The sequence below is a fragment of the Devosia sp. A449 genome, assembly GCF_054489375.1.
In genome coordinates, this window is the sequence record NZ_JBTMWU010000004.1 from 282190 (window position 1) to 339860 (window position 57671).

At 64.3% G+C, this 57671-nt stretch carries 47 protein-coding genes and 2 pseudogenes (2 of these 49 only partly in view); 36 read left to right on the forward strand and 13 right to left on the reverse strand.

Annotated elements, in window-relative coordinates; all coding sequences use genetic code 11:
- Window positions 1–415: the 3' portion of a hypothetical protein gene (locus ACX3OW_RS13830; protein ID WP_459096372.1), read on the forward strand. Its footprint begins 401 nt before the window's first position; only the last 415 of its 816 coding nucleotides appear in the window; its start codon lies off the left edge, out of view; it ends in the stop codon at window positions 413–415.
- A gap of 16 nt (window positions 416–431) precedes the next feature.
- The gene (locus tag ACX3OW_RS13835) at window positions 432–1076 is read left to right on the forward strand and encodes a CatB-related O-acetyltransferase (RefSeq protein WP_459096373.1); all 645 of its coding nucleotides are present in this window, start codon (window positions 432–434) and stop codon (window positions 1074–1076) included.
- 1 nt (window position 1077) lies between these two features.
- Here the strand turns inward: ACX3OW_RS13835 and ACX3OW_RS13840 are convergent, their stop codons facing one another.
- The 3 genes from ACX3OW_RS13840 to ACX3OW_RS13850 form a co-directional block, all read right to left on the reverse strand.
- Window positions 1078–1623, reverse strand: a complete 546-nt coding sequence (locus ACX3OW_RS13840) for a DUF1254 domain-containing protein (RefSeq protein WP_459096374.1) — start codon at window positions 1621–1623, stop codon at window positions 1078–1080.
- Window positions 1620–2192, reverse strand: coding sequence for a DUF1214 domain-containing protein (locus ACX3OW_RS13845; RefSeq protein WP_459096375.1), 573 nt, complete (start codon window positions 2190–2192; stop codon window positions 1620–1622). The genes ACX3OW_RS13840 and ACX3OW_RS13845 overlap by 4 nt, the downstream gene beginning before the upstream one ends.
- An 89-nt stretch (window positions 2193–2281) precedes the next feature.
- Window positions 2282–4438, reverse strand: a complete 2157-nt coding sequence (locus ACX3OW_RS13850; RefSeq protein WP_459096376.1) for a transglycosylase domain-containing protein — start codon at window positions 4436–4438, stop codon at window positions 2282–2284.
- Between the two features lie 133 nt (window positions 4439–4571).
- Here ACX3OW_RS13850 and ACX3OW_RS13855 point away from each other — a divergent pair, with 133 nt between their 5' ends.
- Entirely contained in the window at window positions 4572–5027 is a 456-nt protein-coding gene (locus tag ACX3OW_RS13855; RefSeq protein ID WP_459096377.1) for a YcgN family cysteine cluster protein, read from the forward strand.
- Here the strand turns inward: ACX3OW_RS13855 and ACX3OW_RS13860 are convergent.
- Together ACX3OW_RS13860 and ACX3OW_RS13865 are read right to left on the reverse strand one after the other, a co-directional pair.
- A complete protein-coding gene (locus ACX3OW_RS13860) occupies window positions 5024–5608 on the reverse strand; it encodes a mobile mystery protein B (protein ID WP_459096378.1) in 585 nt (194 codons plus the stop codon). The two genes, ACX3OW_RS13855 and ACX3OW_RS13860, sit on opposite strands and share 4 nt — an antisense overlap.
- On the reverse strand, window positions 5605–6066 hold the full coding sequence (locus tag ACX3OW_RS13865) for a mobile mystery protein A (protein ID WP_459096379.1): 462 nt from the start codon (window positions 6064–6066) through the stop codon (window positions 5605–5607). The genes ACX3OW_RS13860 and ACX3OW_RS13865 overlap by 4 nt, the downstream gene beginning before the upstream one ends.
- A gap of 240 nt (window positions 6067–6306) precedes the next feature.
- Between ACX3OW_RS13865 and ACX3OW_RS13870 the strand changes: the two genes are divergently transcribed.
- The 13 genes and pseudogenes from ACX3OW_RS13870 (at window position 6307) to ACX3OW_RS13930 (ending at window position 18667) form a co-directional block, all read left to right on the forward strand.
- Window positions 6307–6957: a diguanylate cyclase domain-containing protein gene (locus ACX3OW_RS13870; RefSeq protein WP_459096380.1), complete on the forward strand. Its 651-nt coding sequence runs from the start codon at window positions 6307–6309 to the stop codon at window positions 6955–6957.
- Window positions 6958–7260: 303 nt separating this feature from the next.
- Window positions 7261–8517 (forward strand): Hsp70 family protein, encoded by a 1257-nt coding sequence (locus ACX3OW_RS13875; protein WP_459096381.1) that lies wholly within the window; start codon window positions 7261–7263, stop codon window positions 8515–8517.
- Between the two features lie 325 nt (window positions 8518–8842).
- The gene (locus tag ACX3OW_RS13880; protein WP_459096382.1) at window positions 8843–9265 is read left to right on the forward strand and encodes a hypothetical protein; all 423 of its coding nucleotides are present in this window, start codon (window positions 8843–8845) and stop codon (window positions 9263–9265) included.
- Window positions 9266–9311: 46 nt separating this feature from the next.
- Window positions 9312–9665 (forward strand): annotated as a pseudogene (locus ACX3OW_RS13885) (terminase large subunit domain-containing protein); the annotation flags it as partial.
- 78 nt (window positions 9666–9743) lie between these two features.
- A pseudogene (locus tag ACX3OW_RS13890) lies at window positions 9744–13156 on the forward strand (baseplate multidomain protein megatron); the annotation flags it as partial.
- Window positions 13149–13913 carry a glycoside hydrolase family 108 protein gene (locus ACX3OW_RS13895; protein ID WP_459096383.1) on the forward strand — a complete coding sequence of 255 codons (765 nt, stop codon included), beginning with the start codon at window positions 13149–13151 and terminating at the stop codon, window positions 13911–13913. The pseudogene ACX3OW_RS13890 and the gene ACX3OW_RS13895, both read left to right, overlap by 8 nt.
- A 66-nt stretch (window positions 13914–13979) precedes the next feature.
- Window positions 13980–14222, forward strand: a complete 243-nt coding sequence (locus ACX3OW_RS13900; RefSeq protein ID WP_459096384.1) for a DUF1902 domain-containing protein — start codon at window positions 13980–13982, stop codon at window positions 14220–14222.
- Between the two features lie 2 nt (window positions 14223–14224).
- Window positions 14225–14419, forward strand: coding sequence for a type II toxin-antitoxin system HicA family toxin (locus ACX3OW_RS13905; protein WP_459096385.1), 195 nt, complete (start codon window positions 14225–14227; stop codon window positions 14417–14419).
- 52 nt (window positions 14420–14471) lie between these two features.
- Window positions 14472–14765, forward strand: a complete 294-nt coding sequence (locus ACX3OW_RS13910; RefSeq protein ID WP_459096386.1) for a PepSY domain-containing protein — start codon at window positions 14472–14474, stop codon at window positions 14763–14765.
- A gap of 25 nt (window positions 14766–14790) precedes the next feature.
- A complete protein-coding gene (locus tag ACX3OW_RS13915; RefSeq protein ID WP_459096387.1) occupies window positions 14791–15450 on the forward strand; it encodes a response regulator transcription factor in 660 nt (219 codons plus the stop codon).
- A 14-nt stretch (window positions 15451–15464) separates the two neighbouring features.
- Window positions 15465–16841 (forward strand): ATP-binding protein, encoded by a 1377-nt coding sequence (locus tag ACX3OW_RS13920; protein WP_459096388.1) that lies wholly within the window; start codon window positions 15465–15467, stop codon window positions 16839–16841.
- On the forward strand, window positions 16831–17373 hold the full coding sequence (locus ACX3OW_RS13925; protein ID WP_459096389.1) for a hypothetical protein: 543 nt from the start codon (window positions 16831–16833) through the stop codon (window positions 17371–17373). Before ACX3OW_RS13920 ends, ACX3OW_RS13925 begins: the two co-directional genes overlap by 11 nt.
- A 64-nt stretch (window positions 17374–17437) precedes the next feature.
- Complete coding sequence (locus ACX3OW_RS13930; RefSeq protein WP_459096390.1) at window positions 17438–18667, forward strand: hypothetical protein; 1230 nt, start codon at window positions 17438–17440, stop codon at window positions 18665–18667.
- A gap of 15 nt (window positions 18668–18682) precedes the next feature.
- Here the strand turns inward: ACX3OW_RS13930 and ACX3OW_RS13935 are convergent, their stop codons facing one another.
- Together ACX3OW_RS13935 and ACX3OW_RS13940 are read right to left on the reverse strand one after the other, a co-directional pair.
- Complete coding sequence (locus tag ACX3OW_RS13935) at window positions 18683–20674, reverse strand: FAD-dependent oxidoreductase (RefSeq protein ID WP_459096391.1); 1992 nt, start codon at window positions 20672–20674, stop codon at window positions 18683–18685.
- Window positions 20671–21738, reverse strand: coding sequence for a hypothetical protein (locus ACX3OW_RS13940; protein ID WP_459096392.1), 1068 nt, complete (start codon window positions 21736–21738; stop codon window positions 20671–20673). The genes ACX3OW_RS13935 and ACX3OW_RS13940 overlap by 4 nt, the downstream gene beginning before the upstream one ends.
- 123 nt (window positions 21739–21861) lie before the next feature.
- Between ACX3OW_RS13940 and ccmI the strand changes: the two genes are divergently transcribed.
- The 8 genes from ccmI to ACX3OW_RS13980 all read left to right on the forward strand — a co-directional run bounded on the left by ccmI (window position 21862) and on the right by ACX3OW_RS13980 (window position 32741).
- Entirely contained in the window at window positions 21862–22947 is a 1086-nt protein-coding gene (gene ccmI / locus ACX3OW_RS13945; RefSeq protein WP_459096393.1) for a c-type cytochrome biogenesis protein CcmI, read from the forward strand.
- Entirely contained in the window at window positions 22944–23417 is a 474-nt protein-coding gene (ccmE, locus tag ACX3OW_RS13950) for a cytochrome c maturation protein CcmE (protein ID WP_459096394.1), read from the forward strand. The genes ccmI and ccmE overlap by 4 nt, the downstream gene beginning before the upstream one ends.
- The gene (locus ACX3OW_RS13955) at window positions 23414–25387 is read left to right on the forward strand and encodes a heme lyase CcmF/NrfE family subunit (RefSeq protein ID WP_459096395.1); all 1974 of its coding nucleotides are present in this window, start codon (window positions 23414–23416) and stop codon (window positions 25385–25387) included. The genes ccmE and ACX3OW_RS13955 overlap by 4 nt, the downstream gene beginning before the upstream one ends.
- Window positions 25384–25824 carry a cytochrome c-type biogenesis protein gene (locus ACX3OW_RS13960; RefSeq protein ID WP_459096396.1) on the forward strand — a complete coding sequence of 147 codons (441 nt, stop codon included), beginning with the start codon at window positions 25384–25386 and terminating at the stop codon, window positions 25822–25824. Before ACX3OW_RS13955 ends, ACX3OW_RS13960 begins: the two co-directional genes overlap by 4 nt.
- A 141-nt stretch (window positions 25825–25965) precedes the next feature.
- A complete protein-coding gene (locus ACX3OW_RS13965) occupies window positions 25966–27516 on the forward strand; it encodes a Do family serine endopeptidase (RefSeq protein WP_459096397.1) in 1551 nt (516 codons plus the stop codon).
- 54 nt (window positions 27517–27570) lie between these two features.
- Window positions 27571–28242 (forward strand): winged helix-turn-helix domain-containing protein, encoded by a 672-nt coding sequence (locus tag ACX3OW_RS13970; RefSeq protein ID WP_459096398.1) that lies wholly within the window; start codon window positions 27571–27573, stop codon window positions 28240–28242.
- A gap of 3 nt (window positions 28243–28245) precedes the next feature.
- Complete coding sequence (locus tag ACX3OW_RS13975; protein ID WP_459096399.1) at window positions 28246–29661, forward strand: sensor histidine kinase; 1416 nt, start codon at window positions 28246–28248, stop codon at window positions 29659–29661.
- 203 nt (window positions 29662–29864) lie between these two features.
- Window positions 29865–32741 (forward strand): bifunctional [glutamine synthetase] adenylyltransferase/[glutamine synthetase]-adenylyl-L-tyrosine phosphorylase, encoded by a 2877-nt coding sequence (locus ACX3OW_RS13980; RefSeq protein WP_459096400.1) that lies wholly within the window; start codon window positions 29865–29867, stop codon window positions 32739–32741.
- Here the strand turns inward: ACX3OW_RS13980 and ACX3OW_RS13985 are convergent.
- The 3 genes from ACX3OW_RS13985 to pepN all read right to left on the reverse strand — a co-directional run bounded on the left by ACX3OW_RS13985 (window position 32738) and on the right by pepN (window position 37423).
- On the reverse strand, window positions 32738–32908 hold the full coding sequence (locus ACX3OW_RS13985; protein ID WP_459096401.1) for a hypothetical protein: 171 nt from the start codon (window positions 32906–32908) through the stop codon (window positions 32738–32740). The two genes, ACX3OW_RS13980 and ACX3OW_RS13985, sit on opposite strands and share 4 nt — an antisense overlap.
- A gap of 2 nt (window positions 32909–32910) precedes the next feature.
- Window positions 32911–34527 (reverse strand): sensor histidine kinase, encoded by a 1617-nt coding sequence (locus ACX3OW_RS13990; protein ID WP_459096402.1) that lies wholly within the window; start codon window positions 34525–34527, stop codon window positions 32911–32913.
- A gap of 256 nt (window positions 34528–34783) precedes the next feature.
- Complete coding sequence (gene pepN, locus ACX3OW_RS13995) at window positions 34784–37423, reverse strand: aminopeptidase N (protein ID WP_459096403.1); 2640 nt, start codon at window positions 37421–37423, stop codon at window positions 34784–34786.
- Between the two features lie 297 nt (window positions 37424–37720).
- Here pepN and ACX3OW_RS14000 point away from each other — a divergent pair, with 297 nt between their 5' ends.
- The gene (locus tag ACX3OW_RS14000; RefSeq protein ID WP_459096404.1) at window positions 37721–39571 is read left to right on the forward strand and encodes an ABC transporter ATP-binding protein; all 1851 of its coding nucleotides are present in this window, start codon (window positions 37721–37723) and stop codon (window positions 39569–39571) included.
- 312 nt (window positions 39572–39883) lie between these two features.
- Window positions 39884–41740 carry an ABC transporter ATP-binding protein gene (locus ACX3OW_RS14005; protein WP_459096405.1) on the forward strand — a complete coding sequence of 619 codons (1857 nt, stop codon included), beginning with the start codon at window positions 39884–39886 and terminating at the stop codon, window positions 41738–41740.
- Between the two features lie 37 nt (window positions 41741–41777).
- On the opposite strand, the gene ACX3OW_RS14010 is transcribed toward ACX3OW_RS14005, so the two are convergent.
- A complete protein-coding gene (locus ACX3OW_RS14010) occupies window positions 41778–43757 on the reverse strand; it encodes a putative bifunctional diguanylate cyclase/phosphodiesterase (RefSeq protein WP_459096406.1) in 1980 nt (659 codons plus the stop codon).
- 255 nt (window positions 43758–44012) lie between these two features.
- Here ACX3OW_RS14010 and ACX3OW_RS14015 point away from each other — a divergent pair, with 255 nt between their 5' ends.
- From ACX3OW_RS14015 to ACX3OW_RS14025, 3 genes are all read left to right on the forward strand, one after another.
- Window positions 44013–46532 (forward strand): beta-mannosidase, encoded by a 2520-nt coding sequence (locus ACX3OW_RS14015; RefSeq protein ID WP_459096407.1) that lies wholly within the window; start codon window positions 44013–44015, stop codon window positions 46530–46532.
- A 332-nt stretch (window positions 46533–46864) separates the two neighbouring features.
- Window positions 46865–47779, forward strand: coding sequence for a DMT family transporter (locus ACX3OW_RS14020; RefSeq protein ID WP_459096408.1), 915 nt, complete (start codon window positions 46865–46867; stop codon window positions 47777–47779).
- Window positions 47779–48699: a DMT family transporter gene (locus ACX3OW_RS14025; RefSeq protein WP_459096409.1), complete on the forward strand. Its 921-nt coding sequence runs from the start codon at window positions 47779–47781 to the stop codon at window positions 48697–48699. Before ACX3OW_RS14020 ends, ACX3OW_RS14025 begins: the two co-directional genes overlap by 1 nt.
- Here the strand turns inward: ACX3OW_RS14025 and ACX3OW_RS14030 are convergent.
- On the reverse strand, window positions 48696–50054 hold the full coding sequence (locus ACX3OW_RS14030) for an FGGY-family carbohydrate kinase (RefSeq protein ID WP_459096410.1): 1359 nt from the start codon (window positions 50052–50054) through the stop codon (window positions 48696–48698). The two genes, ACX3OW_RS14025 and ACX3OW_RS14030, sit on opposite strands and share 4 nt — an antisense overlap.
- 74 nt (window positions 50055–50128) lie before the next feature.
- Complete coding sequence (locus ACX3OW_RS14035; RefSeq protein WP_459096411.1) at window positions 50129–50578, reverse strand: universal stress protein; 450 nt, start codon at window positions 50576–50578, stop codon at window positions 50129–50131.
- Window positions 50579–50845: 267 nt separating this feature from the next.
- Here ACX3OW_RS14035 and ACX3OW_RS14040 point away from each other — a divergent pair, with 267 nt between their 5' ends.
- The 7 genes from ACX3OW_RS14040 to ACX3OW_RS14070 form a co-directional block, all read left to right on the forward strand.
- Complete coding sequence (locus tag ACX3OW_RS14040) at window positions 50846–52381, forward strand: ABC transporter substrate-binding protein (RefSeq protein ID WP_459096412.1); 1536 nt, start codon at window positions 50846–50848, stop codon at window positions 52379–52381.
- A gap of 175 nt (window positions 52382–52556) precedes the next feature.
- Window positions 52557–53498, forward strand: coding sequence for an ABC transporter permease (locus tag ACX3OW_RS14045; protein ID WP_459096413.1), 942 nt, complete (start codon window positions 52557–52559; stop codon window positions 53496–53498).
- Window positions 53498–54361, forward strand: coding sequence for an ABC transporter permease (locus ACX3OW_RS14050; protein WP_459096414.1), 864 nt, complete (start codon window positions 53498–53500; stop codon window positions 54359–54361). Before ACX3OW_RS14045 ends, ACX3OW_RS14050 begins: the two co-directional genes overlap by 1 nt.
- Window positions 54361–55572, forward strand: a complete 1212-nt coding sequence (locus ACX3OW_RS14055; protein WP_459096415.1) for an amidohydrolase/deacetylase family metallohydrolase — start codon at window positions 54361–54363, stop codon at window positions 55570–55572. The genes ACX3OW_RS14050 and ACX3OW_RS14055 overlap by 1 nt, the downstream gene beginning before the upstream one ends.
- A gap of 8 nt (window positions 55573–55580) precedes the next feature.
- A complete protein-coding gene (locus ACX3OW_RS14060; RefSeq protein ID WP_459096427.1) occupies window positions 55581–56588 on the forward strand; it encodes an ABC transporter ATP-binding protein in 1008 nt (335 codons plus the stop codon).
- The gene (locus tag ACX3OW_RS14065; protein ID WP_459096416.1) at window positions 56585–57556 is read left to right on the forward strand and encodes an ABC transporter ATP-binding protein; all 972 of its coding nucleotides are present in this window, start codon (window positions 56585–56587) and stop codon (window positions 57554–57556) included. Before ACX3OW_RS14060 ends, ACX3OW_RS14065 begins: the two co-directional genes overlap by 4 nt.
- A 16-nt stretch (window positions 57557–57572) precedes the next feature.
- A protein-coding gene (locus ACX3OW_RS14070; protein WP_459096417.1) for a RidA family protein crosses the window boundary here: on the forward strand, window positions 57573–57671 show its start. It continues 393 nt past the right edge of the window; 99 of the gene's 492 nt are visible here — the first part of the coding sequence; the start codon lies at window positions 57573–57575; its stop codon lies beyond the right edge, outside the window.

The window sequence follows — 57671 nt, forward strand, 5'->3', positions numbered from 1 at the left end:
CAGCGCCGATATCGAGACACTGCCGACCACTTTTGCCGCTATCTGCGCCGTGGTCGAGATCGACCGGCAGCGCGCCATTGCCTATGACGGGTTGCGCAATGGTCTGCCGCCGACCACCGGTGACAATCTTGCCGCACGAAAATATGAGAATGATGCCTTCATCGCCTGGTTTGTGCGCGCTCTGAATTATCGCTATCAAAGCTATGACTACGCGCTCGACAGCCTGCTGGTCGAAACCCCGCATGAGCAATCGCTGGCGGTGGATGATGCGCTGCGGCGGCTATCGGGCTTTGTCAGCCGCGCCAATAGCCGGGATTTCTGCGCCAATGCTGGCGCCAACCGACCCGGCACTGGTCTGGTTATCCCATCGCGCTTTCAAAAAATCGGCGACACGGAAATCGTGCTGCCCAAATAATGGACTTGGCTACGACGTGAATACGCCCATCAAACATTGGTCGATTGTTGAATATCTGCATGAGACCGTGCGCAATCCCAACATTCATATACGCGGCCAGAACAGCTATTACAGCAATGCCTGGACCGGCTCGTTCGAAGACAGCGTGGTGCGCTATCACTATGGCGACGCCTTCAGCCTTGGCCGCTGGGAGCCGCGCTGGGAGATCGACCAGCTGCATATCGGCGACTATGTCTGCATCGGTGCCGAAGCGGTGATCCTGATGGGGGGCAACCATACCCATCGCATGGACTGGTTCAGCCTCTATCCTTTCGCTGAAACCATCGTCGAATCCTATGTTGGCAAGGGTGATACGGTGATTGGTGACGGCGCCTGGATCGGCATGCGCGCCATGATCATGCCCGGCGTCAACATCGGCGAGGGCGCCGTGATCGCCTCGGGCGCCATCGTCACCAAGGATGTCGCGCCCTATATGATCGTCGCCGGGAACCCCGCCGTGCCGCTGCGCCAGCGCTTCGCCGCCGCCAGTGTCGAGACGCTGCTGGGGCTGGGCATCTACCGATGGGAACGCGCCAAGTTCGAAGCGCTGCGGCCCTTGCTGAGCGCAGATGATCTGGATGCGCTGGTGGCCGCCGCAGCCGCCTACGACGCGGGCCTCTGACTTAGCCCCGCGTACCGCAAGTCACTTTTGCCAATTCCTGCTCGAAACGCTGGCGCATCGCCTGGTGCGGCGGGGCGAGCCGAACCAGGATCAGCAGCTTGTTGCTGGCGGCCTCAACCACCAGCAGGCCCTCGGCAATGTCGAGTTCCTGCTGGGCCAGCAGGCGGGTCTGGGCGGCGTTGAAAATGCCCAGTTCCAGCGTCTGGCCGATGCCGTCGCGATTGGTGGTCGAATAGGTGACGATGCCGGACTGGTTGAACAGCGCCACCGACCAGAAAGCGTCCGGTAGCACACCGCTGACATAGGCCGGGCCATTGGCGAGATCGACACGGCACAGGCCATAGACCAGCGCCGGATCGAGCCCGAGCGGATTGGGGTCGCCGGCCGCAACCGGCGGCAGGATAACCACGCGGTTATCGGCCTCGATCTCCGCCACACGGGTCCATACCGATTGCTCGGCCAGAGCGGGCAGCGTGAGGATGACGACGATGTGGATAATTCCACCCAGCACCACGCCACCCAGCAGCCACATCAACAAGCGGATCATTCGCAATCCCCCCGGATGATCACGGGCATCGAAGCATCGCTGGAAAAGCCGGAGAAGGCGGCGGTGTCGTAGAGGGTCAGCACCAGCTTGAACGGGCCGTCGCCGGTCAGCTCCAGCCAGTTCTGCGGCTGCAGGCGGGTGCCGAGATTGATAAGGATGGAACCATCATTGGCCCGGGCGATGCTGCTGCTGCGGATGGCGGGGGCGGCATCGGGCGCGGCGATATTGACGCCCGCCTCATCCAGCGCCACCAGCGTCCAGAAATTGGCGAGCGGCGTCTTGCCATCGACGCGATAGCTGCAGTCGCGCGTCAGTGGCTGGCCGCTGCTATCGCTGCTGGCGGTAAATTGCAGGCCCTCGGCCTGGCCAAGTTCGAGCGCCGCAGTACGAGCCAAATGGCCGCGCGTATAGGGATTGGGCGCGGCGGCGCCGACATCGGGCCAGGCAGCCCACGGCCCGACCTGCGCCACGCCGAACAGCCGGCCATCGGTGAGCGCATAGTAGCTGAGGCCGAACCCGACGCTCAGCGCCACGGCGATCATCAGCAGCAGATGGAATACGAAGCGCACGGTTCAGCGGCTCGGAGATGCAATAGTCGGCATGGGCGAAACCTGCGCGCAAAGTGGCTGCCCCGCTTGTAGCAAGGGGGGGAGATCGGTCATAGCCCCTGCGTCGGCGCGGGAATGCTCGCCTGAGCGGTGGGCGGGGTGGTGGCGGTGCGTAGCGTTGCGGCCAGGCGGTTGGCGAGGTCGACGAGTTTGCGGGCGGCGCCTTGGGTCAGGCTGGGGGGGCGCTGGACCAGGTCTTCTTCGAGGGCTGGATCGGTGTCGGCAACCACCACCGGTGTGATGGCGAAATCGACGCCGAACACCGGCTTGATGTCGATATTGGTGTGGGCATAGGCCATGAATTTCTGGAAGGCGATGGCCGGCAGGGTGCCGCCGGTGAGGTTGTTGGTGGCGTGGTAATCGTCATTGCCGAACCAGACGGCGGCGACGTAATTGCCGGTAAAGCCGCAGAACCAGGCGTCGCGATAGGATGATGTGGTGCCCGATTTGCCAAGCACGGGCACGCCGGGCACATCGCCGCGCCGGCCGGTGCCGCCGGTGACCACGCCGCGCAGCATGGAGTTCATGTTGGCGACGGTGGTTTCGCTCAACACCCGTTCGCGCGGCGCATCGGGATCGGCTTCATAGACCAGCTCGCCGCCCAGCGTGGTCATGCGGGTAATGCCGAAGGCCGGGGTTTTGTAGCCGTGATTGGCCAGCACGGCATAGGACGAGGTCATGTCCAGCACCGACACCGAGGCGACGCCCAGAGCCAGCGAGCGGGTGACCGGATAGTCGGCCTGCAGGCCCATGCGGTGGCTGAGCGCGGCGATGGGCTCGCGGCCGGTCTTGATCGACAGGGTTACCGGCACAGTATTGAGCGACTGGGCGAAGGCACTGGCCAGGGTCACGGTGCCCTTGTAGTTGCGGCCATAATTCTGCGGGCACCAGTCGCCGATGCAGACCGGGCGGTCGGTGATCATGTCAGTCGGGGTAAGGCCGAGCTGTTCGAAGGCTTCGGAGTAAACGAAAATCTTGTAGGCCGAGCCGGGCTGGCGGGTGGAGACGATGGCGCGGTTGAACTGGCTCTTGCCGTAATCGGTGCCGCCGACCATGGCACGGATGGCGCCGACCGTGTCGGTGACCACCATGGCGGCCTGGCTGACGTCATATTGTTCGCCCTGTTCCAGCACGGTTGAGACCACTGCCTCTTCGGCATATTTTTGCAGCGTGGTGTCGATGGTGGTGCGGACGACGAAATTGTTCGACGCGTGATTGTGGCTTTCGATCAGGCGCTTGGACTGTTCGAAGGCCCAATCGAGAAAGTAGTTCGGCGAATTGGCATCGGCGGCGCGGCTGACCGGGGTCGCCGGATGGCGGCGGGCGGCGGTGACCTGACCTTCGGTGAGGAAACCGGCCGCGACCATGTTGGACAGCACCAGATTGGCGCGGCCGCGCGCGGCGGCGAGGTCAACATGCGGTGCGTAGCGGGTCGGAGCCTTGAACAGGCCGGACAGCATGGCGGCTTCGGCCAGGTTGATGTCCTGCACCTTTTTGTCGAAATAATAGTCCGAGGCGGCGACGACGCCGAAATTGCCGCCGCCCATATAGGCGCGGTCAAAATACAGCTTGAGGATGTCATCCTTGGTGTAGTGCCACTCCAGCCAGACCGCGAGAAACGCTTCGATGATCTTGCGTTCCAGCGTTCTTTCCGAGGAGAGGAACAGGTTCTTGGCCAGCTGCTGGGTGATTGAGGAGCCGCCCTGGGTGGAATTGTCGCCAGCGGCATTGCTCATCAGCGCGCGCAGGGTGCCGACCACGTCAATGCCGAAATGGTCATAAAAACGCCGGTCTTCGGTGGCCAGGGTAGCCTTGATCAGATAGTCGGGCATGTCGGCCAGCGCCACGGTATCGTCGGAGCGAATGCCGCGCCGGCCGATCTCGGTGCCGAAGCGATCAAGGAAGACGACTGAATAATCTTCTGCCTTGTTGAACTCGCCCGAAGCGGTGGCGTCAAAGGCCGGCAGGGCCAGCGCCGTCATCAGCACGCAGCCGATGGCCAAGAATGAGAAGCCGTCGCTAACCAGTTCCACGAACAGGCGTTTAATGCCGGCAACGTGAAAGATCGACATGAAGTCCTGAAAGCGGGTATAGCCTCGACCGAGCGCCTGCCAGAATTCGTAGAGCGAAGAATCAAGCCAAGCGTCGGCCGCCAGCATGCTGGAGGATTTCTTGCGCTTTTCTTTGGTATAGAACGGATCCTGCACCAGTCGTCCTCAGCTCACCTTGGCGGACTGTTGTCCGCCGCCAGCGATCAACGCAACAGCATCGCTGGAATATGATTGCTCCTGGATGCCGGCAAGGGCATTCCGGCAACAGACTTACCAGCAGCGAGTTAAGATGGCCTTTTGGGACGAAAAAACCCTCGAAGAAATGACCACCGCGGAGTGGGAATCCCTTTGCGACGGTTGCGGCCGTTGCTGCCTGATCAAACTCGAGGATGAAGACACCGGAATTCTGATCACCTCGGACGTGCGTTGCCAGTTGCTCGACGGCGATACCTGCGGTTGCACCGACTATCCCAACCGCCAGGCCAAGGTGCCCGACTGCATCAAGCTGACGCCGCAGAATGTGCGCGAAATCCCCTGGATCCCCACCACCTGCGCCTATCGCCGCATCGCCGAGGGCAAGGGCCTGGCCTGGTGGCACCCGCTGGTGTCGGGCGATCCGCAAACCGTGATCGATGTCGGCGTCTCGGCCCGGGGCCGGACCTTTGCCGAACAGGACGTGGCGCCCGGCGAATGGGAGAACCACGCGGTCGACTGGCCCGAATGGGAACCGCCCGAGAAGCTCTAGGAGCGAACGAAGGCCAGTAGCGGCGCGAAATCGTGCTGGTCGGCGGCGCGCAAGGCAGCCAGATAGGCCTGCCGGGTAGCGCTGGGCAGGTCGATGCTGTGGCGACCCCAGGTGAAAGCCTCGACGCCGAGCTGGCGGCAGAGCAAATCCGCCGCCAGGCGCGTGTGCCGGCCATTGCCGTTGGTGAATGGATGGATCGACACCAGGCCATGGTGGAAGCGGGTCGCCAGCTCATCGGGGCCATAGGTGTTGTGGGCGAGCCAATAATCCATATCGTCCAGAAACTGCCGCAGCCGGACTGGGATGTCGTGGGCCAGGGCGCCAATATTGGTTTCGACACGCCGCCATTTTCCGGCCCAGGACCAGACCTCGCCGAACATGCGCTGATGCAGGCGGGCGAGGTAGGGTTCGCTGGTCAAGGCCATACGGCTGCGCAGCGCCCAGGCGCGCCCGGCCAGGATATTGGCTTGCTCGGCCGCGTTAAGGTCTTGCCGGGTGATGATCCAGCTCTGGCGCAGTCCCTTTTGATCCTCGGGGGCGAGGGGTGTCGATCCTTCGGGGCCGGCAAAAATGTCGGTCACGGCTGTCGCCAAAGATCGCGTTCGGAGATGTGGTCCTCGATATAGTCGTCGACCTGCTGCCGGAGCGGGGCGGCGACCTGCTGATCTTCCAGCGCCATGCTGTGCGACACGCCGGTTATGGCGGCGGCGGCCAAGCTCTCGGCGCGCCGCTGCACCATGGCCTCCAAGGAAGTGTTGGGGACCAGCGCATAGACCAGGGTGCAATCCATGGCCTGGCCGACGCGCCGAAGCGTCGCCAGGGTAATGGTGCCGGCAGCCTCGCTTTTCTCCATGTCATCAAGCGACTGCGAGCGTACGCCGAGTCGGTCGCCGAGCTGGGCAGATGACAGACCCAGCGCGTCTCTGAGGGCGCGTATCCAGCCCTTGGGCGGGGGCTGATACTGAGTGGCGGGCTGCAATGCCGCCAGTTTCTGGTCCAGACTGAGGCGGGCTCGGTGAAGCCTGCGGTTCCAAGCCATTTCTGCTCCTTGCCAGGCTATGACCTGGTTTTTATGCGTTACTTGCCAGGTTATAACCTGTCATTTAATCTATCGTTACCAGGTTATGGCCTGGTTTTATAGCTTGAACATCAGGCCATGGCCTCGTTCAGGAGCTTCGCATTGGGTCTTGTTTGGGATGCCGCAGCTCTAGGTCTTTACACGGCATTAACCATGTTGTGGCCAGATCGGGCGGTGCGTGAGCCCAGGATAGGCGGCAACATGACCGATATCGCGACTGCCAAAGACTCAAGTGAACATTTCTGGGCCCGCGTGCGCGTGGCGCTGGGGGCGATGCGTCCTGTGCGACAGGAGCGAGTGCCGGCTTATGGGCAGGCGGCAATTGCCCGCTCCATCGGCATGAAGCCCCGGCTGGGTGCGCGGATCGACGAGGAACTGGCGCTGGGCTGGCGGTTGGCGGCGGGTCGCAATGTCTCGATGAGCCTGCTGGTGATCGAGGTCGATCGCTTCGCCGATTATTTTACCGCCTATGGCCGCGCCGTGACCGATGATTGCCTGCTCTCGGTGCTGGGGGCGATCAAGGCGACGCTGCCGCGCGAGACCGACACCTGTTTGCGGATGGGGCGGAGCAGCTTTGTCATCGTGCTGCCGGACCTGCCGGTGCTGATGGCGCGGGCTACCGCCGCCAAGATCGCCGATGCAGTGAAGGCACTGTCGCTGGCGCATAAGGAAAGTCATGCCGGTATCGTCACCATCAGCCAGGGGCTGGCGGTGATCAATCCAGAGGGTCATTACGACCGCAAGTTTTTCGAAGCCGCCGCCGAAGCGCTGAAAAAGGCGCAGCGCAAGGGCATGAGCCGGATCGAAGGCGTCGATTTGCGCCCGACGCAGAAGCGGCGCAAGGCGGCTTAGGCACCCACCCCTTCCTTCTCCCCTTGTGGGAGAAGGTGCCCCGAAGGGGCGGATGAGGGGGCGTTTCCACAAGCATCTATGCATGGGCGGGCGCAGGACCCCTCACCCTGGATTTCTGCTGAACGCAGAAATCCTGTCCCTCTCCCACAAGGGGCGAGGGGAGGGCCGGTGGGTGGGGCGAGGTCTGAACACAGACGGCCGGGGCGGCGGAGGCCGCCGCCTGTTGCCAGTCTTCCCCTGACCCACTAAGACAGCCGTCCTTTGCGCGCCGTTGGGCGCGGTCCCCATTATGGATGGCATGCCATGACCCTTGTTTGCGGCCTCGACTTTGGCACGTCCAATTCCACCTTTGCCCGGCTCGATGACGCCGGCGTGCCGCAATTGCTGGCGCTGGAGGATGGCCGGCAGACGCTGCCCAGCGTGATCTTTTTCGGCTTTGAGGATGACACCGTCCATTTCGGCCGGCAGGCGGTGGCGGAATATGTCAGCGGCGCCGATGGGCGGCTGATGCGCTCGCTCAAAAGCGTGCTGGGCACGGCGCTGATCGGGGACACCACGCGGGTCAAGGCGCGCAGCTATGGCTTTGTCGAGATTTTGGGCATGTTCATCGCCGAGATGAAGCGCCGGGCCGAGACCGAATTGGGCGGCGTGGTGGATAGCGTGGTCTGCGGCCGGCCGGTGCATTTTGTCGATGATGATACGGTAGCGGACCGGGCCGCGCAGGATCAGCTGGAAGGCGCGGTGCGGGCGCAGGGGTTTCGCCACATCGATTTTCAGTTCGAGCCGATTGCCGCCGCGCTGGACTATGAGCGGCAGGTGACGAGCGAGAGGCTGGCGCTGATTGTCGATCTGGGTGGTGGTACGTCGGATTTTTCGGTGGTGCGGGTGTCGCCGGAGCGGGCCCGTGCGGCGGAGCGCGGCGGCGATATTCTGGCGACGGCGGGTGTGCATGTCGGCGGGACGGACTTTGACCGGCTGCTGTCGATGGCCAAGGTGATGCCGGAGCTGGGGCTGGGCACGCGCACGCTGGACGGCAAGCGGCATCTGCCGGTGGCGCCGTATTATGATTTGTCGACCTGGCACCGGATCAACCGGCTCTATACGGCGCAGACCCTGCGCGATTTGCGCGGCACCAAGCGCGAGGCGCAGGCGCCGGGGCGGGTGGAGCTGATGATGGAGCTGATCGAGGATCGACTGGGGCATCGGCTGGTCGGCGCGGTGGAAGCGGCCAAGATTGCGCTGTCGGATGCGGATGCGACGGAATTTGTGTTTCCGGTGCGGGACCGGCGGATCGAGACGGCAATGAGCATCGCGGATTTGACCGAGGCGCTGCGGCTGGCGGTGGGGCGGATCGAGGCGACGATTGGGGAAGCGCTGACGCGGGCAGGGGTGACGGCGGGGGATATCGACAGTTTGATTTTGACGGGGGGCTCGACGCAGGTGCCGGCGATTGCCGGGCGGTTGCGGGCGCTGTTTCCAGAGGCGGAGCTGGTGCGGACCGATGTGCTGGGGAGCGTGGGGCTCGGGCTGGCGTTGGATGCGAAGCGGAAGTTTGGGTGAGGGAAAATCTCGCCCCAAACACGGTGTCACCCCGGCGAAAGCCGGGGCCCATCCTGAGATCGCGCGGGTGACTCCATCTCAAGATGGGTCCCGGCTCAAGGCCGGGATGACATCGGGGGTGTGGCGGCGTTGGGGACGATTGCGGGATCATCCCTTCCAAGCCCGAGGGTGACGGGCGGTGGTGGGGTGACGATCTATGGTCGTCCACCAAAAAACTTATCCATCTTATCCCCGCGTCACGGTGATGGGGTATAGTTCAGGCATGGTCGGGAAATTGGGTCAGGTGGTGGCAAGCCACCGACCCACAGACGAGCCGGGGCCTTTCATGACAGCGTTAAAATCTGCCGACACCCGCGACTGGGTGGAGATTCGGCGTGCCTATGAGCAGAGTATTGAAACGCTGGTGCAGATCTGCCTGCGCTTCGGCATCACCAAGGGCGCGCTGGAATATCGCTGCCGCAAGGAGCGTTGGATTTCGCGGCAGGCGAGCCTGGCCAAGCGGAAGGATTCGACGATGGCGCGGCTGTTCGCCGTGCTGGAAAAGCAGGTGACCAAGCTGGGCAATGCCAGCGGCGACACATTGGGCGACAAGGAGGCACAGCAATTGACGGAACTGATCAAGAATTTCGACAAGATGGCCAGCATGGCCGGCAATGAGGTGAAGGCAGAAATGGTGCCGCAGAAGCGCGACATGCGCGATCTGCGCGACAAGCTGGCCAAGCGCATTGATCAATATAAGCGCCGCTGACGGGAAGACCCAGGTCGAGGCCCTGTCCGAGGCAGCAGTGGTGGACATGTTCTACGACTGGAACCGCTGGGCCTATGAGCAGCAGAAAGAGCCCGAGGGCGACTGGACGACCTGGCTGTTTCTCGGTGGGCGGGGCTGCGGCAAGACCCGCACCGGCGCCGAATGGGTGCGCGGGCTGGCAGCGCAGAAGATTTCGCCCATCGCGCTGGTGGGCGAAACCATGAGTGAAGCGCTCGCCATCATGGTGCGGGGCGAGAGCGGGATTTTTGCCGTCTGCGACGTGGATGAGCGGCCTTTGTTGAAGGGCCAGCAGTTGATCTGGCCCAATGGGGTGGAGGCGACTTTGATGTCGGCCTCCGATCCGGATCGGTTTCGCGGGCCGCAATTTGCCGCCGCCTGGTGTGACGAGCTGGAGCTATTGGCGGGCGACAATGCCGGGGCCAAGGGGATGGGCCAGCAACAGGAGGATGTGGTCGGCGCCAGCTTTGCCGTGGCATTTTGCGAGGGCGAAGTGCGGCGGCTGGGGCGGATCTGGGCCGACGGGCAGTTGCTCGATACCGAGGGACTGACGCTGCGGTTTTATCGCGGCACGGAGGACCAGTTGCCCGATGGGCTGATCGAGGCGACGCAGGGCGAAGCGCCGGCCTATCGCGGGCTGTGTTATTTGGTGGTCGAGCAATTGCCCCTCAACCGGTTTGGTAACCGGATACCGCAGCTATCGGTGGAATTGTGCCGGGTGGTGGGGGAGCTCGAGCCCAATATTCGGGCGGTGACGGTGATCCCGGGGGCGACTGAATTTGGCTATGACCCCAGTCCGCGCGTGCGGCTGGTGGGGCCGGGGCAGACCGTGGGTAAAAATACCCATGTGTCGGCGAGTGTGAGCGACTGGACTGCGTCGATCGATGAGCTGGTGGCGCTGTGCCCGAACCTTGAACATGTGGCGCTGGTGGTGGCCTGGTTCGGTGATGATCTGCGCTGCGGGCACTGCGCCATCGGGCCGCGTGTCGAGGCGGCGGAGCGCGATGTGCTGGGCGCGCCGTGGAGCGTGATGGGGCTGGGGCGCGGAAATGTGCCGGTGGTGTCGCAGCATGGCGGCGGGGCGGCTTATGGCGGCACGCCATCGGACGCGTCAGTGCTGGCGGCGATTGCCGATCTCAAGTCGCGCGGGCTCAAGGTGACGCTCTACCCGCTGGTGATGATGGATGTACCGGGCGGCAATGGACTGCCGGACCCGTATGGCGGGGCCGAGCAGGCGGCTTATCCCTGGCGTGGGCGCATCACCTGTCATCCGGCGCCGGGGCGGGCGGGATCGCCGGATCAAACGGCGGCAGCAGCGGCGCAGGTGGCGGGTTTGTGCCGGGCTATCGGCAGATGGTGCTGCATTATGCCGAGGTGGCCAAGGCGAGTGGGGTCGATACGCTGATCATCGGCTCGGAAATGGTCGGGCTGACGAATGTGCGCGGGGCGGGCAACAGCTTTCCGTTCGTGACGGCGCTGGTGGGGCTGGCGGGCGAGGTGCGGGCCATTGTCGGGGCGGGCATGGTGCTGACCTATGCCGCCGATTGGAGCGAATATTCGGGCTATCAGCCGGGCGGTGGGGAGAAGTTTTTCCATCTCGATCCGCTCTGGGCCTCGCCGCATATCGATGCGGTGGGGATCGACAATTACATGCCGCTGGCCGATTGGCGCGATGGGCAGGGCCATGCGGATGCCGGGCTGTCGGCGAGCGGCTACGACCTTGATTATCTGGCCGGCAATGTGGCGGGCGGCGAAGGGTTTGACTGGTATTATGCCAGCGATGCCGACCGGCAGGCACAGGCGCGCAGCCCGATCAGCGACGGCGCTTATGGCGAGCCGTGGGTGTGGCGCTACAAGGATATTCGCAGCTGGTGGAGCCGGGCGCATCACAACCGGCCCGGTGGGGTGCGGCAGGCGAGCCCGACGGCGTGGGTGCCGGGCAGCAAGCCGGTCATCTTCACCGAACTCGGCTGCGGGGCCGTCGATAAGGGGGCCAACCAGCCCAATATTTTTGGCGACCCCAAAAGCGCCGAAGGTGGGCGTCCGTATTTTTCGAGCGGCACGCCTGACCCGCTGATCCAGCGGCAGGTGTTGCGGGCGCATCAGGCGTGGTGGCGCGATCCCCAGAACAATCCGCCGGGCATGGTGGATGTGAGCCGCATCTATCACTGGACCTGGGACGCGCGGCCCTATCCGGCATTTCCGGCGCTCACGGCAGTGTGGGCCGATGGGCCGAACCATCGCAATGGGCACTGGCTGACCGGGCGGTTGGGCGGGCTGGCGAGTGACGAATTGGCGGTGGCGATTGCGACCGATCATGGCGTGGCGCTGAGCGCCGAGCCGGCGGCGCCTTTCGCCAGCGGATTGGTCCTGGGCAGTGCGACGACGGCGCGGGAGGCGCTGGAACCGCTGCTGGGGGCAACGGGGCTGAGCCTGCGCAATCGGGTGGCTGGGCTGCATCTGGGTATGGCGCGGCGCGGTACGGCGGTGACGCTGGCGGCGGATGGGCTGGCGGCGGGGGAGGCGGCGACGCTGACACGGCGGCGGGTCGATCCGGCGGAGGCGCCGGGACGGCTGGCGCTGAGCTATCTCGACCGTGAGCGGGACTATCTGACCGGCACGGTGACGGCGCTGAGCCATGCGGATGGCCCGTTGGTGGGCGAGAGCACGGCGCTGACGCTGGACGGCTCGGGCGCGCGGCTGGCGGCCGAACGGCTGCTCGATGGGCGGAATGCAAGGCGCGAAACGCTGGATTTCAGCCTGCCACCGGCGGCGTTGGAGCTGGAGCCGGGCGATCTGGTGGAGATCGAGGGTCAGGCGGAGGGGCCGTTCGAAATTGCCGAAATTCGTGACGGGCTGGCGCGGCGGGTGACGGCGCGCAGCCTGCCGGCGGGCCATGCGGTGGCGACCGGGATTGATCGGCCGCTGGCAGCGGGTGGCGGGCCGATGGTGCGGTCGCTGCCGGTGGTGACGCTGGCGCATCTGCCGCCACTACCGGGCGATTTTGCCCGGTCGCGGCTGGTGGTGGGCACTTATGCGCAGCCCTGGCCGGGCAGCGTGCAACTGGTCGATGACGTGACTGGCGCGACACTGGCGGAGCTGGGGCGGCGGGCTGTGCTTGGCAGCGTGGTGAGTGCGCTGCGGCCGGGTCCGGCTGCGGTATGGGACGTGGGCGACGGGTTTGAGGTGAGCCTGGTGGCGGGCCATCTGGCTTCGGCGGAAAAGTTGGCGGTGCTGGCGGGCAGCAATCGGCTGGCGGTGGAAACTGACGCGGGCGACTGGGAGGTTTTGGGCTTTGCCGAGGCCGAACTGGTGGCGGCGGGGCGCTATCGGCTGCGGCAGTTACTGCGCGGGCTGGAGGGGACCGGACCGGCCATCGGCATGGTATCGCCGGGGCGGCGGGTGATGCTGCTGGATGCGCGGACGCTGGCCTTGCCGGTGGAGCCGGGCTGGCTGGGCGAGGCGCGCGGCTTTCGCGTCTATGCCGGTGGAGCGGATATTGAGGGTGTGGCGCTTTCGCTGGTAACCGGCGTGGCGCCGGCTTTGCCACTGTCGCCGGTGCATCTGCGGGCGCGGCGGAATGGGGGTAGCGATATTGCCCTCGACTGGGTGCGGCGCAGTCTGGGCGATGGCGACGGCTGGGGCGTGGCGGAAAGCCCGATGGAGCCGGTACCCGAGCGCTGTCAAATGGTGATTTTTGACGGGGCGACGGCGCTGCGGACGCTCGACGTGACGGCGCCGACGGCCGTGTACACCGCTGCCGATCAGGTGACGGATTTCGGCGTGACGCCGGCGGCGTTCGCCTTCACGGTGAGCCAGCTCAGCCCGGTGCTGGGCGCTGGTCATGTCGCAAGGGGAGAGTTTCATGGCTAGAATCCGGTTCGATATTTGCCTCGACGAGGTGCTGCGGCACGAGGGCGGCTATGCCGACCATCCTGCCGACCCCGGTGGGGCAACCAATCTGGGCATCACCCACAAGACGCTGGCGCGCTGGCGCCAGGTGTCGCCGTGGTGGGAGCTGCCCAAAAGCGCGGTGAAGGATTTGCAGCGCCCTGAAGCGGCGCGGATTTATCGCGCCAGTTACTGGGATCGTTGCCGGGCCGACCAACTGCCGCCGGGGCTTGATCTGGCGCTGTTCGATTTCGCCGTCAATTCCGGGCCGGATCGGGCCATCCGTATGCTGCAAACTGAGCTGGGTGTGGTCGCCGATGGTCAGATCGGGCCGCTGACGCTGGCGGCGGTTGGGGCCTATGGCAGGCGCAAGGGGGTCGGTGTGCTGATCGGCGCGCTGTGCGACCGGCGGCTCGGTTTTCTCAATCGGCTGACGAGTTTCGCCGTGTTCGGCAAGGGCTGGACCGCGCGCGTCGCGTCGGTTCGCCGGACCGCGATGGGCATGGCTGGTACGGCAAACCCGGCCGTCAAACCTCTCAACTGGAGTGACATCATGGACTTTCTCAACGGCTACAAGACCTACATCGTCGCCGCATTCATGCTGCTGGCCGGGTTGGCGCAGATGGTGGGCATCGACCTGCCGGCGCTCGACGGCGCCTCGGCCGGGCATCTGATCATGGAAGCGCTGGCGGTACTGTTCCTGCGCAAGGGATTGAAGGGCGATATCGGGCGGGCGTGAGGACCCGCCTTGCATCACAGCTCCGCGTACCCGATATTGCGGGTACGCCATTTTAAAGGGGCTGAAGTGAAGCACGCGTCGATTGTTGTTCGAGCTCAATGGGACAGCGAGGCTCTGGTGTGGGTCGCGTCCAGCACGGATATCGACGGTCTCAGCGTTGAGGCCGACACGATTGAAGCACTTAACGTCAAGGTCCTTGCCGCGATCACTGATCTGATCGAACTCAACGGCATCGACTCCGAGCTGGCCGAAATCCCGGTGCATCTGCTGGCTGAGCAGTTTTCGCGCCTGCCCAACCCTTCCTACTAGCCGTGGCGGGCTTTCTGCGTGAGTTGAAAGCCCTGCTCATCGCCGCCGGATGTTATTTTGTCAGGCAGGGGCGCGGTGATCATGAGATCTGGTATAGCCCGGTGACGAAACGATACTTCACCATCGACTCCGGCACCAAGTCGCGGCATACGGCGAACGAAACGCTGAAGCAGGCCGGGCTTCCGAAGGGTTTTTGACCGCTTTGCCTCATTCATGTCCCATTCAGCAACGTCGCTCTAGGTTGCTCTCATGAAAACCTTGATCATGAAATCCCTTGCCCCGATCGCCGTGGCGCTGGCCTTGGGGCTGGCCGCGACGGGATCGGCCTATGCGCAGGCCTGCCTCGACAAGCGCGAGATTCAGGATGCGGTGTCCTCTGGTCAGATCATGTCGCTCGATGCGGTGCTGGCCTCGGCCGGCGTCGATGGCAATGCCGACATCCTCTCGGTTCAGGTATGTGACGAAGGCGGCAGGCTCGTCTATGTTATTGGCGTACTGAGCCCCGATGGGGACGCACAGAACCTGGTTCTGAGCGCGCAGTAACCGACAGCGCAGCCAAGGGGCCAGCATGCGTATTCTCGTGGTCGAAGACGACACCAATCTCAATCGACAGCTCAAGGACGCGCTGACGGATGCCGGCTATGCGGTCGACGTGGCGTTCGATGGCGAGGAAGGCCACTTTCTCGGCGATACCGAACCCTATGACGCCATAGTGCTCGATATCGGCTTGCCGCAAATGGACGGGCTGTCGGTGCTCGAAGAGTGGCGGCGCGCCGGCAAGACCACGCCGGTGCTGCTGCTGACGGCGCGCGACCGCTGGAGCGACAAGGTGCAGGGCATCGACGCCGGCGCCGACGATTATGTCGCCAAGCCCTTCCACATGGAAGAAGTGCTGGCTCGTATCCGCGCTCTGGTACGGCGCGCGGCGGGGCTGGCCTCCAATGAAATTGTTGCCGGGGCGGTGCGGCTTGATGCGCGCTCGGGCAAGGTGACGGTCGATGGCCAGTCGGTGAAACTGACCAGCCACGAACTGCGCCTGCTGAGCTATCTGATGCATCACAAGGGCAAAGTGATTTCGCGCACGGAACTGACCGAGCATCTCTACGATCAGGATTTCGACCGCGACAGCAACACCATCGAGGTGTTTGTCGGCCGCCTGCGTAAGAAGCTGCCGGACGACTGTATCCAGACCGTACGCGGGCTGGGCTATCAGATCGCGGAAGATTAGGGCGGTCGCAGCGAGTGCGTAAGGGCTCCATCGCCGCGTCGCTGTTCTGGCTTTCCGCCGGCTGGCTGGTGCTGGCGCTGGTGGCGACCGGCTTTCTGCTGACCGATCTCTATTCGCGGGCGCTCGACAACTCGCTGGCGCAGACGCTGGATTTCCATGTCGAAAGCCTCGCCGGCGCCTTGCTGGAAACAGGCGATCCGCTGAGCGACGAGATCGTGCTGAGCGATCCGCGCTTCGACCGTCCGCGCTCGGGCTGGTATTGGGCGATCCGCGATGCCGATGGCACGCTGTATAATCTGTCAACCTCGGTGGTCGGCATCGATCTGCCGCCATTGACCAGTGCCGGCGATGGCCGGGGCCGCCGCACCGGCATCATGGACGACGCTTTCGGCACCAGGCTCCGCGTCGTGGAGCGGGCGGTGACGCTGGCACCGACCACCTACCAGATCGTGGTTTCCGGCAATCTCAGCGAAATTCTGGAGCAGGTCGGTGAGTTTCGCGGCCAGGCCTTCGTCGTGCTGGGCGCGGTGGGGGTGATGCTGGCCATCATGAGCGGCATTGTCGCCCGTTTCGCCATGCGGCCCATCGCCCGCTTGAGTGCCGCCATCGAGAGCGTGCGCGAAGGCGAAAGCGTCGCTTTGACCGGCACCTATCCCCGCGAAATTGCTCCACTGGCCGAAGAGGTCAACGAATTGCTGCGCTCCAATGCGCAGATCATCGAGCGGGCGCGCAATCAGGTCGGCAATCTGGCGCATGGGCTCAAGACGCCCATAGCCGTGCTGCGCAATGAGGCCGCGAGCAAAAAGGGCGCGCTGGCCGGCGTGGTGCTGTCCGAGAGCGAGAAGATGAGCACCATGGTGTCCACCTATCTCGAGCGGGCGCGGCTGGCGGCCCGTACCTCGGTGGTGGGCAAAAAATCCGACGCGAGCCTGATCCTGCAGCGGCTGACGCGGGTGATGGGCAAGATCCATCCCGAGGTCAATGTCGCCTTCCAGCAGCCCGATGTCGCTTTGCCCTGGTTCCGCGGCGATGAGGCGGATCTGGAGGAAATGGCGGGCAATCTGCTCGATAATGCCTGCAAATGGTCCGGCGGGCAGGTGGAGGTGCGATTGTCCAGCGAGCGGGGCGAGATCGGCACCATGCTGTTGATCCGCATCGACGATAACGGGCCGGGGCTGACCGACGAAGACGCCGACAAAGTGTTGCGCCGCGGTGTCAGGCTGGACGAGAAAACGCCCGGCACCGGCTTGGGGCTCGATATCGTCAAGGAACTGGTAGATGTGTATGGCGGCAGCCTGGCCTTGAAGCGTTCAGCGCTGGGCGGGCTATCGGCGGAATTGCGCCTGCCCACGGCGCGGCTCGGCAACTTGGCGCGGCCCAATGCAACCTGACGCACTTTCGCCGCATTACGACAACATGAGCTTTTCAACGACCACGAGATTGCACAATATGAACCGTATCGCCCTTCTTGCTACGCCGCTGCTTGCCCTGACCCTGGCTGCTTGTTCCAGCACTGGTCCGACCCAGGTGGCGCAGGCGCCCGTGGTGGCGACTCCGGTGATCACCCAGCCGCTGGTGGCGACGCCGGCGCAGACCACGCAGCAGGCCCTGCTGACCACCAGCGTGGCCAATGGCTTTGTCGATGCGGCCGCCTTGCGGGTGATGACGCCCAAGGATTCGGCGGAAGCCAATAGCGCGCAGTTCTATGCGCTGCAGTTCGGCCGCCCCGGCGCGCCGCGCCAGTGGGCCGGCGACAAGGGCACCACAGGCACTGTCGCGGTCGGCCCCTATGTCCGCGTCAACAATCTCGATTGCCGGGACTTTACCCACACGGTCAAGGCCGGTGGCCAGGACTATGTGAAAAAGGGCACCGCCTGCCGCGAGCAGAACGGCAATTGGGCAGTGGTGCAGGGCGCCGCCTGACCGCAATAGCCGTTGCTGCAGATAAGGATTGTTTACCAACGCAGGTTAGGTTTGGACAGAAGACTTGTCCAAACCCACTGCGTTAATGTCCCAAGCTGCCAATCAGAGTGAACCGACGGCCTCCGCCGCAACCCGCCGCGGCGTCCGTGCGGCGGCACGGCCGTTTGCCGGCATCATCGATCCGGTGCTGGTCGAGGAGCCCGTGCCGTTTTCTTTTGCCGGCTCGGTCGCCCGTTCCCATGCTGATGCGGGCTGGACCTGGGTCACCCGCGACCTCTGCCCCGATCTGATCCCTGAAGCGGCTGTGGCCGCGGGTAGTTTCTCGGCAGCGGACCTCGAGGCTGTCATGCCCGAGGTACTGACGCGGATGCGCAACGGGCTGGCTATTGCTACCGCCGATCCGGAAAAAGATCGTCGCCTGCGCGCCACTTTGGGCAGCAGCGAAGCCCGCGATGCCCTGCCGGTCATGATCCTGGCGCTGCGTAGCCGCGCTCTGCTGATCAAGGCGCGCGCCTTTGGCAAGGCCGTCAACACTATCGCCGAGGACGGCGCGCTGGGCACCGCCTTGCAATCCATGCCGTTGCAGGACCCGCCGCTGGCGGCTCTGCTGTTCCACGCAGCGGTCGGCCAGATCGCCAATCCCACCCGGCTCATCACCACCATCATCAAGCTGGCGGGCAACGCCACCGAAGCGGCCGTGATCCGGCTGGGTTTCAGCCCGGTGGTCGACGCCATTCTGGCGCAGGCGCAGAACCAGTTGCATGTGCTCCAGCCGATGGGGCCATTTGCCGATATTGATCTGGTATGCCGCAGCCTCGACCGCTTTCACCGGCTGGTGCGCTCGCTGACCGGCTATATCGAAGTCGCCCGCGGCAGCCGCTGGGCGACGGTGCTGTCGGCGGTGACCAAGCAGGTTTCCGACCGGATCGAGCCGCGTTTGCGCGATGTCGTCGCCGATCTCAATCAGGCCATGCGCCGGGGCCGCGAAGGCAGCGACCGGCTCGATGATGACCGGATTTTGGCGGCCATTAATGGCGTCTATCTGCTGGCAACGGTGCGCGAATGCCGGGATTCGCTGGCGCTGAATGCCGTGTTTGAACAGGCCTGGAGCCAGGTCGGGCAGGCGCTGGAAGTCCACCTCCAGCGCAATCTCGACCTGATACGGCAGCATCCGAATGATCCGGTGATCGGCGCACGGCTCGATGCCGGCATCAAGATGGCCGAAATACGGTTCAATCCCGAATATGCCGACACGCTGCGCCGGGCCCGGGTGGCCGCTGAGCGGCGGAGTTAACGCTCCCCCAACATCTTACCCACGAAAATTCTCAATCAACTTTATAGCGATGGCGCGGCCGGGTTCACGTAGGCTGGCGTGTTGTCCGGCCGATCCCCGCACTAGAGCGATGGTTTTGTCACCGATGATGCGGACCACGACGCCGATGGCGCTGAGTGGGTCGGTCTCGTCAGCATTGGCGTAGATCAGTGCGCCCACTTCGAGCAGCCGCGCCTCATCGGGAGCGATGACAAACAGCTGGGCCTCGGCGTGGCGGCCGGTGAGGAAGCTGGGCGGCAGGGGCAGGGGGATGGCCGGGCCGCATCGGGGCTCGGCGTCGTCGCCGGTGATCACCACCATGGCGACGCGCTCCTGCGCTACGATGCCAGCGCTGGCCGCAGGAATGGCGCCGAGCTGCACGCCAGCGGCGATATCGGCGATATCGAGCGGCTGCGGCGTGTCGGCCAGTGACCAGCCGGCGGGTTTGGGCGCAAAGGGCAGCCAAGCGGGCCGCCGCGAGACGATGCTGCGGGGGCGCTCGATATAGCGCCGGCCGGCATCGAGGAAAACCGGCTGTTCCGTCTCGTCGGGCACCGCGCCAATGGCGGCGGGCGCATCGGGTGTTTCATAAATTGGATCGATCAGCACATCCTCAACCGGGAGGCGGTCGCGCTCGAGCAGGGCATCGACCGCATCGCCGCCGCTGGCCAGGCAGGCGCGGCGGCTGAGCCAACCGGCGGCACTGCCGGCGAGCGCGATGCCCGCTGGACCCTGGCGCGGTTGCAGGCTGGCGTGACCAGCATCCCAGGCGCTTTCGCCGCCCGCCATGTGCCACAGGGTCAAATCGGGCTGCCAGCCGCCACAGACCACCAGCCGGTCAACGCTCAATTCAGGTTCCGCGCGGGTAAACGCGTCCAGCGCCAGCTCTGGGGTGATGACGAGGCCGGCGCCTTTGGCGGCGGGTGCGGCTGTTGCCACGATGGTGCCAGCCGCCTGGGTGATGCCATAGGCCTTGGCGAATTCGATGAAGCGCGATTGCGGGCGGGGGCGGGAATCGATGATGCGCGGCACGGTGACGCCCGCGTCGGTGGCCAGCATCGCTAGCCGATAGGTGGGACTGCTGCTGGTGGCAATCAGGGCCGAACGGCCGGGCCACACACCATAGAGCTGTGCCAGCTCAAACGCTTCCAATGCGCCGACCACACCGGGCAGCCGATTGCCCGGAAATAGCGGCAGGCGCTCCAGCGCCCCGGTGGCCAGCACGATGCGCGGCGCGGCGATGTCGATGACCCGGCCGCTCGGCATCCCATCGCGCATGTCTACCTGATGCAACCGCACCACACCGGGCCGCAGGGCAAACACTTCGGCGCTGGTCAGCACTGTGATGGCGTCGGTCTGGCTGATTGCGGCGCGCTGTCGGGTGATGGTCTGGTCGGGGGTCTCTTCGCCATCCTGGGTGCCGAACAGGCGGGACTTGCCGCCGAGCTGCGGCGCGGCCTCGACCAGCACGACGCGCAGGCCGCGTTTGGCGGCGGCCAGCGCCGCTGCCATGCCGGCCACTCCACCCCCAACCACCACCAGATCGGCCGCGGGTCCGGGCTCGCCGGCTTGGCCCAACCATGGATGCGCCAGCGCATCGGGCCGGTCGAGGTCCAGCCCCAATGACCGCACACGGCCACGCAGCAGGCGCGCGATGGGATTGCGCCTCAGTTGACGGGCGGTGGTGACATAGTCGGCGTCGTCGGTAGCCGGGGTCCGCTCCATCGGGAGGGCGCGCTGCTGGTCGCCGGCCAGCGCGGCGAAACTGATGGTCGGCGCATGGCGGGCTGACAGGGCGAGCGCCGCATGGTCGCGGCGGCCAATCGTGTCGATGCCGGCGGCGAGCAGGGCGCTGAGCACCGTATCGCCGGCAAACCCGGCAATGCTGCGCCCGTTGAGGCGAAACTGCAGCGGACGTGTACGGTCGATGACGCTGCCCTGCAGCAGATGATTGGCGTCGGTGCCAAGCCGATGGGGCTGGTCCGTCATGCGGCGACCCCGCATTCGGCCACTGTTGCGGCGGTGGCGTCGCGGTCGACCAGGCGGGCGCCGAGCCAGGCATTTTCCGCTGCGTTGGCCGTGCCGCAAAGCCAGCGGGCAATGGCCGGGGCAAGGAAGGCGCCGCTGGGGCCGAACCCGGCCAGCACATCCGGGCCGCTACCGCCAACACGGCCGACGGCCGGCGCCGCATCACTGGTGACGATGGTTTCGTAGCTCGATTGGCCGGCCTGGCGGAAATCCCGCTCGCGCCCCAGCAACAGGCCCAGCGCCGTGGCAAAGGGATCGATCGCGCCGGGGCCAAGGGCGGCGATGCCGTGCTTGCCCTGCTGCTGCATCAGCAGTAGGCCGGTATCGAGCTGCTGCATCACCGGCGCGGCAATCGGCCGGGTGGGTTCGGTGAAAATCGTGCTGGTCAGCTGCCGTGTCAGCAATGCCGGCCATTGCGCCATGGGCAGATGAGCGATGATCGCTGGGTCGTCGGCCAGCACGGTCTGGGTGATCTCGATGGGGTCATGGCCGCCCACCAGGGCGGCGCTGCCATCCGCCCGAAGTTGCAGGGCTTCGCCCGTCACAACGCGCCGCACACCGTGCTGATAAAGCCATTGGTCGAGCCCAGCCTCCAGCGTCGGCCGATGCAGCAGCACCGCGTCGCGCAGCAGCACACCGTGGCGGCCGGGGCCGATGGCGCTGGGCGGCACGCGTTCGGCAGCGTGGCCGAAGGCGAGCGCCATGTGACGGAAGTGAGCTAGCGCCTCCTTGCCGGGGGCCGCTTCGGCGAACAGGATCGGATCGATGCGCGACCAGGCGCGGCGCCCGCCAATGCGCGACAGCAGCTTGAGGCTTTCGGGGAGGCTGGCCTTGAGCAGCGCCCAGCTTTCCGGCCGGGTTATCGCCGCGACCGAGAGGTCGATGCCGCGCGGCAGGCGATAGGCCGATTGGCTCTCGCCGGCGAAGACCACGCTCTTGCCATGCACCGACGCCAGCAGCCCCGCGACCAGCCGGGCCTGGGGCGTCGATCCGATAATGGCAAAGTCGGCGTGGGTCCCACTCATGCCCCGATGGTGGCCTGTGGCAATGCGTCCGCCTCGCAAATGCGTGTTTCGATGGTTTTTTGCCCCGTTGCGCTTATAGATGAGGCTTCCTTGCCGCGAGCCGGCGTCAAGCGTCCAGGGCCCATGATTTTCTGGTTCATTGCCATCGCCGTTACCGTCATAGCATGCGCTGCACTTTTTTACGCAGCGGGCTGGCGTGCGGTCAACGTAAGCATCCCCGAATTGGACGATGCCAACAGTCATTTTCGCCTTGTGCTGGCCGGGATCGACGCCGATGTGGCGGCGGGCAAGCTCGGCGCTGCTGAAGCCGAGGCGGCGCGGGGCGAACTGGCCCGCGAAATCCTCCGACTCAAAGCCGAGGCCGGGCGTGTCGTCCGCAGCGGGCCGGATTTCGGTCGGACATCGCTGCTGGTCGGGCTGGTAGGCGTCGCCGCGCTGGCACTGGGCCTCTATGCCTGGCTGGGCAGCCCGCAATTGCCGAGCCAGCCGCTGGCCGGTCGCGCGGTAGCGGTCGAGCAGAGCTTCGATCTCGACGCGGCCATTGCCCGGATCGAGACGGAGCTTGCCGCCAATCCGGATGATTTGCGCGGCTGGACAGTGGTTGCCCCGGCCTATCTCGATATGGGCCGCTATGCCGATGCGGCGCGGGCCTATCGCCGGATGATCGAACTGGGCGGCGCGACCCCCGATCTGCAGACCAGCCTCGCCGAGGCGCTGATGCTGGATGCCGATGGCGCCGGTTCGCCCGAGGCCATGCAATTGCTGCTTGCGGCGGCGGCAGCCGATCCCAACCATGTGCTGTCTCGTCTCTATATCGCTGCTGAGCTGACCCGCGCCGAGGACTTCCCGGCCGCCGTCACCGCGTGGCAGGCGGCGCTGGCGCTGTCCAAGGGCGATGAGCCCTGGCTGCAAGCGGCGCAGCAGGGGCTGGCCGTGGCGCAGAATGGCGGGGTTGCCCCGGCCAATGCGCAGGAAACCGAGATGATCACCCAGATGGTCGGCGGGCTTGCCGATCGCCTTGCCACGCAGGGCGGCAGCATTGAAGAATGGACGCAGTTGCTGCGGGCCTATCTGGTGCTGGGTGACACGGAACAGGCCCAGGCCGCCTATGACGACGCCGTCGCCGCTTATCCCAAGACCTTCGACCGGGGCGACATCAATGCGCTGGCGCTCGGCGCCGGCCTCACCCTCAATGGAGTGCAGCCATGACCATGCCCAATACTATTCGCAAGCAGGGCTGGTCGCGCAAGCAGAAGCGGCTGGGGCTGATTGCCGGGCTCGCACTGGTGCTGGCGCTGGCGACGACCTTGGTGCTGGTGGCGCTGCGCGACCAGATTGTGTTTTTCTATTCGCCATCCGATATCGCCGCCCGTGAAGTAGCAGCCGGTCAGCCGATCCGCCTTGGCGGACTGGTCAAGGATGGCAGCTGGGTGCGCGAAGGTCAGGACAACCACTTCGTGGTGACCGATGGGGCGCAGGACGTGGCCGCCCGCTACACCGGCATTCTGCCCGATCTGTTCCGCGAGGGGCAGGGCGTGGTCGCCGAGGGGAGCCTGGGGCCCGACGGCAGCTTTACCGCCACCAATGTGCTGGCCAAGCATGACGAGAATTATGTCCCCAAGGAAGTCGTCGAGGCATTGAAGGCCAGCGGCGAATGGCGGCCGGAGACGGCGCAGTGAGCATCGAACTCGGCCATTTCGCCCTCATTCTTGCTTTTGCCATCGCCACTATTTCCATGGTTAGCGGTTACGCGTTCTGGCGCTCGGGGCAGCGCATTGCGCTGGTGCTGAGCCAGGCGGCCATCCTGCAATTTGTGCTGGTCGCAGTGGCCTTCGCGGCGCTGATCCAGGCTTTCGTCACCTCCGATTTCAGCCTGCTGCTGGCGGTGAATAATTCCCATTCGCTCAAGCCGCTGATTTTCAAGATCTCCGGGGTTTGGGGCAATCACGAGGGCTCGATGGTCCTGTGGATCCTCATCCTCGTGGCCTTTGGCGCCATGGTTGCGGCCTTCGGCCGGCGCCTGCCCAGCGATTTGCTGGCGCTGGTGCTGGCCACGCAAAGCCTGCTGACGGCGGCGTTTGCCGGTTTCACCCTGTTCACCTCCAATCCCTTTGCCCGGGTGTTTCCCGCGCCGATGCAGGGCAATGACCTCAATCCGGTGCTGCAGGATATCGGCCTCGCCATCCATCCGCCGCTGCTTTACGCCGGCTATGTCGGCTTCTCGATCTGCTTCTCCTTCGCCATCGCCGCGCTGATTTCGGGCCGCATCGATCAAGCCTGGGCGCGCTGGGTGCGGCCCTGGACCATGCTGAGCTGGACCTTGCTGACGCTGGGCATCGCCATGGGCTCCTACTGGGCCTATTACGAACTCGGCTGGGGCGGCTGGTGGTTCTGGGACCCGGTGGAAAATGCCAGCTTCATGCCCTGGCTGGCCGGCACGGCGCTGCTGCATTCGGCGCTGGTGATGGAAAAGCGCAATGCGCTCAAGATCTGGACGATCTTCCTGTCCATCATTACCTTCTCGCTGTCGTTGCTCGGCACCTTCCTGGTGCGCTCCGGCATCCTCACCTCAGTGCATACTTTCGCCAGTGATCCGACGCGCGGCATGGTGATTTTGGCGCTGCTGGCGTTGGTCATCGGCGGGGCGTTTTTCCTGTTCGCTTTCCGCGCCGCCGCATTGCGCCAGGGCGGCCTATTCCAGCCGGTCAGCCGCGAAGGCGCGCTGATCCTCAACAATCTGTTCCTCGCCACCGCCGTTGGCGCGGTGCTGGTGGGCACGCTCTATCCGCTGCTGCTCGATGCGCTGACCGGCACCACGATTTCGGTCGGTGCGCCCTTCTTTGATCTCACCTTCGGCGTGCTGATGGCGCCATTGCTTCTGGTGCTGCCGTTTGGGCCGCTGCTGGCGTGGAAGCGCGCCGATATTGTCGGCGCAGCGCAGCGTCTGATGGGGGCGGCGGCGCTGGCGCTGTTCGCCACCATCCTGATTTCCGCGCTGGGCGGCGTCTCCATCTCGCTGGCCCCGATTGGCCTGCTGCTCGGCTTCTGGGTGGCGTTTGGCGCCGTGGCTGAACTGATTGATCGCGGCAAAATCGGCCGCATCCCGCTCAGCGAAAGCGCCCGCCGGCTGATCGGCCTGCCGCGCTCGGCCTGGTCGACCGCCATCGCCCATTTCGGCGTTGGAGTCACCGTGCTCGGCATCGTGGCGACGACGGCGTGGGAAACCGAGCTGGTCACTACGCTCAATCCGGGCGAGATCGCCGAACTCTCTGGCTACAGCATCGCCTTCGATGATTTCCAGCAGGTTGCCGGCCCCAATTACGTCGCCGAAGAGGGGCGTTTCACCATCGTCTCGCCCGATGGCGGTACCCGCACCATGGTGGCCGACCGGCGCAATTATGTCGCCAGCGGCATGCCGACCACCGAAGCGGCCATCGAAACCTATGGCTTCTCCCAGCTCTATCTCCAGCTTGGCGAACCGCTGGCCGACACCCATGTCGTCCGCGTCTGGCACAAGCCCTACATCACCCTGATCTGGCTGGGCACGCTGCTGATGGCCTTTGCCGGCTTCTTGTCGCTGACCGACCGCAAGCGGCGCGTCGGCGCCCCGCGCCGGGCGGCCCGACCGGTCGCGGAGCCAGCACAATGATCTGGCTGCGCGCTTTCCTGCTGGTCTTGTGCCTGGCGTCTCCCGTCGCTGCGCTCAGCCCGGACGAAGTCCTGCCCGATCCGGTGCTCGAACAGCGCGCCCGCGACATCTCCGCCGGCCTGCGGTGCCTCGTCTGCCAGAATCAATCAATCGACGACAGCGACGCCGATCTGGCCAAGGACCTTCGCGTGTTGGTGCGCGAGCGACTGGTGGCTGGCGATAGCGACGAGGCAGTGCGACAATTCCTGGTCGATCGCTATGGCGAATATGTCCTGCTCAATCCGCGCCTCGGCGGCCACACCATCCTGCTCTGGATCGCCGCGCCGGTCTTGCTGCTGGGCGGACTGGGCACGCTGTTCGTGCTCGGTCGCCGCAAGCGGGTGGTCGATTCCGGCCTGAGTGCAGCCGAACAGGCGGCACTGGACGAGCTGAAGTAGCGCACGGCACTCTTTCTCCCTGCCCCATTCCCGCCGTCAACATTGCCAAGGTTTAATGTTGGCGCAACCTGTCAGAAAGGCGCGGTATTCCATATCTAGGGGCATAAGCCGTTGAGGGCTTGCCCTAGGAGAATAACGCACATGAGCTCGACCATTATGAAGCGTACCAGAAAATGGCTCGGGGCCTCTGCCCTGGCGCTGCTGGTCGGTATCGGTGGCGTATCCACCGCCTTTGTATTCACCGGCCAGGCGGCGAATGCCCAGGCCCAGTTGCAGAACGCGGCGCAGATCGTTGTGCCCACGACCGCCCAGCCGCATGCCGGCTTTGCCGATCTGGTGGAAGCGGTGAAGCCCGCCGTGGTCTCGATCCTCGTCGAAGCCCAGGAGAGCCCGCGCGTCGTGCAGCGTGGCGGCCGGGGCGGCGAATTCAATTTCAATTTCCCCGACCTGCCTGAAGGCCATCCGTTCCAGGACTTCTTCGACCAATTCGGCGATCAGTTCGGCCAGCGTGGCGGCCGCGGCGGCGGCGATGCTCCGGCACCGCGCCAGTTCATGGCAGCCGGTTCCGGCTTCGTGATTTCGGCTGACGGCTATATCGTCACCAATAATCACGTCGTCACCGACGCGACCAAGGTCACCGTGGTGTTCGAGGACGGCACCGAACAGGTTGCCGAGATCGTCGGCACCGACGAGCGCACCGATCTGGCCGTGCTCAAGATCGAGGGCACCGATCTGCCCTTCGTCAATTTCGAGACCGAATCCAGCCGCGTCGGCGACTGGGTAGTGGCCGTGGGCAATCCCTTCGGCCTGGGTGGCACCGTGACTGTCGGCGTCATCTCCGGTTCGGGCCGCAATATCGGCGGCTCCAGCTATGGCGATTTCCTGCAGATCGACGCGGCGGTGAACACCGGCAACTCGGGTGGCCCGGCCTTCAACACCAAGGGTGAAGTGGTTGGCGTCAACACCGCCATCTATTCGCCCAATGGCGGCAATGTCGGCATCGCCTTCGCCATTCCGGCGGCAACCGTCAAAGGCATCGTGGCGCAGCTGATCGATAGCGGCACCGTGACCCGAGGTTACCTCGGCGTCGGCATCCAGAACGTCACGCGCGACATCGCCGATGGCGTTGGCCTTGCCGAAGCCAAGGGCGCCATCGTCAGCAACATCGCTGAAGACGGCCCTGCCGGTCCTGCTGGTCTCAAGTCGGGCGACATCGTCACCGCCGTTGATGGCGATCCGATTGATGACGCACTCGACCTCAGCCGCACCATTGCCGGCAAGGCTCCCGACTCCACCGTTGAGCTGACCGTGTGGCGCGATGGCGCCGAGACCAAGCTTTCGGTCAAGCTGGGCACGCTCAATGAGGAGCAGGCCGCCGCTGCCGACCAGAGCCAGGCCCCCGTGCCGCCAGTCCCTGTACCGGCCGAATCGAGCGTTGGCCTGACCCTCGTGCCGAACGCTGACGGTTCGGGCGGTCTGCTGATCCAGGATGTCGATCCTGAATCGGAAGCTGCCAAGAAGGGCCTTGCCGTTGGCGATGCCATTCTTGAAATCAACAACACGCCGGTGAGTTCGCTCGAGGAATTCGAGGCAGCGCTTGACGCGGTCAAGGCCCAAGGGCGCAATACCGCCCTGGTCAAGGCCAGCCGCGACGGCAATGATCGCTTTATCGGCCTGCCGCTGAGCGAGTAAGTCAATACGGCCCCGGGGTTCGCCCCGGGGTCGATTCTATAGGGGAGCGTCGCGGTGAAAATATTGCTGATCGAAGATGATCGGGAGGCCGCGAGCTACCTCATTCAGGCGCTCGATGAGGCCGGGCACATCACCCACCACGCCGCCGACGGTGAAACCGGTTACGCCATGGCCTCGGGCATGGATTATGATGTGCTGATCGTCGACCGCATGCTGCCACGCCGCGATGGCCTGTCCATCATCGAATCCCTGCGCGCCGAAGGCGACAAGACTCCGGTGCTGATCCTTTCCGCTCTGGGCGAGGTCGATGACCGGGTGACCGGTCTGCGCGCCGGCGGCGACGACTATCTCACCAAGCCCTATGCCTTTACCGAACTGCTGGCCCGCGTCGAAGTGCTGGCCCGCCGCTCCAGTCCATCCGAAGCCGCCACCAGCTATGAAGTGGCCGGGCTGACGCTCGACCGGCTGTCGCGCAAGGTCGAACGCGATGGCGAAACCATCCTGTTGCAGCCGCGCGAATTTCGCCTGCTCGAATATCTGATGAAGCATGCCGGCAAGGTGGTGACCCGCACCATGCTGCTGGAAAATGTCTGGGATTATCACTTCGATCCGCAGACCAACGTCATTGACGTCCACATGTCGCGGCTGCGCTCCAAGATCGACAAGGGCCATGCCAGCCCGCTGCTGCAGACGGTGCGCGGCGCCGGCTACATGATCCGCGAGTAGGAATTGAACCGCTTCTGGCAACTCTGGCGCACCTCCACGGTCAGGCTGACGGCAACGTTCATCCTGATCTTTTCGCTGTTTGCCATCCTGCTGCTGGCCTTCATCACCTGGCAGTCCAGCGTGTCGATCCAGCGCCAGCAGGCCGATGATATCGCCAGCGAAATGCAGGTCTTGCAGCGCATTGAGGCTTCGCAGGGCATTCGCGGTCTGGCTTTTGCCGTCGAGCGCCTGTCGCGCACTCCGGGCCCCGGCGTCTATTTTCTCGGCGATGCCAGCGGGCTTTATCTGCTTGGCAATGTCACCGACATTCCCGCTGAAGTGCTGATCGAGCCGGGCATTTACAGCTTTGACTATGAGCGCGCCAATCCCTTCATCGACCCGCCCGATAATGACGCGCGCCCCCGCCGCGCCAAGACCGGCTTTGCCGTGGTGCGCTCGGTTGAGCTGAGCAATGGCATGCGGCTGGTGGTGGGCCGCGACGTGGTCGAGCGGCGCGGCTTTTCCGCCATCATCGTGCAGAGCTTCCTGCTCGGCGTGCTCGGCATCGTGCTGTTTTCCTCCATCGCCGGCGGCATCACCGCGCGCCGCGTGCTCAAGCGCATCGACACCATCCGCGATACCTCCACCAAAATCATGTCCGGCAACCTCTCCGAGCGGGTGCCGATCACCAAGCGCAATGACGAGTTCGATGGCCTCGCCACCAATCTGAACGCCATGCTCGACCGCATCGAGCAATTGCTGCAGGGCCTCAAGGAGGTCACCGACAATGTCGCGCATGATCTCAAGACGCCGCTGACCCGGCTGCGCAATCAGGCCGAAACCGCCTTGCGCGACGGCGCCAGCGACGAAACCCGCCAGCAGGCGCTGGAAACCACCATCGCCGAGAGCGACCGCCTGATCCAGACCTTCAACGCCCTGCTGATGATCGCCCGCGCCGAGGCCGGGGCGCCCTCCGGCGCGCTGACCGATGTCGATGTCAGCGCCGTAGTCGCCGACGTTGCCGAGCTCTATGGCCCGGTGGCCGAAGACGAGAACATCGTTATCGAAACCGCCATCACCGAGGCGGTGCATCTGCGCGCCAATCGCGAACTGATCGGCCAGGCCATGGTGAACCTGCTGGAAAACGCCATCAAATACGCCCGGCCCGATGGGGAAGGGCAGGGCCGCATCACCATCGGCCTGCGCCGCGACGCTGGCCGAGTACTCATCGAAGTCGCCGACAACGGCCCCGGCATCGCCGAGCCCGACCGCAAGCGGGTGCTGGAACGCTTCGTCCGCCTCGAAAAAAGCCGCTCCGAACCCGGCTCCGGCCTCGGCCTGTCACTGGTCGACGCCGTAGCGCGCCTCCACGGCGGCAGCTTCCGCATCGAAGACAACGCGCCGGGGGTGCGGGCGGTGATTGATCTGCCAGGCGCCTAGGCGCCCCCCAACCCTCTCCCACCCACCGGATCCCCCTCGCCCCTTGTGGGAGAGGGACAGCAATTCTGCGCCCGCCCATGCTTCAATGCTCGTGGGTAAGGCCCCCTCATCCGCCCTGCGGGCACCTTCTCCCACGAGGGGAGAAGGAAAACAGCGTCAGCCCCCGCTTGCTCAATCCCCCTCCGCCACGTTATCCCTCACCCATGGTCATCAAGCTCGCCGCCCTGCCGCCCATCGCCACGCCGCGCTTTGATGCGTGGTGCGCCGATCTCCCATCCGACCAGGAGGCGGTGTTCACCGCCTCGACGCTCGGTCCCCTGCTCGAAGCCGCTCCCTATCTGCTGGCGCTGGCCGAGGCCAATGCGGACTGGCTGGTGGCCACCCTCGCCGATAGCGCCGATGGCGCTTTCACCGACATCATCGACACCGTGGAAGCCACCGGCCGCAGCGCCACCGACGAGGAAACCCTCGCGCCGGTGCTGCGCATCGCCAAGGGCCGCACCGCTCTGCTGGCCGCCATTGCCGAAACCGGCGGCGCCTGGACCACGGCACAAGCCACCGCTGCGCTGTCCGACCTCGCCGACGCGGCGCTCGATGCCGCGCTGAACCTGCTGCTGCGCCGCGCCGCCGACAAGGGCCTGCTGACCATCCCGCCCGAACAGGCCACCGCCGCCAATTCCGGCCTCGCCATTTTCGCGCTGGGCAAGCATGGCGGGCAGGAGCTGAACTACTCCTCCGATATCGACATCGTCGCCTTCTACGATCCCGACAAGGGCGTGTTGGCCGATCCCAGCGAAGCGACCAAAATCTACTCTCGCATCGTGCAAAAGCTGGTCGGGCTGATGGAAGACCGGCAGGCGCATGGCTATGTGTTCCGTACCGATCTGCGCCTGCGCCCCGATCCCGGCTCGACCCCCGTCGCCATCTCTTTTGATGCTGCGCTGGCCTATTATGAAAGCCGGGGTCAAAACTGGGAGCGCGCCGCCTGGATCAAGGCCCGCGCCTGTGCCGGCGACCGCACGGTGGGCGAAGCGTTCCTCCGTGAACTGGCGCCCTATGTCTGGCGCAAGCATCTCGATTTCGCCACCATCGCCGATATCCAGGCGATGAAGCGCCAGATCAACATCACCAAGAATGTCGGCGATATCCGCGTCGAAGGCCACAACGTCAAGCTCGGCCGCGGCGGCATCCGCGAGATCGAGTTCTTCACCCAGACCCAGCAGCTTATCGCCGGCGGCCGTGACAAGAGCCTGCGCGTCAAGCCGACTGCCCATGCGCTAGCCGCCTTGGCCGACGCCAACTGGATCTCGCCGCGCACCGCCACCGAGCTGACCCAGACCTATTGGTATCTGCGCGCCGTCGAAAACCGGCTGCAAATGCTGCGCGACGAGCAGACCCACATCATGCCCGCCACGCCCGAGGAAGTCGCCACCATCGGGCTGCTGATGGGCGAGCCCGACCTGCACCAGTTCGAAACCGAGTATCGCGCCGCGCTCGAACGCGTCGTTACCTATTATTCCGAGCTGTTCACCGAAGGCGCCACCCTGGGCAGCGGCGAGGGCAATCTGGTCTTCACCGGCCATGACGACGATCCGGGTACGCTGGAAACCCTCTCCGGCATGGGTTTTGCCAATCCGTCCAAAGCCATCGAAACCGTGCGCAAATGGCATTATGGCAGCTATCCCGCCACCCGCGCCGCCGCCGCCCGCGCCCACCTCACCGAGCTGCTGCCGGCATTGCTGACCACACTGGGCGGGGCTGGCAATGCCGATGAGGCGCTGGCCAAATTCGACAATTTCCTGTCGCGCCTCCCCGCCGGCATCCAGCTGTTCGCGCTGCTGCGCGGCCACGCCAATCTGTTGACTCTGCTGGTGCAACTGATGGCCTCGGCGCCGCGCATGGCCGAAGCGGTGATCCATCGCGCCCATGTCATGGATGGGCTGATCGATCCGGCCTTCGCCAATGACGTGACCCATCGCGACGTGCTGATCGCCAAGGTCGACGCCTTCCTCGCCGAGTCGCGCTCCTATGAGGAAATCATCGACCGCGCCCGCATCATCGGCCAGGAGCAGAAATTCCTCATCGCCGCCGGCCTGCTCTCCGGCACGGTCGGCGCCAATGGGGCAGGGGAGCAGTTCACCGCGCTGGCCGAAACCCTGGTCAATCGCCTGCTGGGCAGCGTCCGCACCGAGTTCGAGCGTCGCCATGGCAAGCTGGTCGGTGGCCGCGTCGCCCTGCTGGCCTTCGGCAAGATGGCCAGCCGCGAAATGACCGTCACCTCCGACCTCGATTTCATCCTGCTCTACGATGCGCCCGAGACCGAGTCCGACGGCGACAAGCCGCTGACCACCAATCACTATTATACCCGTCTCACCCAGCGCCTTGTCGCCGCCGTCACCTCGCCCACCGCCGAGGGCGTGCTGTACGAGGCCGATATGCGGCTGCGCCCCTCCGGCAATGCCGGCCCGCTGGCCACCAGCCTCACCGGCTTCAGCGCCTATCACCGCGACAATGCCTGGACCTGGGAACATCTGGCGCTGAGCCGCGCCCGCGTTATCGCCGCCGATGGCAATCTGGCCAGCGACGTCGACGCCGCCATCGCCGCCGTGATGTCCCGCCCGCGCGATATCGCCAAGACCATCGACGACGTGGTGTCCATGCGGGCGCTGATGGCCAAGGAGCGTCCCGCGCGCCACCCCTTTGATCTCAAACTGGCCGAGGGCGGTCTGGTCGACCTCGAATTCATCGCCCAATCAGCCCAACTGGTCGCCGGCAGCATTGTCGCGCTGCCGCAAGCGCCGACGGCCCGGGTTTTGAGCAAGCTAAGTGACGTTAATCTCGTGCCAGAAGGCAGAAGGCTGGCAGAAATCCACGAGACTTATGCCACCGTGCTGCAGGTGATGAGTTCGGCCCTGATCAGCCCATTCAAGGACGAAGCCTGGACCGATGCCTTCAAGGAACTGCTGGCCGGGCTGACGCATTACCCCGATTTCGGGCGGCTCGAGCTGGATCTGGCGCAGATGCGCAGCGAAGTCAGCGTCGCGGCGGCGCATTGGTATGAAAAAGCGCGCGGACTCTAATCCCGCTTCGGCGGCACCCCTGTGCCCCGTTCTTCCAGCGCCTGCTTGACGCTTTCGGGAATGTCCCGGCAGCCGCAGGCGGCGGCGTGGGCGATGTGCCAGGTGATGCGTTGCTGTAGATTGGCGTTGGGCGGCATCGGATGCGCTTCGTGCCATTCCCGGTTCATCGTCAGGCTGCCTGCATTTCAGGCGTAGCCACTGCCGCTGCCAGCGGCAGGGAGATGGCAACCGTGGTGCCGAGCGCCGGACTGGAGTCGATGGCGAGATTGCCGCCGCTGAGTTCGGCAATGGCGCGCGAGATGGAAATGCCCAGCCCCGGACCCACGCCCTCGCGGGTAAAGGTGGCGTCGCCCAGGGCAAAAGGCTGCGACAGGCTGGCAAGGCGCTCCTCGCTCATGCCCAGCCCGGTATCGGTGACTTCCACCACGACCCCATCACGCGCGGCGAAGGACGCCAGGGTGATGCGGCCGCCCGAGGGGGTAAAGCGCAGCGAGTTGTCGACGATATTGGCCACCATGCGGCTGAGCCCCAGCCGGTCGCCCAGCACCACGGCTCCGCTCGGCGCGCCCTGCACAAAGGCCACACCGGCCCGCGTTGCCTGCCCACGGAAGCGCTGAACCACGCTATCGAGCAGCTCATCGACCGAGACCGGATCGCTGCGCAGCGCCTTCTGGCCGCTTTCGAGTTCGACCAGATCGAGGATGGTGGCGAAGGAGGCTAGCAAATGCTCGCCCGAGCTCTTGATCGACTGCACATAGTCGGCATAGCGCGCATCGCCCAGCGGCCCATAGGTCTGGTGCCGCATCAGCTCGGCAAAGCCGATAATGTGGTTGAGCGGGGTGCGAATGTCATGGCTGAGATGGGAAAGGAAATTGGTCTTGGAGCGGCTGGCGGCTTCCGCCTTGAGTTTTTCTTCGTGATAGCGTCGCGCCAGGAGTCGCTGCTCCTGGCGAATGGCGTCGAGCATGGTGACGGTTTTTTTGGCTTCGGTCACGTCGCTGATCAGCGTCATGAAGGCGCCATCGCCCAGCGGGCGTTCTTCGATCAACAGGCAGGCGCCGGTTTCGCAGCGCAGTTCCAGCACCTTGCTGCCATCGACGCCGTCCACCAGCTTGATCGAACCGCCGGCGGTCAGGCGTTGCAACGCCTCAGGATAGGTCAGCGCCCTGGTGCTGCGGTCAAGCCGGTGACGATATTGCTCATTGCAGGCGATCAGTCGGCCCGCTTGGGTCCAGCAGGCCACGCCCATTGGAATGGCTGCTGCCAGCTTCTGATAATTGTGACGCTGCACCATGTCGGGCATGTCGCTGCGGCGACGCATGGTGAACAGGGCGAACAAGGCGGCCAGCCCGAACGCTGCCGCGCCGCGCTGGGCAATGCTCATCCAGGCTCGGACCTGCTCGGTTTCGAGCCCCGAAATCCCCTGCAGCTCCACTGACGCCCGCTGCGGTATGGCGACCAGATTGGCCATGCTGGCCAACCGCTCGCTCGAACTGGTGATGACGCTGTCCGGCTCCAGTGTGACCATCTCGGAAACCAGCGCGCCGCCGATGCTGGATAGGTCGCGGCGAACGTCATCGAAAGTACGCGCCGCGTCGTAGATGACGAACAGGGTGGCCGATAGCAGCGCGGTCAGCGCGACGGCGACAGTGATGGGAGAATAGGCGAAGCCGAAGACGCGGTGTGCGGGCGTCTGGCGCTCGCTCATGTGCCGGCGATTGTCCGCCTTGCCTTCGCCCGTACCGAATCCGGTAACGCTGGCGCCGGATGTCTCCGCCGACCGCATGGAATTCTCCATCATATGAGGTTTTATCCTCGCCCCGATTTGCCCTTTAACAAACAATGAATCAGGGTGACTCGCGTGTCCAGACCCCCAATCATGGCCCCACGAGGGTGATCAGCAAAATCACGAGTCGTCTGAATCACTTAGCGGTGAAAGAAAAATTCTTCCACAGCCTCGGGTATTTAGCTGGACTTTAGGGAAAGCTTTAGAAACCAGAAGGCCGCTGCTTTGCGTGGCAGCGGCCCCCATGGCGGTCGGCCTAGCCGGCCAGCATGCGCGTCAGGATATCGGCGGTGTTCCGGCTCAGCGTGGCGTTGGTTTGCAACGCGGTCAGCGCTGCCTTGGCGGCCGCTCGGCGACCACTTTCCAGCATCGGCCAGATGCGGAAACCGGTCAGCACCCGCGCCGCCACCTGGGGATTGATCTTGTCCACCTCGGCGACGAAATCGGCGACGAAACGGAAGCCTGCGCCGTCGGCCCGGGCAAACTGCGTCGGGTTGCTCATGGCAAAAGTGCCGACCAGCGAGCGCAGCCGGTTGGGGTTGGTCTTGGGGAAGGACGGATCGGCGAGGATCGCCTGCATGGCCTCGATCACTTCATCGCGCGGCGCGGCAGCGGTCACCGTCAGCCATTTGTCGAGCACCAGCGGATCACCGCCAAACCGTGTGCGGAAATCCGCCAGCATGGTTGGCGCGTCCGGGATTCCGGCGGCTGCGGCGGTGGCCAATGCCGAGAGCCGGTCGGTCATATTGCTGGCGTTGGCATATTGCTGGCCTGCCAGCAGGTCGGCGCCGGCGGCTTCGCTGGCCACCAGCAGGTTCAGCACGCGGTTGCGCAATGCCCGGCGGCCGGTGCTGGTTGGGTCGGGGGCATAGGGAGCGGTGCTGGCTAGACTGCTATAGGCGGTCAGCAACTGCGGCTGCAGCGGCGCGAACACCGCCGACAGCAAGGCCTCGCGCACGGTATGGATCAGCGTCGGGTCGATATCCTGGCCGATGGCGCGGCCGATGGATTGTTCATCGGGCAGCGTCAGCGCCAGCGCCTTGAAGGCATCGTCCAGCGTGTCGCTGGCCAGTGTCTCTGCCATGGCCTCGGTCAATGCCGCCACGGCTGCCGTGTTCCATAGCGTGCCGCGCACTGCATCCACCGCCAGCGCCATGCCCACATCCTGCAACGCCTGCCAGCGGTTGAACGGATCGCTGTCATGCCGCGCCAGGAACAGCTGGTCGTCCTGCGTCGCTTTGGTTTCCAGGATCACCGGCGCGGAGAAGGTCCGCAGCAGCGACGGCACTGGCCGATTGGCCACGCCGGTGAAAACCACCTCGGCGCTGGCGCCATCGAACACGATCAGATCGTCGCGCACCTCGGCCCCACTCACCCCGCTCCACTGCATCGAGCTACCATTGGGCCCGATCAGGCCGAACTTGATCGGCAGCACCAGCGGCTGTTTGCTGGGCTGGCCCGGCGTCGGCAGCGTCTCCTGCTTGAGCTTGAGCGTATAGGTCTGCGCTTCGGCGTCGTAGTGCTCGTCCACGCTCAGCTTCGGCGTGCCAGCTTGCAGATACCAGGTCTTGAACTGATCGAGATTGACCGCATTGGCGTCGGCAAAGGCGGCAAGGAACGCCTCGATGGTCGTCGCCTGTCCATCATGCCGCTCGAAATACAGGTCCATGCCCTTGCGGAAGCCTGCTTCGCCGAGCAGCGTCGCCAGCATGCGGACGATTTCGGCGCCCTTTTCATAGACCGTCGTCGTGTAGAAATTGTTGATCTCGCGATACTGGTCCGGGCGCGGCGGATGCGCCAGCGGGCCGCCATCCTCGGGGAATTGCGCCCGGCGCAATGTCACCACATCCGAGATGCGCTTCACTGCCCGCGAACGCTCGTCGCTGGTGAATTCCTGGTCGCGATAGACCGTCAGCCCTTCCTTGAGGCAGAGCTGGAACCAGTCGCGGCAGGTGATGCGGTTGCCGGTCCAGTTGTGGAAATATTCGTGCGCAATGACCCGCTCGATGCCGTCATAATCGCCATCGGTGGCGGTGTCCGGCTTGGCGAACACCAGCCGGTCGTTGAAGATGTTGAGCCCCTTGTTCTCCATCGCCCCGAAATTGAAATCGGACACGGCGACGATGTTGAAAATGTCGAGGTCATATTCGCGGCCGAAGCGCCGTTCGTCCCACGCCATCGAGCGCTTGAGGCTATCCATGGCCCAGTGGCACTGGTCTTCCTTGCCATGGGTGCAATAGATCGCCAGATCCACCTTGCGGCCCGAACCGGTGGTGAAGCTGTCGGAGATCGAGCCGAGATCGCCCGCCACCAGCGCAAAGAGATAAGCCGGCTTGGGGAAGGGGTCTTCCCACACCGCATAATGCAACCCGTCGCCCGCATCGCCCGCCTCGAGCAGATTGCCATTGGCCAGCAGCACCGGGGCCAGATCGCGCGGCGCCGTCATCCGCACCTTGAAAACCGCCAGATTGTCCGGCCGGTCGAGATAATAGGTGATGCGGCGGAACCCCTCGGGCTCGCATTGCGTGCACCAGGTGCCGCTGGAGCGATACAGCCCCATCAGCTTGGTATTGCCCTCGGGCTGTAGATTGACCTCGGTTTCCAGCACGAAACGGGTCAGCGGCGGCTCGAACAGGGTCAGCCCATTGCCATCCGCCGCATAGGCCGACAGCACCAGCGGCGCGCCGTCGATGGCGATGGAGGCCAGCGTCAGCTCATCCCCATCCAGCACCAGCGGCGTGCCCGGCGCAGTGCCCGGGCTGGGCTCGACGCTCAGCAGCGCCCGCACCCGCGTGCCCTCAGCCAAAATCCTGAAATCGAGGTCGATCGCCGTGATCCGGTACGGGGCCGGGGCGTAGTCCTTGAGGTAGATGGTGTGTTCGGTTTCGGTGCGCATGGTGGGTCCGTCAAATCGTCGGTCTGAAATCGATTGTGGCAGCGCCGCAACAGTCAATTCGGCGCATTCGTGTATCCTGATCGGCCAGCGACCGCTTCGGTCCACTCTTCTACGCCAATTGGGACGGCATTGGGGAGGGGCTTGCAGCGCGCACACTGCTCCTCTGCATCATTGCCGGTGTATCGAGCAGGTATCCTAGTTTCCCGATCGGTATCAGACGGCACTGCTGCCAGCTTCTGTCGCTGGCCCGATGTCATAAGCGCGAAGCCGCTCCTGGCCGTTTTTTGGTGTATTTCCATGCTGCGTTGGTTTGAACGACGTCTCGACCCCTATCCCCCCGGCGATCCGGTTGAGCCGCCCAAGGGGCTGGTGGCCTTTTGCCTGCATTATTCGCACGGCGCCAAGAAGTGGCTGGGCCTGATGGCCTTTGCCGCCGCGGCCGTCGCGCTCGGCGAAATCGTGGTGTTCGGCTTTATCGGCGATGTGGTGAACTGGTTGGCTGATGCCGACAAGGAAACCTTCATGCAGACCGACGGCTGGAAGCTGGCGCTGATGGGGGCGATGGTCGTCTTCGTCGTGCCCGCTTTTGCGCTGCTGTCGACGCTGACCATGCATCAGACCCTGCTCGGCAACTTCCCCCAGCGCATCCGCTGGATGAGCCATCGCTATCTCATTCGCCAGTCGATGAGCTACTTCCAGGACGAGTTTGCCGGCCGCATCGGCGCCAAGCTGATGCAGACCTCGCTCGCCGTCCGCGAAGTGGTGATGAAGCTGCTCGACATGCTGGTCTATGTCGTCGTCTACTTCACCGGCGCGGTGTTCCTGGCCGCTTCGGCCGATTGGCGGCTGGCGATTCCATTCCTGGTCTGGCTCGTCGCCTATGTGTCGATGATGGTCTATTTCATCCCGCGTCTCGGCAAGATTTCCGAGGCCCAGGCCGATGCCCGCTCGGTGATGACCGGCCGCATCATCGACAGCTACACCAATATTGCCACGGTAAAACTGTTCTCCCATTCCAATCGTGAGGAGACCTACGCCAAGGAGTCGATGGATGTTTTCCTCGACACCGCCTACCGGCAGATGCGCCTGTTCACCATCCTCAATGTGTCGGTGCTGTGGTCCAACGCGCTGCTGCTGTTCGCCGTGGCGGCGACCGGCATCTGGCTCTGGTTCCAGGGCGTGATGTCGCCCGGCTCGCTGGCAGTGTCGCTGGGTCTGGTGATGCGCTTCCAGGGCATGAGCCAGTGGGTAATGTGGGAAATGTCGGCGCTGTTCGAGAATATCGGCACGGTGCGCGATGGCATTTCCTCGCTCTCGGTGTCGCGCGTCGTTTCCGACGTGCCCGGCGCCAAGGCGCTGCCCGAGGTCAAGGGTGACATCAAGTTCGAGAATGTCTCGTTCCACTACGGCAAGACCTCCGGCGTGATCGATCATCTCGACCTGCATATCCGTCCGGGCGAGAAAATCGGGCTGGTCGGGCGCTCCGGCGCCGGCAAGTCCACGCTCGTCAACCTGCTGCTGCGCTTCTACGACCGCGCCGATGGCCGCATCCTGATCGACGGCCACGATATCGCCGGGGTGACGCAGGACAGCCTGCGCGCCAATGTGGGCGTGGTGACCCAGGATACCTCGCTCCTGCACCGCTCGGTGCGCGACAACATCGTCTATGGCCGCCCCGACGCGACCGAAGCGATGATGCTGGAAGCGGCCGAACTGGCCGAGGCCACCGCCTTTATCGGCGGACTGTCGGACCTGCAGGGTCGGGTGGGCTTCGACGCCCATGTCGGCGAGCGCGGCGTCAAGCTCTCCGGTGGCCAGCGCCAGCGCATCGCCATCGCCCGGGTGCTGCTCAAGAACGCGCCGATCCTGGTGCTGGACGAAGCCACTTCCGCGCTCGACTCCGAAGTCGAAGCCGCCATCCAGGGCCAGCTGCAATTGCTGATGCGCGGCAAGACGGTGATCGCCATCGCCCACCGGCTCTCCACCATCGCCATGATGGATCGGCTGGTGGTGCTCGACAAAGGCCGCGTCGTCGAGCAGGGCACCCATGCCCAGCTGCTCGACACCAACGGCATCTATGCCAGCCTGTGGAACCGTCAATCCGGCGGCTTCATCGACGCCGACCAACCCGAAGAGGCAGCGCAGTGATCTGCGCCAGCCGCTAGCGCGATCTGTTCCCTCCCCCTTGAGGGGAGGGCTAGGGTGGGGGTGTCGTGCCCTCCAAATACACGGAACTGGTGGGGAACACGACACCCCCACCCCCAACCCCTCCCCTCAAGGGGGAGGGGAGCAACAGCGATCAACCAAGGAGAACCCCAATGGGTGACATCATCACGATCCGAGCCAATGGCCACCACCAGCCCGGTGCCGCCGGTCCCTGCAAACCCTCCGATCGTTACCGAACCTGACCTGAGTAGAAGAACCTCTCCGTCAGGCGCGGCTCACAAGAATGAGCTCATAATGTTCAACCGCGTCATCGACTATTTCGACCATCGCTACTCGCCCATCGCGCTCGCCGAAAACCGGCAGCCGCCCATGGGTCTCCGACCTTTCGTTACCTATTTCATCGCCCAGTTCCGGGCCGCCTTCATCACCCGCATCGTGCTGGTGTCCATCGGCTCGGTCGCCGATGCGCTGATGCCGGTGTTTGTCGGCCTTGTGGTCGGCATGCTGGCCACCACCAATCCCGGCGACATCTTCACCCTGCACAGCCAGACCTTCCTGTGGATGATCTTCGTCGTCGTGCTGGTGCGGCCGCTGACCTTCCTGCTCGATACCCTGATCCGCAACCACGCCATCGTGCCCAATCTGGTCGATCTTGTGCGCTGGCAGAGCCATTATCACGTGATCCGCCAGAGCTGGACCTTCTTCCAGAACGACTTTGCCGGGCGCATCTCCAACAAGATCATGCAGGCCGGCGAGGCCATCGAAATCGGGGTGAACCTGACCATCGATGCGGCGTGGTACGCGCTGGTCTTCGTGATCGTGGCCATCATCGTGCTGGCCCAGCTCGATCCGGTGCTGCTGGTGCCGATCGGGGTCTGGCTGCTATTTTATGCCATCCTGTTCACCATCACCATGCCGCTCATCGCCCGCTATTCCGAGGAACTCTCGGAGTCCAAATCGGTGATGACCGGCCGCATAGTCGACAGCTACACCAATATCCAGACCCTCAAGACCTTCTCCACCGGCGGCCACGAAGACCGCTATGTGTCGGACTCGGTCAATGACCACGCGGTCAGCTTTCGCAAGCTGATGCGGGTGTTCACCTATATGTGGTCGACCCTGTTCCTGCTGAATGCCGGTCTGGTGGTCTCGGTCACCTGGCTGGCCCTGTCGGGCTGGAACGAAGGGACCTTGTCCGCCGCCGCCGTGGCGACGGCCATCCCCTTTGCCCTGCAGATCATGAATATGAGCGGCTGGATTTTGGAAATCGGCTCCAACATCTTCCGCCAGATCGGCAATATCAGGGACTCGATGGATACCATCGCCCAGCCCCTGACCATGCTCGATGTGCCGGAAGCCAAGCCGCTGGCGGTGACCAAGGGCGAGCTGACCTACGACAAGGTCAGCTTCAACTATTGGCGCGGCAAGGGCGGCAGCGTCATCGACGCTTTCGACCTGACCATTGCTCCGGGCGAAAAGATTGGCCTTGTCGGCCGCTCCGGCTCGGGCAAGTCGACGCTGGTGAACCTGGCTCTGCGCATGTTCGACGTGCAGGACGGCTCCATCCGCATCGACGGGCAGGATGTCCGCAATGTCACGCAGGAAAGCGTCCGCGCGGCCATCGGTCTGGTCAGCCAGGATACTTCCCTGCTGCATCGCTCGGTCCGCGAAAATCTCAAATATGGCCGCCAGTCGGCCAGTGACGAAGAGATGGTGCGGGCCGCCGAACAGGCCAAGGTGCATGACGTGATCATGGGGCTGGTCGATCCCAAGGGCAACACCGGCTACGACGCCCATGTCGGCGAACGCGGCGTCAAACTCTCGGGTGGCCAGCGCCAGCGCGTCGCCATCGCCCGCGTGCTGCTCAAGAATGCCCCGATCCTGGTGCTGGACGAAGCCACCTCGGCGCTGGACTCCGAGGTTGAGGCAGCCATCCAGGAGCAACTGACCACGCTGATGCAGGGCAAGACGGTGATCGCCATCGCCCACCGCCTGTCCACCATTGCCGCCATGGATCGGCTGGTGGTGCTGGAGCAGGGCCAGATTGTCGAGGAGGGCACTCACGCCCAGCTCCTCGCCACTGGGGGGCATTACGCCCAGCTCTGGGAACGCCAATCCGGCGGCTTCCTCGATCTCGAGGCGGCGCAATAACTTGAAAGCGGCGTCGCGGGCCTAGCTCGCGGCCCCTTTAGCTCGCATTGCCAAACAAGCGGCGGCGATAGGACTGGCGGCCATTGCGCGCCTCGGCATCCACATGCTCGAACATCTTTGCTTCGCTCATCGGTCGGCCGAACAGATAGCCCTGCATCACGGTGCCGCCCATGCCGAGCAGCGCGTCGAGCTGTTCCTCGGTTTCGATGCCCTCGAACACGCAGGAAATGTCCAGGTTCCGGCACAGATCGATAGTGGTCCTGATGATCGCCCGGCTGGTCGCGTCATTGGTCACCTCGGCCACAAAACTGCGGTCGACCTTGATGCGGTCCAGCGGCAGCTTCTGCACATGGGTGAGGCTCGAATGCCCGGTGCCGAAATCATCCAGCGCGATGCGCGACCCCAGCGCCAGCAGGGCCACCAGCCCATCATTGGCCTGCACCAGATCCCGCATGATCGCCGTTTCGGTGATCTCAAAATCCACCCGACAGGGCGTGCCGGATTTTTGAAGCTGCGTCACGATGGCTTCGATGGTCGTGGTCGATCCCAGATCGGCGGCCGACAGATTGACCGACAGGCGCAGCGGCTGGGGCAGCTTTTCCGAGACCAGCAGCGCCTTGCGCAGCACGGTCTGGGTGATCTTGGAAATCACCCCTATCCGCTCGGCCATCGGGATGAATTCGCCGGGCGAAATTTCCCCCAGCTCCGGGCTGTTCCAGCGGGCCAGCACTTCATAGCCCGTGGTCCGGTTCTGCACGATGTCGAATTGCGGCTGGAACAGGATGTAGATTTCCGCGTCGAGGTCGGCCGTGCGCAGAGCATGCTCCATGCGCCGCACCTTGCTGAGCTGATTGGCGTGCTTGCCGGAAAAGACGATGGCCCGCCCGCGCGCCTCGCGCTTGGCCAGCCAGGTGGCATAATCGGCGCGATCAAACAGCGCATCGGCGGTGTCACCCGGCTTGGACGCGGCAAAGCCGGCCGTTGCCGACAGATGGATGGTGCCAAGCGCCGTCTCGAACGCCGGTCGCATCGCCGCCGTCAGGGTCTTGCCAAAACGCTGCAGCGCCGCCGCATCGGCAGGCTCCGTCAGGATCAGGGCGAAATTGTCCGAGCCCAGCCGGGCGACAAAGGTCGATGGCTGGCGCAACGCATTGATGCGCAAGGCCACGTCGGACAGCACCGCGTCGCCGGCAATCTGGCCAAAAATGTCGTTGACCGATTTGAAGCTGTCGAGGTCCAGCCGTGCCACCGCAATCTGACGACCATCGGCCGCGGCGTGGTGCAGCGCCTGCTCCAGCTGCCGGTCGAACGAGCGACGGTTCGGCAGTCCGGTCAGGCTGTCGACATTGGCCAGAAGCTGGTTTTCATCCGACAGGCGCTGGGTTTCCTGTTGTTTGCGTTCCATTTCGGCGCGTGACGCCACCAGCGCATCGAAGTCGCGATAATTGCTGAGCAGAATGGTCATCAGCGCCCCGACCACCAGGATCAGATTGAGCGCCAGCGTGACAAATACCGGGTTGCCGCTGGTGATGAAGAAGGCGCTGAACGGGATCAGCACGCATAGCGCCAGCATGATGGCCGCACCGCGCATCTGCATCAGGCAGAACACGCAGCAAATGCTGGTAATGCCGATATAGAACGCCACATGCGACTGCTGATACGCATCGCCATAGGGGTAAAGGCTCAGCGCCCAGCTGGAAAAGCCCAATCCGAGCACGGCGGCCATGACCACCGTGCTGCGCAATAGCCGCCGCGCCTCCTGATAGGACAGGTCGCGCAGCCGCATGCGCCACCACCGCAAAATCCGCAGCAGACAGAGCAGCGCCAGGAAACCGGGAACATAGAGGCGCAGCAGATCAGGCGCCTGCGGATAGTTGCCGGCCAGCACCACAGAGTTGAGCAGCAGGATGGCATACATCAGCGGCACCTGGCGGCTGAAGGCGCGTGCTTGTGCCTGGACCAGAGCTGGGTTGTCTGGAACGGCGAAGAACTGCACTAACCGTTTTACTGCCGACATCGCCGACCAGTTTTACTCATCGACCTGAACATAGTCGGGCAAACCCTAATACAAATGTAAACGACATGCATCGGATCTGTCGTTCACTGCACATAGATTCATGGTTCCAGTATAAATTCCCGAAAAATATCCCTCGCGCCCCCCATTGGAAGGCCGCGTGAGACCGGCTAGAACCGATTGCAATCGATTGCGCCGGGCCGCCGGCTGCACGATCCTGCCAATTCGGCAACGTTGCAAATGCCGCGAGGAGACGTCATGGCCATGCCCGCCACCTATTCCGCCCTTGATCTGAGCGGCGCGTTCGCCCTGTCGTCACCGACGCGCGATATTACCGCGCCGATCACCCTACCGGGCGATGTGCACGCCGCATTGCTGGCCGCTGACCACATCCCCGATCCCTATTTCGGCGAGAACGAAAAGCCCGTGCTGTGGGTCAATGAAACCGCCTGGACGGTCGAGCGCAGTTTCACCGCCAGCGCCGCCGATATTACCGGCTATCTCACCCTCACCCTGGCCGAAGTGGACTGCATCGCCACCATCCTGCTCAACGGCGAAATCATCGCCAAAACGCAGAATAGTTTTGTCCGCAACGACATCGACGTCACCGGCAAGGTCCGGATCGGCGACAACACCCTCCGCATCGAATTCGATATCGCCCCCGACGTCGCCAAGGCCCGCGCCGACGCGCACCCTTTCCCCATTCCCTTCACCAAAAACTACCAGACCAATGGTTTGAAGGGCATCCACATGAACTTCATCCGCAAGGCGGCGTGCCATGCGGGCTGGGATTGGGGCATCTGCCTGATGCCCATCGGCGTCTATGGCACCATGAGCCTGCGCAAGTCGCGCCTCGCCCGCCAGGAGAGCGTGCAGGTCGATCAGGCCCATGGCAGCAACTCGGTCGAACTCTCGATAAAGACTCGCCTTTTCGCCTTCGCTCACGGTTCGGTGGAGCTTGAGCACCACATCGACGGACAGGTCATCGCCGACAAGCTGATGGTGCAGCCGGGCGAAAACCTCTTCACCCACAACATCACCATCCATAATCCCAAACTGTGGTGGCCAGCAGGGCAGGGCGAGCAGCCGCTCTATGAGCTGGTGACCAATCTCGAAGGCGAAAAAACCACCCGCCAGCTCGGCCTGCGCAAGCTCGAATGGATCGTTGAAAAGGACGAGATCGACCACAGCTTCAAATGCCGCGTCAATGGCCGCGACATCTCCATGCTCGGCGCCAACTGGATTCCCGCCGACGCCATCCCCTCGCGCATCACCCCCGCCGTCATCCGCGACCTGCTGGACAGCGCCAAGGCCGCCAATATGAATATGCTGCGCATCTGGGGCGGCGGGCAGTATGAGCCGGACTATTTTTACGAGCTCTGCGACGAGTTGGGCATTCTGATCTGGCACGATTTCATGTTCGCCTGCATGAGCTATCCGTCCGACCGCCCCTTCCTCGACAATGTCCGCACCGAAATCACCCAGCAGGTGCGCCGCCTCAGCCACCACGCCTGCATTGCCCTGTGGTGCGGCGACAATGAAGTCATCGGCTCGCTGCACTGGTATCCCGAAACCAAGGCGGCGCCTGAGCGCTATGTCGCCAATTACGACCGGCTCAATTCCATGCTCGGCAATATCGTCGAGGACGAAGACCCGGCCCGCCGCTTCTGGCCGTCCTCGCCCTCAATGGGCTATCTCGATTTCTCCGATGGCTGGCAGATGGATACCCGCGGCGACACTCATTATTGGGACGTCTGGCACTCGGCAAAAAGCTTCGAGGCCTACCGCACCGTCAATCCGCGCTTTGCCTCCGAATTCGGCTTCCAGTCCTTCCCCTCGATGAATGTCATCGAGACTTTTGCCGAGCCCAAGGATCGCAATCCGTCCTCCCCGGTGATGGAAAACCACCAGCGCAATGCCGGCGGCAATGCCCGCATCCTCGAAACCATGACGCGCTATTTCCGTTTCCCGCGCGACTTCGACCAGATGGTGTTCCTCAGCCAGATCCAGCAGGGCCTCGCCATCAAGACCGCCATCGAATATTGGCGCTCCACCAAGCCGCGCTGCATGGGCACTTTGTTCTGGCAGATCAACGACATCTGGCCCGTCGCCAGCTGGTCGAGCCTGGATTACGGCGGGCAGTGGAAGCTGCTGCAATATATGGCCAAGCGCTTCTTCCTGCAGGTCAATGTGGTCGCCGTTCCGGTCCATGACGACATCCCGACCAATTCGCGCGGCACCCCGGTCGAAGGCGCGCCGCCGACTCGTATTGTGCTCAAAGCCATCAACGACACCGCCCGCCCGGTCAGCATCGCGCTGGAAGTCCGCGCCGTGCGCGTCGGCGGTGGCGACCGTATCGTCTTCTCTGGCAACGCGGCCATCGGCCAGGACGCCGCCATCGAGCTGGCCAGCGTCACCTTCGACGATCTGGCCGCCGACGAATTCCTGTTCTTCTCCTGGCGCGACGCCGCCGGCAAGCTACTGGGCGAAAACGACTATTTTCCCAAGCCCTACAAGGCTTACGAGCTAGCACAGCCCCAGGTCACCGCCACCTGGTCCGACCGCGCCGGCCAGCCGGTGCTGACGCTGGCCACCGACAAGCCGGCCCTCTTCGTCACCGCCAGCGTCGATCTGCCCGGCTATTTCTCCGACAACGCCCTCACTTTGCTGCCGGGCCGCCCAACCGAGCTGACCTTCACCCCCCGCCACGGCGCCACCACCACATCCGCCGACCTAGCCCGCTCGCTACAACTGCGTAACCTCAGCGAGACGTTTTAGGTTCACCGAACCCGGCGAGCCCCGATGCGCTCCCTCCCCTTGAGGGGAGGGCCGGGGTGGGGGTGTCGTGGTTCCCGCGCGCTCGCTGTGTTTTGGAGGCGCCGACACCCACAACCACCACTCGTCACCCTCGGGCTTGACCCGAGGGCTCTTGCGACGCCGTTAACGCCCTCGGGTCAAGCCCGAGGGTGACGATCCGGGGTTTGGCGCGAACCGTGGCGCTGCCTACTTCCATACAAGATTTATCCCGCTCCTGCATTGACATAGCCCCCGCCATCTTCCAACCCTAGCGAACCATGTCGCGCCGTTCTGCGCGCCCCTTCGGACTTGCCATGTCGACCTTCATCGCGCCGATCCAGGAGCGCCGCCTGCTGGCCATTGGGCTCATGCTCGTGGCCTATTTCATGTTCACCGGCATCGACAGCTCAGCCAAATGGCTGGCGCTGGGCGGTATGGGGGCCGCGCAGGTGGTGTTCCTGCGCTATGCGGTGCATCTGGCTCTGGTGCTCGGCATCAATGTGCCGCAAAACGGCTGGGCACTGCTACGCACGGCCAGCCTGCGCACCCAGGTGCTACGCGCCCTCATGCTGCTCGGCGCCACCACCTGCAATTTTATCGCCCTGCGCTATTTGCCGCTCACTGTCACCTCGGCCATCGCCTTCACCATGCCGCTGCTGCTGTGCGCTTTGTCGGTGCCATTGCTGGGCGAGACCGTCGGCTGGCGCCGCTGGACTGCCATTTTTGTCGGCTTTCTTGGCGTTCTGATCATCGTGCATCCGGGCACTGAGGCATTCCATCCGGCGGCCTTGCTCTGTCTGGCTGCTGCGGTGTTCACCGCCTTTTATTTCCTGCTGACCCGCCGCATGGCCGGGCGCGACTCCCCGGCAACCCAGCAATTCTATGTCGGGATGGTGGCCACGGCCATCCTGCTGCCTTTCGCCCTGCCATACTGGAGCTGGCCCAGCGATCCCTCGGTCTGGGTCGCCTTCTTTGCCGTCGGGGTGTTTGGTTTTGTCGGGCACCAGCTGGTCGCGGTCGCCAGTGCCTTTGCGCCAGCTTCGGTGCTAGCGCCGTTTTCCTATTTCCAGATCATCTTCATGGCGGCGGCGAGCTGGCTCATCTTCAACCAGCCCCCCGATGTCTGGCTCTATATCGGCGCGCCCGTCGTCATCGGCAGTGGCCTTTATATCTGGCTGCGTGAGCGCGCTTTGTCCAAGCCGGCCCCGCTGATCGGGGAGGAACACTGATGGCCAGCCCGGTAGCCGGCATCGAGGAAAATGCCAACAAGGCCATCCTCATCCTGCTGCTGTCGCAGACCATTCTGGTGTTCCTCGACGTTTCGGCGAAGTGGCTGTCGCTCACCGGCATGCCCACCACCGAGATCGTCTTCGTCCGCTATGGCGTGCATGTGATGCTGATCGTCACGCTGCTCTTGCCGATCCGGGGCCGGGAAATCTTCGTCACCAGAAACTGGCGGCTGGAAGTGGCGCGCGGCCTCTGCCTGCTCGGCACCACCGGCTGCAATTTCCTCGCCATGCGCTATCTGCCGCTCACCATCACCGGCGCGCTGGTGTTCTCGGCGCCGCTGATGATCTGCGCGCTGTCAGGCCCGCTGCTGGGCGAAATCGTCGGCTGGCGCCGCTGGCTCGCCATCATGGTCGGTTTTGTCGGCATCCTGATCATCGTGCGGCCGGGCACCGAGGCATTCCACCCCGCGGCCCTGTTGGGCATCGCGGCGGCCTTCTTCAGCGCGCTGTTTTCGATTTTCACCCGCAAGCTGGCCGGCGTCGATAGTGCCATGACCCAGCAATTCTATGCCGGCACCACCGCGCTGCTGCTGATTTCCCCGGTCGCCTTCACCGATTGGGTCTGGCCCAGCCAGCCGATTTCCTGGATCGCCTTTTTTGCCGCCGGTACGGTGGGCATGGTCGGTCATATGCTGATCTCGGTGGCCCATCGCTACGCCACGCCCGCCACGCTGGCGCCGTTCAACTATTTGCCGCTGCTCTATCTGGCACTGGCCAGCTGGATCATTTTCAACGAACCGCCCGACAGCTGGTTCTTCCTCGGCGCCAGCATCATCATTGCCAGCGGCCTCTACATCTGGCTCCGCGAACGCAGCCTGCACAAAGCCGCCACCTCAATCGACGAACTGCCGGAGCGCTAGCCAATCGCCTCCCGCCAGCGTTGCGCATAGGCGTCAAATCCGGCTGCATCCAGCGGCGTCACCGCCGTGCCGGCGACGGCATGGCCAGTGCCCGCGCCAAACAGCATGCTGGCACCCAGGCTGGTGCCGGTCGCGTCGCCGGATGTGGTTACTGTCACGCCGGTCAGACGGGCCAGCGCCTGCGCAAACAGCGCGTTCCGCGCCAGTGGCCCCTCGATGATGATTTCGCGGCCCAGTCCGCACAGCTCAAGGCAGGCGCGCGTCATCAGCGCCAGATAAAGCGACGCGGCCGCCGTCCGTTCCTCTGCCGTCGCGGGCTCCTGCGTCCAATGCCCGGCTGCCGTGGGGAAGGGTCCCACACCAGCCATAAAACTAGGCTGCACCCGAATATCCTGCGCAATCACCCGCGCAATATCGTCCGTACTCGGCTCACGAATCTCCGGCACCAATTGATCGAATTCGCGCCCGCCCATGAAGCGCGCCGTCGGCACCGGCCGCCCGAAGGCATCGACATTGGCGAGGCTGTCGCGGGCCGGGTCCAGCCCGCCGGTGTCGCCGCCCACCGTCATGGCAATGGCCCAGGTGCCGGTCGACAGAATGGTGAAAGGCGCTGAATGGGCGCCCAGATGCGGCAGCAGCGATGCATTGGAATCGTGAATGCCACAGGTCACCGGTGTTCCAGCCGCCAGCCCGGTCAGCGCCGCTACCTCGGGCAGCACATTGCCCAGCACCGACGCCGCCGGTCGCACCGGCGGAAAGCGCTCCGCCCAGCCCAGCGCCTGCGTCATGCTGGAAAATTCGCCGCGCCCCGGTGCCCACAAATCGGTGTGGCAACCCAGCGAGGTCACTTCGCTCGCCAAGACGCCAGTCAGCCGCCAAGCCCAATATTGTGGATAGGTCAGGATCGCCGTTACCCGAGCAAAATCAGCCGGATACACCTGCGACTGCCAAAACAGCTGCGCCCCCAGATTGAGCCCGTTGGGCAGGCGCGGCGACAATGATTCGGCAAATTCCGGCCGCAGCTTTGCATAGGCCGCCGCCGTCACTTCGGGCCCATTGTGCTCATAATCCAGCACCGGCAGCGCCAGCGCGTCCCCCGCTAGCAGCGCCGCCGTTGCGCCATGGGTGGTGATGGAAATCCCATCCACCCCATGCTCGTCCTGCAACGCCTTGAGGCTGGCGATGATGAACTCCCACAGCATGGCGACATCGGCATGCGGATAGAGCCCATCGCGCCGCACCACATTGGGCGTGCTACGCGCCGCCACTTGCTGGCGCGTCGTGGCGTCGATCAGCACCAGTTTGGCGTTGGTCTTGCCAATATCGATGACGGCGATGAGGCGGGGCAGGGGCATGGCGCGGTCTCAAATGGTCTCACCCGCCGCCATACTGGAAATCGCCCCTTTACGCCAGAACTGACATGTTAGTGCTACTTGACCACCAGCACCGGAATCGTGCTGTGCGCCAGCACTTCGCCCGCCTGGCTGCCGAGCAGCAGCCGGCCCAGGCCCCGGCGACCATGCGAGCCCATGACGATCAGGCTGGCGCCGTGCCGTTCCGCCGTCGTCAGAATCGCATCGGCTGCGGTGCTCGACGGCATGTGGAAGGTTTCGATGCTTTGCCCATCGGCCTCGGCCACAATCTTGGCTTCGGCCAGCGTTTCGCTGGCGAAAGTCGCCTTGGATTCCTCCAGTTGCGCGATGATCTCGCCGGTGCCGGCACCAATGGCTTCGGCGCCCGCCACCACCATCATCGACGGCTCGGTCGCCATCACCACATACAGCCGACCGCCCGTCTGCTTGGCCAATTCCAGCGCATGGCGCAGCGCCTTGGTGGCCAGTTCCGATCCATCAATGCCGACAACTATGCGTGAGTACATGGCGCTTTCCTTTCGATTGTGGTCCTCAGCCTATGCCCATCCGGCCGGCCCGTCCTTGATTCAAATCATGCGCCCGTCGATCCCCGTCGAGCAAGGCGCAACACGGCCATTTCGGTCGCGCCGCTGGCTCCCGGCCGCCCCCTCCAGCGACGGCGTTTGTCCACACCGCACGGACAACGCCCTTGACGGACAAAAACTCAGATGCGAGCATCATCCGCAACAACAGTATATATTCCAATATTAGGGAATATCTGGAGGGGAGCAAAAATGAAGCATTTCGCATTGGCCATGGCTACGAGCCTGGTCGCATTGTGTTCGGCAAATGGTCTGGCCTACGCCCAGACGGCTGGTGGCATCATCGACGTCGCCACCATCGGCGAGCCGCCGACGCTGGATCCGATGGCCTCGACCGCTGACCTGGTTGGCATCGTCACCCAGCACATGTTCGAGACGCTCTACACATTCGACGCCAAGTGGGGCACGACGCCCCTGCTGGCCGCTGCCATGCCGACGATTTCCGAAGACGGCACGGTTTACACCATCCCGCTGCGCCCCGGCATCAAGTTCCATGACGACAGCGTCATGACCTCGGTCGACGTCGTCGCCTCGCTCGATCGCTGGATGAAGATCGCCACGCGCGGCAAGCAGGCCGCCGAAGTCATCACTTCGGTCGTCGCCACCGATGACGCCACGATCACCATCACCCTGTCCAAGCCTTACGCGCCGCTGCTGCCGCTGCTGTCGTTCAACAACGCCGCTGCGATCATCATCCCGGCCGCCAATGCCGCGCAGGACCCGCTGACCAGCTTCATCGGCACTGGCCCCTACAAGCTGCAGGAACGCGTGCCGGATCAGTATATCCAGCTCGTGCGTTTTGACGGCTACCAGTCGCTCGGCGGCGAAGTCGACGGTTACGGCGGCGCCCGCAACCAGTATCTGGACGAAATCCGTTTCGTTCCGGTGCCCGATCCCAACACCCGTATCGGCGCCGCCATGGCTGGCCAGTACGACTATGTCGACCAGCTCCCGGTCGAGTCCTTCCAGCAGATCAGCGATGGCGCAACCGAACCGGTGGTGCTGGCTCCGTTCGGCTGGCCGGTGTTCATGATGAACACCAAGGAAGGCCTCAACTCCGACATCCGCATCCGCAAGGCCATCCAGGCTGCGCTGGCGCCGGAAGACATGATGCTGGCCGCTTTCGGTTCGGAAGACTTCTTCTCGATCGATGCTGCCTGGTATCCGGAAGGCTATGTCTGGCACTCCGAAGTCGGCACCGAGGCTTACAAGCCGATGGGCGACACCGAAGCCGCCAAGGCCCTGCTGGCCGAAGCCGGTTATGATGGCAGCAAGCCGCTGCGCATCCTGACCAGCCGTCAGTATGAGTTCCACTACAAGATGGCACTCGTGGCTCAGGCATACCTCGAAGCCGCTGGCTTCAAGGTGCAGCTGGACGTGGTGGAATGGGCAACCCTGACCACCAACCGTGCCGATCCGTCGCAGTGGGACATCTACATCACCCACAGCCCTTTCCTGCCTGAGCCGTCGCTGATGGGCATCATGTCCGACACCAGCCCCGGCTGGTGGGTCAGCGATGCCAAGCATGCCGTCGTCGAGGCGTTTAACGCGGAAAGCGATCCGGCCAAGCGCGTCGAGCTGTTCGTCGATGTCCAGAAGGTCATCTATGACGAGATCCCCGGCTACAAGGTCGGCAATTTCAACGCCCTGGCCGCACAGAACCCGGCTCTGGACGGCGTGACGCCGGCGCCGTGGCCGTATTTCTGGAACGCCTATCTGACTGAATAGGTCCTCCCGACCTACCCGTCGCGGCTCTGGCCGCGGCGGGATTGTTTTTGAACGTGCCACAACCCCGATGTCACCCCGGCCTTGAGCCGGGGCCCATCCTGAAATGCCCGAGCGGGCGCGATCTCAGGATGACATAGTGGTTTGCAACGCTTTCAGCAGGAACCGAACCAATCTCATGATCCGCTCCGCATTCAATCGCATCTTCGGCATGCTGGTGGTGATGGCGCTGGTGGTCACCATCGTCTTCGTCATTGTGCGTGTTACCCCCGGTGACCCTGCCGCCGTGATGCTCGGACCCGATGCCACCGCTGCCGATATCGCCAGCCTGCGCCAGCGCCTGGGGCTCGACGCCTCGATCCCCGAACAATTTCTCAGCTATGTCGGCGGCATATTGCGCGGCGATTTCGGCCAGTCGATCTTTCTCAACATGCCGGTGACGGAAGCGCTGATGCAGCGCGCCGAGCCGACATTTTTCCTCACCATTTTCTCGCTGGCCATCGCCACGCTGATCGCGCTGCCGGTGGGCGTGCTGTCGGCCTATTGGCGCGGTTCGGTGTTCGATCAGGCCGCCACGGCGCTCGCCATGTTCGCCGCCTCCATTCCCAGCTTCTGGCTTGGCCTGATTTTCATGCAAATGTTTGCGGTCAAGCTGGGGTGGTTCGATACCTCCGGCTATGGCGGTCCCGGCGCCAGTTTTGGCACCCGCATGAACCATCTGGTGCTGCCGGCGGTCACTTTGGGTCTGGTCAGCTCGGCGCTGATCACCCGCTTTACCCGCGCTTCCATGCTCGACGTGCTCAATGATGATTACGTCCGCACCGCCCGTTCCAAGGGCATGAGCGAGTGGCGCGTCGTGGTCAAGCATGCGCTCAAGAACGCGCTGATCCCGATCCTGACCGTCATCGGCCTCACCGCCGCTTTGCTGATTTCCGGCGCCATCGTCACCGAAACCGTGTTCAGCCTGCCCGGCGTCGGCAGCCTCATCGTCTCCGCCGTGCTGCGCCGCGATTACCCGGTGATTCAGGGCGCGCTGCTGGTGGTGGCCGGGCTCTATGTGCTGGTCAATTTCGCCATCGACATGCTGTATCTGATCGTTGACCCGCGGGTGCGTTACTAATGAGTACCATTGCTGCTCCCGCCCTGCGCGAACCCAATCTGCTGCAAAAGCTGGCAACCCGCCCCGCCGCCATGGTCGGGCTGATCGTGGTGGTGGTCTTTGTGGTGCTGGCCCTGCTGGCGCCGTGGATTTCCCCCTATGACCCAGCCAAGCTGGCCGTGCGTGACCGTATGCAGGGCCCCAGCCTGCTCCATCTGTTCGGCACCGACGATCTGGGCCGCGACGTGCTCACCCGCGTGCTCTATTCCGGCCGCACCTCGCTGCTGGTCGGCTTCGCGGTGGTGATCTTCGCCTCGATCATCGGCGTGTTTCTCGGGCTGATGTCGGGCTTTTTCCGCAAGCTCGATACCCCGGTGTCGCGCCTGATCGACGCCATGATGGCCTTCCCCGATATCCTGCTGGCCATCGCGCTGGTGGCGGCTTTGGGGGCTTCGGCCAATAACGTGGTGATCGCGCTGGGCGTGGTCTATGCCCCGCGTCTGGCCCGCGTCGTGCGCGCCTCGACGCTGGTGATCCGCGAACTGCCCTATGTCGAAGCGGCTCGTGCGCTGGGCGTGCCGACCCCGGTGATCCTGGTGCGCCACGTGCTGCGCAACCTCACCTCGCCGCTGCTGGTGCAGGCCACCTTCATCTTCGCCAACGCCATTCTGGCCGAGGCCGGTCTCTCCTTCCTCGGTGTCGGCATCTCGCCCGATATCCCCACCTGGGGCACCATGATCTCGGTCGGTCGCCAATATATGGAACAGGCCCCCTGGATCATGTGGTTCCCCGGCGGCGCCATCATTATCACCGTTTTGTCTCTGCAACTCGTCGGCGACGGTCTGCGCGATTTCCTCGATCCGCGCCTCGCCAAGGATGTCTGATGTTCGATAACCGCTTCAAACCCCAAGCCCAGAACCTGCTGATCAAGGGCGCCAAGCCCATCGGCTTCGCCCAGCCCGGCCTGCCGCCCGTCCTCGACGTGCTGGTGGCTACCGATGGCGCGATCCTTGATGTCGGCGCCAATATCGCCGCCGACAGCGCCAGACTGGTCGAAGCCAACGGCGCCTTCATCTCGCCCGGCTGGACCGATCTGCACGCCCACGTCTGGTATGGCGGCACCGATATTTCCATCCGCCCCGAGCAGGGCGGCGCAGCGCGCGGCGTCACCACCATCGTTGATGCGGGCTCCGCCGGCGAAGCCAATTTCCACGGTCTGCGCGAATTCATCATCGAGCCGGCGCGCGAGAACATCTACGCCTTCCTCAATCTGGGCTCCATCGGTCTGGTCGCCTGCAACCGGGTGACCGAATTGCAGGACATGCGCTCGATCGACATCGACCGCACCATTGCCGTGATCAAGGAAAACCGCGACGTTATCGTCGGCCTGAAGGTCCGCGCCAGCGCGGTGATTTCCGGCGGCTGGGATTTGGTGCCGCTCAAGCTGGCGAAAAAGCTCAGCCGCGTGCTCGATCTGCCGGTCATGGTCCATGTCGGCGAGCCGCCCCCGCTCTATGATGACGTGCTGGGTCTGCTGACCGAGGGCGATATCGTCACCCATTGCTTCAACGGCAAGCAGGGCGGCTCCATCATCGAAGATGAGGATCTCTACAACCTCGCCGAAGAAGCCTCCAAGCGCGGCATCATCCTCGATGTCGGCCATGGCGGTGCGTCCTTCTCCTTCGATGTGGGCAAGGCAGCGCTGGCGCGTGGCCTCAAGCCCAATACCATTTCCACCGATTTGCACAATCGCTCGCTCGACACCTCGGTGTGGGACATGGCAACGACCATGAGCAAGCTGCTCTCGGTCGGCATGGAATTCGAGGATGTGATCATCGCCTCCTCCACCGCCCCCAAGCGCGCCATCAACAAGCCCGCCGACAATCTGCTCACTGTGGGCAAGCCGGCCGAGTTCACCCTGTTCGATCTGGTGAAGGGCGATCTCACCGTCACCGACAGCCAGGGCGCCAAGAGCACGCTGCACGAAACCTTCGAGCCGCGTTACGCCATCCTCGGCGCCGAGGCGGTCACCGCCAGTCGCCACCAGCCGGCGGCCACTGGCCATAGCTGCCCGACTTGCGGGGGCCCTGCATGAGCGAACCTCTGGCCCCCGACACCATCCTGTCGGTCCGCGACCTCAAGACCTGGTTCGTCAGCAAGCGCTCCACGGCCAAGGCCGTTGATGGCGTGACCTTCGATCTCAAGCGCGGCAAGACCCTGGCCGTGGTCGGCGAGTCCGGTTCCGGCAAGTCGGTGACCAGCCTCTCCATCATGGGGCTGCTGGCCAAGCCGGGCCGCATCGAGAGTGGCGAAATCCTGTTCCGCGACCGCGCCGAACAGGTGCACGACCTCGCTCAATTCGCCCCCAAGCAGTTCCGCGCCATTCGTGGCAACGAAATCGCCATGATCTTTCAGGAGCCGATGACCTCGCTCAACCCGCTTTACACGGTGGGTGACCAGATCGGCGAGATGATCGCTTTGCATTCCCCGGTGAGCCGCAGCGAGGCCCGCGCCAAGGCGCTGGAAATGCTCAAGCACGTCGAAATTCCCGACGCCGCGCGCCGGATCGATGATTATCCGCACCAGATGTCCGGCGGCATGCGCCAGCGCGTCATGATCGCCATGGCGCTGAGCTGCAATCCCTCCTTGCTGATTGCCGACGAGCCGACCACCGCGCTCGACGTCACCATTCAGGCGCAGATCCTCGATCTGCTGCAGCGGCTGCAGGCCCAGTTCGGCATGTCGATCCTGTTCATCACCCACAATCTGGGCGTCGTGGCCGAAGTCGCCCATGATGTCGTGGTGATGTATGGCGGGCGCGTGGTCGAACAGGCGCCGGTCAATTCGCTGTTCGCGCATCAGACCCACCCCTATACCAAGGGCCTCTTGGCCTGCACCCCCGACGCCACCCGCGATCTGGGCAAAGATGGGGCGCGCCGCGCGCTCTATTCCATCCCCGGTTCGGTGCCGCCGATCACCAATCTGCCCCCCGGCTGTGCCTTTGAGCCGCGTTGCTCGATGGCCATCCCGGCTTGCCGCACCGCGCTGCCGCCTTTGATCCCGGCTGGCCCGGAAACCTTTTCGCGCTGCATCAGGAGCCATGAGCTATGACCCAGCCGAGCGATGAAACCCCGCTGCTCAGCGTCCGTGGGCTGACCAAGCATTTTGCCGGTCGCAACGGCCAGATCGTCCACGCCGTCGAAGATGTCAGTTTTGACATTCGGCGCGGCACCACCGTTGGCCTGGTCGGCGAATCCGGTTCGGGCAAGACCACCGCCGGTCGCTCGATCCTGCGTCTGGTCGAGCCCACTTCGGGGCAGGCGATCTTTGACGGTACCGACATTTTCGCGCTGAAAGCCCGCGAGATGAAGCAGTGGCGCAAGCGCCTGCAGATCGTCTTTCAAGACCCGTATTCGAGCCTCAACCCACGCATGCGCATTGACGCCATCATTGGCGAAGCCCTCGACGCGCGCGGCTATCCTCGGGGGAAGCAGCGGCAGGACCGCGTCGCCGAATTGCTGAATCTGGTCGGCCTGTCGCCTGACTATTCGCGCCGCTTCCCGCATGAATTCTCCGGCGGCCAGCGTCAGCGCATCGGCATTGCCCGCGCTTTGGCGGTCGAGCCCGATTTCATCGTCGCCGACGAGCCGGTGTCCGCGCTCGACGTCTCGGTGCAGGCGCAGGTGCTCAACCTGCTCGGCGAGCTGCAGCAGAATCTCGGCCTCACCATGCTGTTCATCGCCCACGATCTCAGCGTCGTGGAATATCTCTGCGACGAAGTCGTGGTGATGTATCTCGGTCGGGTGATGGAGCGCGGCCCCTCGCGCCAGGTCTATGCCCAGCCGCGCCATCCCTACACCAAGGCTTTGCTGGCCACCGCGCCGGTGCCGGACCCGACGCGCAAGCGCACCCACGTGCCGCTGCAGGGCGACATTCCTTCGCCGATCAATCCACCCTCGGGCTGCGTGTTCCGCACCCGCTGCCCGGTGGCCATCGACGCCTGCGCCAACATCATCCCGCCGGTCGAGCATATCGGCGGCAATCATCATGTCGCCTGCATTCGCCAGGGCGAGCTTTAGTTAGTTGGAGTCTGTTATGAGCATTTCCGAGCTGGTTCAGCGCCCGGATGCGACCCCCTATGACCGGCTGGCGGCTCTGGGCATTGTCTTGCCCGAAGCGCCGTCTCCGATCGCC

Excerpts from the sequence above, each read along its gene's own strand:
- ACX3OW_RS13875 (WP_459096381.1), top strand. The coding sequence starts at position 7,261 with ATGACCCTTGTTTGCGGCCTCGACTTTGGCACGTCCAATTCCACCTTT.
- ACX3OW_RS13840 (WP_459096374.1), bottom strand. The coding sequence starts at position 1,623 with ATGATCCGCTTGTTGATGTGGCTGCTGGGTGGCGTGGTGCTGGGTGGA.
- ccmE (WP_459096394.1), top strand. The coding sequence starts at position 22,944 with ATGACCATGCCCAATACTATTCGCAAGCAGGGCTGGTCGCGCAAGCAG.
- ccmI (WP_459096393.1), top strand. The coding sequence starts at position 21,862 with ATGATTTTCTGGTTCATTGCCATCGCCGTTACCGTCATAGCATGCGCT.
- ACX3OW_RS13990 (WP_459096402.1), bottom strand. The coding sequence starts at position 34,527 with ATGCGGTCGGCGGAGACATCCGGCGCCAGCGTTACCGGATTCGGTACG.
- ACX3OW_RS13855 (WP_459096377.1), top strand. The coding sequence starts at position 4,572 with ATGGCCTTTTGGGACGAAAAAACCCTCGAAGAAATGACCACCGCGGAG.
- ACX3OW_RS14020 (WP_459096408.1), top strand. The coding sequence starts at position 46,865 with ATGTCGACCTTCATCGCGCCGATCCAGGAGCGCCGCCTGCTGGCCATT.
- ACX3OW_RS13965 (WP_459096397.1), top strand. The coding sequence starts at position 25,966 with ATGAGCTCGACCATTATGAAGCGTACCAGAAAATGGCTCGGGGCCTCT.
- ACX3OW_RS14055 (WP_459096415.1), top strand. The coding sequence starts at position 54,361 with ATGTTCGATAACCGCTTCAAACCCCAAGCCCAGAACCTGCTGATCAAG.
- ACX3OW_RS13960 (WP_459096396.1), top strand. The coding sequence starts at position 25,384 with ATGATCTGGCTGCGCGCTTTCCTGCTGGTCTTGTGCCTGGCGTCTCCC.
- pepN (WP_459096403.1), bottom strand. The coding sequence starts at position 37,423 with ATGCGCACCGAAACCGAACACACCATCTACCTCAAGGACTACGCCCCG.
- ACX3OW_RS13940 (WP_459096392.1), bottom strand. The coding sequence starts at position 21,738 with ATGAGTGGGACCCACGCCGACTTTGCCATTATCGGATCGACGCCCCAG.
- ACX3OW_RS14035 (WP_459096411.1), bottom strand. The coding sequence starts at position 50,578 with ATGTACTCACGCATAGTTGTCGGCATTGATGGATCGGAACTGGCCACC.
- ACX3OW_RS14065 (WP_459096416.1), top strand. The coding sequence starts at position 56,585 with ATGACCCAGCCGAGCGATGAAACCCCGCTGCTCAGCGTCCGTGGGCTG.
- ACX3OW_RS14010 (WP_459096406.1), bottom strand. The coding sequence starts at position 43,757 with ATGTCGGCAGTAAAACGGTTAGTGCAGTTCTTCGCCGTTCCAGACAAC.
- ACX3OW_RS13915 (WP_459096387.1), top strand. The coding sequence starts at position 14,791 with ATGCGTATTCTCGTGGTCGAAGACGACACCAATCTCAATCGACAGCTC.
- ACX3OW_RS13980 (WP_459096400.1), top strand. The coding sequence starts at position 29,865 with ATGGTCATCAAGCTCGCCGCCCTGCCGCCCATCGCCACGCCGCGCTTT.
- ACX3OW_RS13895 (WP_459096383.1), top strand. The coding sequence starts at position 13,149 with ATGGCTAGAATCCGGTTCGATATTTGCCTCGACGAGGTGCTGCGGCAC.
- ACX3OW_RS14040 (WP_459096412.1), top strand. The coding sequence starts at position 50,846 with ATGAAGCATTTCGCATTGGCCATGGCTACGAGCCTGGTCGCATTGTGT.
- ACX3OW_RS13910 (WP_459096386.1), top strand. The coding sequence starts at position 14,472 with ATGAAAACCTTGATCATGAAATCCCTTGCCCCGATCGCCGTGGCGCTG.
- ACX3OW_RS13925 (WP_459096389.1), top strand. The coding sequence starts at position 16,831 with ATGCAACCTGACGCACTTTCGCCGCATTACGACAACATGAGCTTTTCA.
- ACX3OW_RS13935 (WP_459096391.1), bottom strand. The coding sequence starts at position 20,674 with ATGACGGACCAGCCCCATCGGCTTGGCACCGACGCCAATCATCTGCTG.
- ACX3OW_RS14045 (WP_459096413.1), top strand. The coding sequence starts at position 52,557 with ATGATCCGCTCCGCATTCAATCGCATCTTCGGCATGCTGGTGGTGATG.
- ACX3OW_RS14015 (WP_459096407.1), top strand. The coding sequence starts at position 44,013 with ATGGCCATGCCCGCCACCTATTCCGCCCTTGATCTGAGCGGCGCGTTC.
- ACX3OW_RS13880 (WP_459096382.1), top strand. The coding sequence starts at position 8,843 with ATGACAGCGTTAAAATCTGCCGACACCCGCGACTGGGTGGAGATTCGG.
- ACX3OW_RS14030 (WP_459096410.1), bottom strand. The coding sequence starts at position 50,054 with ATGCCCCTGCCCCGCCTCATCGCCGTCATCGATATTGGCAAGACCAAC.
- ACX3OW_RS14005 (WP_459096405.1), top strand. The coding sequence starts at position 39,884 with ATGTTCAACCGCGTCATCGACTATTTCGACCATCGCTACTCGCCCATC.
- ACX3OW_RS13870 (WP_459096380.1), top strand. The coding sequence starts at position 6,307 with ATGACCGATATCGCGACTGCCAAAGACTCAAGTGAACATTTCTGGGCC.
- ACX3OW_RS14000 (WP_459096404.1), top strand. The coding sequence starts at position 37,721 with ATGCTGCGTTGGTTTGAACGACGTCTCGACCCCTATCCCCCCGGCGAT.
- ACX3OW_RS14025 (WP_459096409.1), top strand. The coding sequence starts at position 47,779 with ATGGCCAGCCCGGTAGCCGGCATCGAGGAAAATGCCAACAAGGCCATC.
- ACX3OW_RS14050 (WP_459096414.1), top strand. The coding sequence starts at position 53,498 with ATGAGTACCATTGCTGCTCCCGCCCTGCGCGAACCCAATCTGCTGCAA.
- ACX3OW_RS13985 (WP_459096401.1), bottom strand. The coding sequence starts at position 32,908 with ATGAACCGGGAATGGCACGAAGCGCATCCGATGCCGCCCAACGCCAAT.
- ACX3OW_RS13865 (WP_459096379.1), bottom strand. The coding sequence starts at position 6,066 with ATGGCTTGGAACCGCAGGCTTCACCGAGCCCGCCTCAGTCTGGACCAG.